This is a genomic window from Metabacillus kandeliae, assembly GCF_021166585.1.
Taxonomy (GTDB): Bacteria; Bacillota; Bacilli; order Bacillales; family Bacillaceae; genus Metabacillus_B; species Metabacillus_B kandeliae.
On record NZ_JAJOZE010000017.1, the window covers coordinates 1 to 55332 of the forward strand.

Sequence of the window (55332 nt, forward strand, 5' to 3'; positions counted from 1 at the left end):
TGCGGTTTTTTATTATTTTAGTGGTGGATGGCTGTTTTATTTGGAAGGGAAAGGGTCTCTTTCCCCCTCTGAAGGGGCGGACCTGGCCCACAGTGCTTCACCGGATCAAGGGACAGTGACAGGTGTGAATAAAAAGCCGTGCTGGAGAAGGGCTCATACGCCTGAGGCCAGTCCTTTCATTCAGCAGCAGAGAGGGGACAGGGATCGGGATGGATGCCCCTTCCCCTGTTCCACTGCCGCAGCGAGGCCAGGGGGAGGCTATACCCAACCCCTTGTCCCGCTTAGTTTCACTCAAACGGGGACAGGGCTTTCATCGGGCAGTGAGGCGGGGGACAGTGCTCTATTAAAAGTGGGGACAGAACCCCCCACACCACTCCTCCCCCTTGGGCATATACATAACTCACAGGCACCTGACCTAAAAAAGAATCCTCCTTCATAGTTTCCATCCAGTGAAATGTGGGAAAAATAAAACTAACTAATACGAAATAGTTGAAAAAAGTGCTCCTCCATTTTATATTAGTAATATAGTCAAATATAGTCAAAGTCAAGTGAGGAGGAGGCTTGATGAGGAATATATCCGATATTATTGAACAATACCTGAAGCAGGTGCTTAATACGAGCGGCAGGGAGATTGTCGAGATAAAACGCAGTGAAATAGCGGATAAATTTCAGTGTGTACCTTCGCAAATCAATTATGTAATCAATACCCGCTTTACAATTGAACGAGGCTATATCGTTGAAAGCAAAAGAGGCGGCGGAGGGTACATCAGAATTATTAAGGTGAAAATGATTGATGAAGCAGATTTAATTGATCAAATCCTTTCTTTGATTGGCAGCAAGATCAGCCAGGCTGCCGGAGAGGATATTATTATAAGGCTTACGGGCGAGGAAATTCTCTCTCCAAGAGAAGCGAAGATTATGCTTAGTGTGATTGACCGATCAGTATTGAATCTTGACCTGCCTTTGCGGGATGAATTGAGGGCGAGAATGATTAAAGCTATGCTGACAACTTTGAAATATAAATAAAAGCAGGTGAATAGCATGATTTGCCAAGAATGCCATGAAAGACCCGCAACGCTGCATTTTACAAAGGTTGTAAATGGTGAAAAGACTGAGGTGCATGTTTGCGAATACTGTGCAAAGGAAAATAATAATATGTCTATGTTTGGCGGTGAAAGCGGATTTTCGATCAATCACCTGCTGGCAGGACTGCTGAAGCTTGAGCCTGCTCTTTCAAAGTCACAGCAGCAATACCAGCGGTCAGATGACGAAATTCCCCGATGCAAACGATGCGGCATGACATTTCAGCAATTTTCCAAGACCAGCCGTTTTGGCTGTTCTCATTGTTATAAAACATTCAGCAATCTGCTTACTCCGATTTTACGGAAGGTTCATAGCGGCAATACTGAGCATGGAGGAAAAATACCGAAGAGACTCGGGGGAAGCTTCCATACTCAAAAAAGGATAGATGCTTTGAAGGCTCAGCTGCGGGAATTCATTGAGAACGAAGAGTTCGAAAGTGCAGCAGAAGTCAGGGATGAAATTCGTTCCCTTGAAAAAAGCATGTCTTCCCAGCGGAAGGAGGATTACTGATCCATGTCATTGCAAAATTTCATTAATACAGCTGTCAGTACTTGGATGAGCGAGGAGGGACCGGATTCAGACATTGTTCTTTCGAGCCGAGTAAGGCTTGCGCGAAATATTGAGCAGTTTCGTTTTCCTTCTCTTTCAAGCCGTGAAGAAGCTGAACAGATCCTTCACTTGTTTGAAGAAAATTTTGCGAGCAGGACATTTGAGGACATTGGCGAATTTGAACTGGTAAAAATGAATGCTCTGCAGCCTATCGAAAAGAAAGTGCTTGTAGAAAAGCATTTGATCAGTCCTAATCTTGCAGAAGATTCTCCTTCTGGTGCCTGTCTTCTTTCCAGCAATGAAGAAGTAAGCATCATGCTTAACGAAGAAGATCACGTTCGCATACAATGTTTATTCCCTGGGCTTCAGCTTTCAGAAGCATTGAAGGCTGCCAGCCAGCTGGATGATTGGATTGAAGAAAAAGTCGATTATGCCTTTGATCAGAAGCGCGGGTATTTAACGAGCTGCCCGACGAATGTCGGAACGGGGATAAGAGCTTCAGTCATGATGCATTTGCCGGCACTTGTCATCACCCGCCAGCTTAACAGAATTATCCCGGCCATTAATCAGCTCGGCCTCGTAGTAAGAGGGATTTATGGCGAAGGCAGCGAAGCCTTAGGCAATATTTTTCAGATTTCAAATCAAATCACGCTTGGCAAGTCTGAGGATGACATTGTTGAGGACTTGATCAGTGTTGTGGAGCAGCTTATTTCCCAGGAGCGTTCAGCAAGAAATGCCTTATATGAAACCGCTCCGCTTAAGCTGGAGGATAGGGTTTTCCGTTCTTATGGGATTCTCTCCAACTCAAGAATCATTGAAACAAAAGAGGCTGCAAAATGCCTGTCAGATGTCAGGCTCGGTATTGATCTCGGCTTTGTAAAAGGAATACAGCGAAACATACTTAACGAATTAATGGTTCTGACTCAGCCGGGCTTTCTGCAGCAATATACAGGAAGAGAATTATCTCCGGGAGAAAGAGATGTACGAAGAGCGGCAATCATTCGCGAAAGAATCAAAATGGAATTAGAAACGGATGGAGGAGATCAAACATGATGTTCGGAAGATTTACAGAACGCGCGCAAAAGGTCCTCGCACTTGCTCAGGAAGAAGCAGTAAGGCTTGGCCATAACAATATCGGTACAGAGCATATTTTGCTTGGCCTTGTCCGTGAAGGCGAAGGCATTGCAGCAAAAGCGCTGATCGCGCTTGGCCTTGGCCCTGAAAAAATTCAAAAAGAAGTGGAAAGCCTGATTGGACGCGGGCAGGATATTTCTCAAACCATCCACTATACTCCGCGTGCGAAAAAGGTTATTGAGCTTTCAATGGATGAAGCGAGAAAGCTTGGTCATTCCTATGTAGGGACTGAGCATATTCTTCTCGGCCTGATCCGCGAGGGTGAAGGTGTTGCAGCACGCGTGCTGAATAATTTGGGTGTAAGCCTTAATAAAGCAAGACAGCAGGTTCTGCAGCTTCTCGGAAGCAATGAATCCTCTGCAGGCCATCAGGGAGGCGGCTCAAGCAGTGCCAACACTCCAACTCTTGACAGCCTTGCCCGTGATTTAACGGCCATTGCAAGAGAAGGCAGCCTTGATCCTGTTATTGGGCGCAGCAAAGAAATTCAGCGTGTTATTGAAGTGCTGAGCCGCCGTACGAAAAACAATCCTGTTCTGATCGGGGAGCCTGGTGTAGGTAAGACAGCGATCGCAGAAGGGCTTGCCCAGCAGATTGTAAATAACGAAGTTCCAGAAATCCTCCGTGATAAGCGCGTCATGACGCTTGATATGGGAACGGTTGTTGCAGGAACAAAATACCGCGGTGAATTTGAAGACCGCTTGAAAAAAGTAATGGATGAGATTCGCCAGGCAGGAAATATCATTCTCTTTATCGATGAGCTGCACACATTGATCGGTGCCGGCGGAGCAGAAGGCGCTATCGATGCTTCCAATATTCTGAAGCCTTCTCTTGCAAGAGGCGAGCTTCAATGCATAGGAGCCACAACTCTTGATGAGTACCGAAAATACATTGAAAAGGATGCTGCTCTTGAGCGCCGCTTCCAGCCGATTCAGGTAGATGAACCGACCGCTGAAGAAAGTGTCCAGATTTTAATGGGACTCAGAGACAGATATGAAGCCCATCATAGAGTGTCTATCACAGATGAGGCAATCGATGCAGCTGTAAAGCTGTCTGACCGCTATATTTCCGACCGTTTCCTTCCGGATAAGGCGATTGACCTGATTGATGAAGCAGGCTCTAAAGTGCGCCTGAGATCCTTTACGACTCCTCCGAACCTGAAGGAGCTTGAAGTGAAGCTGGAAGAAGTGAGAAAAGAAAAGGATGCTGCTGTCCAAAGCCAGGAGTTTGAAAAGGCTGCTTCTCTCCGTGATACAGAACAGCGTCTGCGCGAGCAGCTTGAAGAAACGAAGAAAACCTGGAAAGCAAAGCAGGGGCAGGAGAATTCCGAAGTTACAGTTGAAGATATTGCTATGGTTGTAGCAAGCTGGACTGGTATTCCTGTATCAAGACTTGCACAGACGGAAACTGACAAACTGCTGAACATGGAAAATATTCTTCATTCCCGTGTAATCGGGCAGGAAGAAGCCGTTGTGGCAGTGGCAAAAGCAGTGCGCCGTGCAAGAGCCGGCCTGAAGGATCCAAAGCGTCCGATCGGTTCCTTTGTATTCCTCGGCCCAACAGGTGTCGGTAAAACAGAGCTTGCGAGAGCTTTGGCGGAGTCCATCTTCGGTGATGAAGAATCTATGATCCGCATTGATATGTCCGAGTACATGGAGAAGCATTCTACTTCACGGCTGGTTGGTTCTCCTCCAGGATATGTCGGATATGATGAAGGCGGGCAGCTGACAGAGAAAGTCCGCAGAAAGCCTTATTCCGTTGTCCTGCTTGATGAAATTGAAAAAGCGCATCCTGATGTCTTCAACATTCTGCTTCAAGTTTTAGAGGATGGCCGATTAACAGATTCTAAGGGCAGAACAGTAGACTTCCGCAATACGATTTTGATTATGACATCTAACGTAGGGGCGAGCGAGCTGAAACGGAACAAATATGTCGGCTTTAATGTCCAGGATGAAAATCAAAGCTATAAGGATATGAAAGGCAAAGTAATGGGAGAGCTGAAAAAAGCCTTCCGCCCGGAATTCCTGAACCGTATTGATGAAATCATTGTCTTCCATTCTCTTGAGAAGAAACATTTGAAAGAGATTGTAACGCTTATGTCTGATCAGCTTACAAAGCGTCTTGCAGAGCAGGATCTCGAACTGTCTATGACAGAAGCAGCTAAAGAAAAGATTACAGAAGAGGGCTATGATGTGGAATACGGGGCTCGTCCATTAAGACGCGCCATTCAGAAACACGTGGAAGACCGCTTATCTGAAGAGCTGCTGAGAGGCACCATTGAAAAAGGGCAAAAGATTGTCCTTGACGTGGAAGATGGCGAGTTTACTGTAAAGCATGCTGAGAAGCTGGCTAAATAAAAGGTTTTTCTCATAAAGGCAATGTTAAAGAAGGATGCTGATTTTTACGCACCTGCTGAATGAAGCGGCAGGCGGGAGATTCACCGCCCGCCCCGCGGAAAGCCGGCGCTGATCAATAGCCGAATTTAACAGAGCCTTCATAAAAGAAAAGGTTTATTGTTCTAACATGGAAAGGGAGGTGTACGTAAATCGTATGCCTCGCTTTCTTTCTTTTTTTTTGGCATGATCAATAGTAAAGTGAGAATATCCAACTGATAAAAGAGAGGTACCTTATGGCAAAAACCAAGTCAAAATTTATATGTCAGTCGTGCGGCTATGAATCGGCAAAATGGATGGGAAAATGTCCAGGCTGCGGTGAATGGAACACGATGACAGAAGAAACAATGAAAGCAGCTGGCTCTTCGCGGCGCACGTCCTTCCAGCATTCTTCGCAGACCGTTCAAAAACCATCTCCCATAACAAGTATTGAAACAGCAAATGAACCGCGCATTAAAACGTCCATGAAGGAATTTAACAGAGTGCTCGGCAGCGGGATAGTAAAAGGCTCTCTTGTACTGATCGGCGGCGATCCAGGCATAGGGAAATCAACCCTTCTGCTTCAGGTTTCTTCCCAGCTCGCAGATAATGGCAGCAAAGTACTTTATATATCAGGCGAGGAATCAGTCAAACAGACGAAGCTTCGTGCAGACAGGCTTGACGTGACATCGGATTCCCTTCTCGTCCTTGCAGAAACAGATATGGAATTTATCACAAAAGCCATTGAAGAAGTGAGCCCTCAGTTTGTGGTGGTAGATTCTATCCAGACTGTATACCAAAGCGAAATCACCTCAGCCCCAGGAAGCGTTTCACAGGTTAGGGAATGCACGGCAGAGCTGATGAGGATAGCCAAAACAAAAGGCATTGCCATTTTTATTGTGGGCCATGTCACAAAAGAGGGATCCATTGCAGGTCCAAGAATTCTTGAGCATATGGTGGATACAGTGCTGTACTTCGAAGGCGAACGCCACCATACGTACCGGATACTGCGTGCTGTAAAAAACCGTTTTGGTTCTACGAATGAAATGGGTATTTTTGAAATGAAGGAAAGCGGGCTTGAAGAGGTGTTAAACCCGTCAGAAATTTTTCTTGAAGAGCGGTCAAAAGGTGCAGCAGGCTCGACGGTTGTGGCCTCTATGGAAGGAACAAGACCGGTTCTCGTCGAAATACAAGCATTAATTTCACCGACAAGCTTTGGAAATCCGAGACGGATGGCCACCGGAATTGATCATAACAGGGTGCCGCTCTTAATGGCTGTCCTTGAAAAGCGGGTCGGACTGCTCCTGCAAAACCAGGATGCCTATCTGAAGGTAGCAGGCGGGGTGAAGCTGGATGAACCGGCTATCGATCTTGCTGTCGCTGTCAGCATAGCTTCCAGCTTTAAAGATGTGCCGACAAATCCAATGGATGCAATCATCGGCGAGGTTGGCCTTACCGGAGAAGTCCGCAGGGTTTCCCGTATTGAGCAGCGTGTTCAGGAAGCGGCAAAGCTCGGATTCAAAAGAGTCATTCTGCCTGAGGCAAACCTCGGCGGATGGACGGCTCCTGGAACCATTGAATGCATCGGAGTAAAAAGTGTATCAGAAGCACTGCAGAAAACACTTGGGGGGTGAACGCACTTGAGCGAGAAAGAAAAGAAGATTCCGAATAAGAGCCTTTCTGAAATCCTGCAGTTTATGGCGCCTGGCACCCCGATCAGAGAAGGCATTGAGAATGTCCTCAGAGCAAAAACCGGCGGACTGATCGTGATAGGCTACAACGATAAAATCAAAGAAGTAGTAGATGGCGGGTTTCATATTCATTCTCCCTTTTCGCCTGCCCATTTATATGAGCTCGCGAAAATGGACGGTGCGATCATCTTGAATGATTCAAGCCAAAAGATCCTGTTCGCCAATGCGCAGCTGATGCCGAATCCATCCATTTCCTCCACTGAAACGGGAATGAGGCACCGCACGGCTGAGAGAGTGGCAAAGCAGACAGGCACACTTGTTATTGCCATCTCTCAGCGGAGAAATGTGATTACGCTTTATTTTGGTGAGAAAAAATATGCCCTGCGGGATATCGGTGTGATTTTGACGAAGGCAAATCAAGCGATACAAACGCTTGAAAAATATAAAACAGTTTTAGATCAGTCCATTCTGAATCTCAGTTCGTCTGAGTTTGAAGAGCTCGTCACATACAGTGAAGTCATTCATGTGCTGCACAGAGTTGAGATGGTGCTCAGAATTAAAAATGAAATTCTCGATTATGTGAATGAGTTAGGCTCTGAAGGAAAGCTGATCCGGCTTCAGATGAGCGAACTTCTTATCGATATTGAAGAGGAAGCAGAGCTGCTGATTAAGGATTACAGCCAGGAAGCGTCCGTTGATCAGCGCAAAACTCTTAAACAGCTGCAGGAGCTTGCCAAAAATGATCTTCTTGAGGATACAGCACTTCTGCGGCTGCTTGGGATTTCCTATCTGACTGATTTGGAATCTCCTGTTATGCCCAGAGGGTACCGGATGCTCCATAAAATACCCCGCCTTCCCACAATGGTCATAAATAATTTAGTCGTTAAGTTTAAAAATTTGAAACAAATTGCTTTGGCATCCGTAGAAGAGTTAGACGAAGTAGATGGAATAGGGGAAATAAGGGCGAGAAAAATCAAGGATGGCATTAAGCGTCTTCAGGAGCAGCTTTTAACAGGACGCTGAATGGCGGCAGGTTTTTTGAACTCTTCTGCTTCGGTTTTACTTGAAAGAAGAACGGGTATACAGAGAGGTACTTGGATAGAATTTGCCGGTAAAATGTCAAAGAGGTTACAAATTTTGAAAATCTGTACATTGAACGTTTTAATTATCATAAAGTGATTATAATGGTTAAAAGGAGGTGAAGGTATGTTACAACGGATTGTCCAAGTCTTTTTCGTGCTGGTTGGCGGTATTTTGGGGATTTTCTTTATGCCGGCTTTAATGAGGCTATTAAATATGCAGGACATACCTTTTTTGAATACGCCTTATACATTGGCGATATTAGGAGCCATTATCTTTTATCTTGCTACGTTTTGGCTTGTGGAAGGTGTAGTGAACTGGATCAAGCGGCTGGAAGAATCCCTTGTTAAAGCACCTGTTACGGATGTTTTATTCGGAAGTCTGGGTTTGGTTTTTGGACTAATAATTGCTTTTCTTCTTGTTAATGTTATCCCATTCAAAGATGTGCCGTATCAGGCCATCGGCATGATTATTCAAATCTTTCTTGCAATCCTGCTCGGCTATCTTGGTTTTCAGGTTGGCTTCAAGAAAAAGGACGAGCTTGTGAATCTGTTTTCCATTACAAACAGAATCAGCAAGAAAAAAGGGTCAAATGATGAAGAATCTGAACATGAAGAGAAAAAGCTTAAAATCCTTGATACAAGCGTCATTATTGACGGAAGGATTGCAGACATCTGCCAGACAGGTTTCCTGGAGGGAACCATCGTTATTCCTCAATTTGTCCTTGAGGAGCTGCAGCATATTGCCGATTCGTCTGATGTATTGAAACGGAACAGAGGACGCCGCGGACTGGATATTTTAAACCGCATTCAAAAAGAGCTTGCCATCAATGTGGAAATTTATGAAGGCGACTTTGAAGATATTCAGGAGGTTGACAGTAAGCTGGTTAAACTGGCTAAATTAACTCAAGGGGTTGTTGTAACCAACGACTTTAACCTGAATAAAGTTTGCGAGCTGCAAAAAGTTGCTGTCCTGAACATCAATGATCTGGCAAATGCCGTGAAGCCGGTCGTTCTTCCAGGTGAAGAAATGAAGGTGCAGGTTATAAAGGACGGAAAAGAGCACAATCAGGGTGTCGCTTATCTTGATGACGGTACAATGATCGTCGTTGAAAGCGGCCGTGATTATATTGGCAAGCACATCGATGTGCTCGTCACAAGCGTGCTCCAGACTTCTGCAGGCAGAATGATTTTTGCCAAGCCGAAGCTTCTTGAAAAAGCACTCTAAGGGAGAATACGAATGAATTATGAAGTCGTCATACCTGCTGCAGGGCAGGGGAAAAGAATGAAGGCAGGGAAGAACAAGCAGTTTATAGAATTAAACGGCAAGCCTGTCATCGCTCATACACTGGATATTTTCCAAAAGGATCCAGCCTGCAGCGGCATCATTCTCGTGATCAACGAGGCTGAAAGAGACGAGTTTCTAAAATTAGCTGACACCTATCAAATGACTAAAGCTATTGCCCTTGTACATGGGGGAAGAGAGCGGCAGCACAGTGTGTATAATGGACTGAGAGCTGCCAAATCCGACATTGTGCTCGTCCATGACGGTGCGCGGCCATTTATCGATACTCACCTGATACGCAGACTGTCGCAGACTGCCTCAGAAATGGGAGCTGCTACAGCCGCCGTACCAGTGAAAGAAACGATAAAGCGGGTTCAAAATCTTGAAGTCATTGAAACAGTGGAAAGATCAAGCTTGTGGGCCATTCAGACCCCACAAGCTTTTCGTCTTTCGCTTATTTTAGAAGCTCATGAAAAAGCCGGGCAAGAGGAGTATTTGGGAACAGATGATGCAAGCCTTGTCGAAAGGCTGAATCATAAGGTTTCCATTGTTGAAGGAGATTATAAAAATATTAAATTAACGACACCGGAGGATTTGCTGATTGCAAAAGCCATTCTGGATCGTGAAGGAGGAGAAGCGATATGCTGAGAATTGGACAAGGGTTTGATGTACATCAGCTGACAGAAGGACGTCCGCTGATCATCGGCGGAATCGAAATCCCTTACGAAAAAGGTCTTCTTGGCCACTCTGATGCTGATGTTTTACTGCATACAATAGCAGATGCCTGCCTTGGAGCTGTGGCAGAAGGGGATATCGGGAAGCATTTTCCTGATACAGATCCTGCCTTTAAGGATGCTGATTCAGCTAAATTAATGAGCCATGTATGGGGCATCATTAAAGAGAAAGGCTATGAGCTTTTGAATCTTGATTGCACCATCATTGCCCAAAAGCCGAAGATGGCTCCTTATATCGGCCAGATGAGAGAGCGGATCGCTGATCTGCTGGAAGCGGATATCAGCCAGGTAAATGTGAAAGCAACCACGACAGAGAAGCTTGGATTTACAGGAAGACAGGAAGGTATTGCTTCACAGGCTGTCGTTTTGCTCCAAAAAAAGGATTCATTTTGAAAGCATGCCTGATTGGTGATAAAATAAAGGAATGATTTCAAAGAGCCTTACACCTACGGAGGTATAATATAATGGGAAATGAAGTTCGGGTTCGCTATGCACCGAGCCCAACAGGATATTTACATATCGGTAACGCCAGAACGGCCTTGTTCAATTATCTATTTGCAAGAAGCCAAAATGGGAAGTTCATCATCCGCATTGAGGATACTGACCAAAAGCGGAATATTGAAGGCGGAGAAGAAAGCCAGCTGAAATATTTGAAGTGGCTTGGCATTGACTGGGATGAAAGCATTGATGAGGGCGGAGAATACGGACCGTACAGACAGTCTGAACGCAATGATATTTATAAGGAGCTTTACGATCAGCTGCTTGAAAAGGATCTTGCTTACAAATGCTACTGCACAGAAGAAGAGCTTGAGCAGGAGCGGGAAGAGCAGACAGCACGCGGTGAAGCTCCGCGCTATTCCGGAAAATGCTCTCATCTTACAGCAGAAGAGCGGGAAAAGCTTGAGCAGGAAGGCAGAAAGCCGAGCATCCGCTTCCGTGTTCCTCAAGGGCAGGTTCTTTCCTTCAATGATATCGTAAAGGATGAAGTGTCTTTTGAATCTGATGGCTTTGGTGATTTTGTCATTGTCAAAAAAGATGGAATTCCGACTTACAACTTTGCTGTAGCAGTTGATGACCACCTAATGAAAATTACGCACGTGCTGCGCGGAGATGATCATATTTCCAACACACCGAAGCAGATGATGATTTATCATGCATTCGGCTGGGATACACCAGTTTTCGGCCATATGACACTGATTGTGAACGAAAGCCGGAAAAAATTGAGCAAGCGCGATGCCTCGATCATTCAGTTTATTGAACAATATAAGGATCTTGGATACTTGCCTGAAGCGCTTTTTAACTTTATTGCCATGCTTGGCTGGTCTCCTGTCGGCGAGGATGAAATTTTCTCAAAAGAGCAGTTCATTGATATCTTTGATCCGGAGCGCTTGTCCAAATCCCCGGCTGTTTTTGATACACAGAAGCTGGCTTGGCTGAACAATCAGTACATGAAAAACCTGGAAATGGCAGAAGTAGCAGAGCTTGCTCTTCCGCATCTCGTTAAAGCAGGGAAAATCAGTGAAAATATGCCTGAGGAAGAGAAAGAATGGGCCATCAAGCTTGTTGGACTCTATCAGGAACAAATGAGCTATGGTGCGGAAATTGTAGAGCTGTCTGAAATGTTCTTCAAGACAGAGATTGACTATAACCGCGAAGCAAGAAGCATCCTTGATGAAGAGCAGGTTCCTGAAGTGATGCAGGCATTCAAAGAGGAGCTGGAAGGCCTTGAAGAGTTTACTGCGGGCAACATTAAATCAAGCCTGAAGGCTGTTCAAAAAACAACAGGCCATAAAGGCAAGAAGCTGTTCATGCCTGTCCGGGTTGCTGTTACAGGTCAATCACACGGGCCGGAGCTTCCGCTCGCCATCGAACTTTTAGGAAAAGAAAAAGTTTTAGCCCGGTTAACAAGTGTATTAAGTTAACTTTTTGCCTAAAATATAATATAGTATAAGAAATCTATTGCTGAAAAAAGCGTTGAAAAGGAAAAGTAAGGACCAGCTTCCTTCCCAGAGAGAACCTCCTATTGGCTGAGAGGGGTTTAGGCGAAGCGGTCCTGAAGTGCCCCTTTGAGCCTTCTGTTGAACATTTGCGTTTTATAAGTAAACAGAAGCGTCTGTCCCTGCGTTAAAGGGATTCAAAAGTTGAGGCATCCCTATGGAGGATTGCCTAAACAGAGTGGAACCGCGTCTAAAAGCGTCTCTGTGCCCTGGCACAGAGACGCTTTTTTTTATTATCGGGATGCTCGCCAAGAGAAGAACTCCTCATTTGGACGCCATATTGTCCTGATGAAGAATAGGAGGGGGAGAATCACTTGTTTAAACTTTTCAAAGAAGATGTGGAAGTTGTATTCGAACAGGACCCTGCAGCCAGAAGCCATTTTGAAGTCATTCTTACTTATTCAGGGGTTCATGCTATTTGGGCTCACAGGATTGCTCATGCCTTTCATAAAAGAAAGTTCTTCTTCCTGGCAAGGGCTATTTCACAGGTCAGCCGCTTTTTCACAGGAATTGAAATTCACCCCGGCGCTAAGATCGGCCGCCGTTTCTTTATTGACCACGGCATGGGGGTTGTCATCGGGGAAACTTGCGAGATCGGGGATAATGTCACTGTCTATCAGGGGGTTACACTTGGCGGGACAGGAAAGGAAAGAGGAAAGCGGCACCCAACCATCATGGACAATGCCTTGATTGCTACCGGTGCAAAGGTGCTTGGCTCCATTACGGTTGGAGAAAGCTCGAAAATCGGAGCAGGCTCTGTCGTTCTGAGGGATGTGCCTCCTAATTCTACTGTTGTCGGCATACCGGGAAGAGTAGTCATTCAGGATGGCATCCGTACACAAAGAGATTTGAATCATTCTGATCTTCCGGATCCTGTTGCAGACAGATGCAGGGCAATGGAATGGGAAATCAGGCAGCTGCAGGCTGAAATTGAAAAATTAAAAGAAGGGAAGAACCCCGATGGCCATAAAGCTTTACAACACGCTAACGAGACAGAAAGAAACCTTTGAACCTCTTGAAGAGGGAAAGGTCAAAATGTATGTATGCGGACCAACTGTTTATAACTATATTCATATAGGGAATGCACGGCCTGCTATTGTATACGATACGGTAAGAAGGTACTTGGAATTCAGAGGATATGATGTTCAATTTGTATCGAATTTCACGGATGTTGACGATAAGCTGATTAAGGCTGCAAGAGAACTCAAGGAAGATGTGCCGTCGATCGCGCAGCGCTTCATCGATGCTTATTTTGAAGATGTGGAGGCGCTCGGCTGCAAAAGGGCTGATCTTCATCCGCGCGTAACCGAGACAATGGACATTATTATTGATTTCATTGCAGCGCTGATTGAGAAAGGCTTTGCCTATGAAGCAGGCGGCGATGTGTATTACAAGACCCGCTCCTTCAGCGGATACGGCAAGCTTTCGCACCAATCCATTGATGAATTGCGATCAGGTGCAAGAATTGAAGTCGGCGAGAAAAAGCAGGATGCTCTTGATTTTGCGCTATGGAAAGCAGCGAAGGAAGATGAAATTTCATGGGATAGCCCATGGGGAAAAGGACGCCCTGGCTGGCATATTGAATGCTCCGCAATGGTAAAGGAATACCTCGGCGATACGATTGATATTCATGCAGGCGGCCAGGATTTAACGTTCCCGCACCATGAAAACGAAATTGCGCAGTCTGAGGCGCTGACAGGCAAAACCTTTGCCAAGTACTGGCTTCATAACGGCTACGTAAACATCAACAATGAGAAAATGTCAAAATCACTGGGAAACTTTATTACTGTGCACGATATCGTAAAAATCCATGATCCGCAGCTTCTCAGGTTTTTCATGCTGTCCGTCCATTACCGCCATCCAATTAACTACTCGGAGGAGCTATTGGAAAGCACGAAAAACGCTCATGACCGTATAAAAACCGCATACGGCAATCTTCAGCACCGTATGGAAAGCAGCACAAATTTAACGGATAATGATGAAGAATGGCTGAAAAACATTCACAGTTTTGAAGAAACGTTTATCAAGGAAATGGATGATGATTTCAATACAGCCAATGGAATCAGCGTGCTTTTCGATCTGACGCGCTCTGCCAATTATTATTTGCAGGAGAAAAATACGTCAGGCAAAGTGATCCAGGCATTTCTTCAGCAATTTGATGCTCTTGGAAAAGTGCTGGGACTGTCTTTTTCTCAAACAGTGCTTCTCGATGAAGAAATTGATGATCTGATTCAAAAGCGGATTGATGCCAGAAAGAACCGTGACTTTGCCTTAGCCGACCAAATTCGCGATCAGCTGAAGGACATGAATATTATACTCGAAGATACATCACAGGGAACGAGATGGAAAAGAGGATAACCAGCCATGCTTGAGCTTGAGAAAATCAAAAACGTCAATCAGCTGAACAGTCTGGCGCTTGCTTATATGGGGGATGCCGTATATGAGGTATACGTACGGCACCGCCTTTTGTCAAAGGGCAACGCAAGGCCGAACCAGCTTCATAACCTGGCAAAAAACTATGTTTCTGCGAAAGCCCAGGCATCAGCTCTCCATGACTTGATAGAAAAAGGGATTTTTTCTGAGGAAGAGGAAGGCGTGATCAGAAGAGGGCGCAATGCAAAGTCTGGCTCGGTGCCGAAAAATACGGATGTCCAGACCTACCATTACAGCACGGCTTTTGAAGCGCTAATCGGCCACCATTTTCTTGAACAGAATGAAGAGAGGCTGAATGAAGTAATGGAACTGGCTTATAAGTACACAGAAGAAAGGAGGAATACACAATGAGCGAAGATTTGCTTATTGGGAGAAACCCGGTTCTTGAAGCATTGCGGTCAGAACGGGATATTAATAAAATCTGGATGGCAGAAAATGCTGTTAAGGGACAAGCTCAGGTGATTGCCCAGCTTGCAAAGGAGCGGGGGGTCAATGTCCAGATTGTGCCGAAGCGGAAGCTTGATCAAATGGCAGAAGACGGCAGCCATCAGGGAATTGTAGCGCAGGTAGCCGCCTACCAATACGCTGAGGTGGATGACATGCTGAAAGCAGCTGAAGAGCGGAACGAGGATCCTTTCCTGATTTTACTCGATGAACTGGAGGATCCTCATAATCTCGGTTCAATTATGAGAACAGCAGATGCGGCAGGCGCCCACGGCATTATTATTCCAAAAAGACGCTCTGTCGGACTTACGGCAACTGTAGCCAAAGCCTCTACAGGGGCAATTGAGCATATTCCGGTAGCAAGAGTAACGAATCTTGCCAGAACGATAGAGGAATTGAAAGAAAAAGGCATTTGGATAGCAGGGACAGATGCAAAGGGGGCTGATGATTACCGCAACCTTGACGGCAAGATGCCGATCGGCTTGGTCATCGGCAGCGAAGGCAAAGGAATGGGCAGGCTGATCAGGGAAAAATGTGACTTTCTAGTCAAACTTCCGATGGCAGGCCGCATTACATCCTTGAATGCTTCAGTAGCCGCAAGCATCCTGATGTATGAAGTTTACCGGAAGCGTCATCCGCTGGGAGAATAGCCATGAACAATATCCTTCTTGTGGATGGATACAACATCATTGGTGCATGGCCGATTCTAAGAGCACTGAAGGAGAATCACTTTGCAGAAGCAAGAGACATCCTGATTCAGAAAATGGCTGAGTACCAGGCTTATACAGGGTTCAGGGTAATCGTCGTTTTTGATGCCCACCTTGTAAAAGGCATTGAAGCAAAGCATAAAAATTACCGCGTTGAAGTGATCTATACGAAAGAGAATGAAACGGCTGATGAACGGATTGAGAAGATGGCCATTGATTTGAATAACATTCAAACGCAAATTCATGTGGCAACTTCCGACTACACAGAGCAGTGGGCGATTTTCGGGCAGGGGGCGCTGAGAAAGTCGGCAAGAGAACTGCTGATTGAAATGGAAACCATTGAAAAAAGCATTAAAAAGCGGGTCAGCAAAATCAAAAATGAAAATCCCGCTCCTAAAATCGCTCTCTCAGAGGATGTATTGAAAACATTTGAAAAGTGGAGAAGAGGAGATTTATAGGACTGTTGACGCTTCCAAATTTTGTACTGTATAATATGGCTATCTATGTGCGGTCGGGGGGATCGGCGTGAGCTCTAAGTACTACGGGGAGAAGGCAGGCAGACAGGACTTTCAGCAGCTCGAAGATGAAGCCATCGTTGAGCTCGTTCATATCGGCAATAGTGATGCACTTGATTTTTTGATAACAAAGTACCGTAATTTTGTCAGAGCAAAAGCAAAATCTTATTTTTTGATTGGTGCCGACAGGGAAGATATTGTCCAGGAAGGCATGATTGGGCTGTATAAAGCCATCCGCGATTTTAAGGAAGACAAGCTTGCTTCTTTTAAAGCATTTGCTGAACTTTGCATTACAAGACAAATCATAACAGCGATTAAAACCGCAACCCGCCAAAAACATATTCCTCTTAACTCCTATGTTTCCTTGGACAAGCCCATTTATGATGAAGAGTCTGACCGGACGCTGATGGATGTGATCTCAGGCACTAAAATCATGGACCCTGAAGAACTGATCATCAATCAGGAAGAGTTCGATGACATTGAAGTAAAAATGGGGGAGCTTTTGAGCGACCTTGAGAGAAAAGTACTGGCCTTGTATTTGGATGGCCGTTCCTATCAGGAGATTTCAGAAGAGCTGAACAGGCACGTCAAGTCGATTGACAATGCTCTGCAAAGAGTGAAGCGGAAGATGGAAAGGTATTTGGAGCTTAGGGAAATCAGCATGTAGTTTCATAGGATGCTTTATTGACGAAGTAACCTCCCTATGATACATTCTTAAAGGAATGAAACAATAGCGAAAGGTGTCATCCTATGCGCAAAAAGATAACGCTGTCCTGCACACAGTGCGGCAGCCGCAATTATTCTACGATGAAAAGCACTGCAGATTCTGCAGACCGTCTTGAAATCAGCAAATTTTGCAATACATGCAACTCTCATACTATTCACCGCGAAACTAAATAGATTCTTATGACTATTGACCGGTCCGGCTGGAATTCTGCATCCTTGGTTTTCCTCATTTAGAAAGAAATCCGGAAGCGGGCCGAATATACAGGCGAAAATGGTTCTGTTTTCGCATTTTTTTAAACTTCTGGAGGTAACCGAACATGGGACGTATTTCTAAATTCTTCGGGGATGTAGGCCGTGAAATGAAGAAGGTAAGCTGGCCAAAGCGCAAAGAGCTTACTAGATACACGATCACCGTTCTCGCAACTGTTGTATTTGCAGCTGTGTTTATTGCAGTCATTGACTTTGGGATTTCATCATTGCTTCGCCTTGTAACAAAGCAATAAAAGAGGCATTTTAGCAGATTTCCTGCCTAATTCTGTTTTTTGTTGAATAGAGACGGAATTTCCGTGCTATAATAGAGAATATCATTTATCCGCCAAAACCCGTTTTACGGGTTTTTTCATTGTGGAAAAAAATGGCCTGCTGGAGATCATATAAAAGCTGAAAATCTTTGTATAGCTGGAATCTTTTAAAAATGGCTTTGCTTAGCTCATGCAGCAGTAGCAGAAACAGCCTTTATATTGAGGTTATGTTAAAAGGAGAATGTTGATCTTCACGCACCTGTTGATTGGAGTGGCAGGCGGGAGACTCCTGCGGGAGTGCAAGTGACGGGAGACCCCGCAGGAGCAAAGCGACGAGGAGGCTCCCGCACTGCCCGCGGAAAGCGGACGCCTGAAACGGAAATCAACAGCCTAATTTAACATAATAGAGCCAAATATTAAAAAGGCATACACCCATAAGACAGCGAAACTTAGAATAGAGGCTAGTGTGATAGGATGCAGCCATTAATAAAATAAAAAACTGCCAAAAGCGGGGAGGGAAGGACATACCGTCCTAAAAGCTATGGAGAAAAACTGGTACGTAGTCCATACTTATTCTGGCTATGAAAATAAAGTAAAAGCCAACTTGGAAAAACGCGTGGAAACAATGGGCATGCAAGATAAGATTTTCCGCGTTATTGTTCCGGAAGATGAAGAAACTGATATTAAAAACGGCAAAAAGAAAATCGTGAAAAAGAAAGTATTTCCTGGATATGTTCTCGTGGAAATTGTGATGACAGACGATTCCTGGTATGTTGTCCGCAATACACCGGGCGTGACAGGATTTGTCGGATCAGCGGGCTCAGGCTCCAAGCCTACAGCGCTTCTGCCGGAAGAAGTCGAAGTGATTCTGAAACGCATGGGCGTTGACGAACGCAAAGTGGAAATTGACTTTGAACTGAAAGAAACAGTCAAAGTTACAGAAGGACCATTTGCCAACTTCACAGGAATGATTGAAGATATTGATAATGACAAGCAAAAAGTAAAAGTCCTTGTTAATATGTTCGGCCGTGAAACACCTGTTGAACTTGAATTTTCACAGCTTAGTAAATTATAAAGAAAAGAACTTGAAATGGCTTTGAAAAAGTGGTAACATTTCATAAGTCAGTATGTCTCTGGGAGACCGGAGCAAATATCATGATTTTTTCTATCATTCACATATTAGAATGAGAGTTGAGTGGGAGGGAGAATTCCCTATTACCACATCACGGACTTAAGGAGGTGTGTCTCGTGGCTAAAAAAGTAATTAAGATTGTTAAATTGCAGATTCCTGCTGCTAAAGCCAATCCGGCTCCGCCTGTTGGACCTGCACTAGGTCAAGCTGGTGTTAATATCATGGGATTCTGTAAGGAGTTTAATGCACGTACAGCTGAACAAGCTGGACTGATTATCCCTGTAGAAATTACGGTTTTTGAAGATCGTTCTTTTACATTCATAACAAAAACTCCGCCTGCTGCTGTATTGCTTAAGAAAGCTGCTGGTATTGAGTCTGGTTCAGGCGAACCAAACAAAAATAAAGTAGCGACAGTTAAGCGTGATAAAGTACGTGAAATCGCTGAGTCAAAAATGCCTGATTTAAACGCTGCAAGCGTTGAATCTGCAATGCGCATGGTTGAAGGTACTGCACGCAGCATGGGAATTGTTATTGAAGACTAAGTAGTTAATGCAGGTTGCGGGTTTGATGATTCAAGTTCGCAGCCTTTATTATTGGCAGAAGAGATCTGTTGATCTTGCCAAGCGTTAAAGGCAGGGCATCTGCCCGTGGCCTTTCATTCGTGGGAGGTAAAATTCCGCTAAAACCACATAAGGAGGACATTTTTAAAATGGCTAAAAGAGGTAAGAAGTACGCAGAAGCGGCTAAATTAGTAGACCGCACACAAGCTTATGCTGTTGCAGAAGCGATTGAACTTGTAAAGAAAACAAACACTGCAAAATTTGATGCGACTGTTGAGGCAGCTTTCCGTCTTGGAGTTGACCCTCGTAAAAACGACCAGCAAATCCGCGGTGCAGTTGTTCTTCCAAACGGAACAGGCAAAACTCAGCGTGTATTGGTATTCGCTAAAGGCGAAAAAGCGAAAGAAGCAGAAGCTGCTGGAGCAGATTTCGTAGGCGATTCCGAATATATCACTAAAATCCAGCAAGGCTGGTTCGACTTTGATGTAATCGTAGCAACTCCTGACATGATGGGTGAAGTTGGTAAGCTTGGCCGTACACTCGGACCAAAAGGCTTAATGCCAAACCCTAAAACAGGAACAGTTACTTTTGAAGTTGAAAGAGCTGTTAATGAGATCAAAGCTGGTAAAGTAGAATACCGCGTTGACAAAGCTGGAAACATCCACGTTCCAATCGGAAAAGTTTCTTTCGATGACAGCAAGCTTGCTGAAAACTTGAAAACAATCTTTGAAACATTGCTAAAAGCTAAGCCGGCTGCAGCGAAAGGCACATACATGAAAAATGTTGCCGTGGCGTCTACAATGGGCCCTGGAATCAAAGTTGATTCTGCATCATTCGGCGTGAAATAATCGCTTGACATAAGGTTTAGGTTTCAATATAATAAACAATGTTGTTTCATAACAACTTAAATGAATCATTTTTACCGTAGACAGCAGGGGCTTTTCAAGGCTTAATCATCCTGCCGAGGTGTCTGATATATGCAATTGAGCGATTAATGCTTACTGTAAATGTCTGCCTCCATGTCTAAATGGAGGCTTTTTTATGACCTTCGTACGGTATAATGCAGAACAAGAATCTTACAGGAGGTGTACCAATGAGCAGCGTAATCGAACAAAAACAGCAGCTTGTATCTGAGATTACAACTAAGCTTCGCGAAAGCAAATCCACGATCGTCGTTGACTACCGCGGATTGAATGTTTCTGAAGTTACTGAACTTCGCAAAAAGCTTCGTGATGCTGGTGTTGAATTCAAAGTTTACAAGAACAGCATGACTCGCCGTGCGGTTGAAGGGGCTGAACTTACTGGCCTTAACGATGCACTGACTGGCCCGAATGCGATTGCATTCAGTAATGAAGACGTAGTGGCACCGGCTAAAATCCTGAATGATTTTGCAAAAGATCATGAAAAATTGGAAATTAAAGCTGGCGTTATCGAAGGAAATGTAGCAACAGTTGAGGAAATTAAGGCGCTGGCAACTCTGCCATCCCGCGAAGGTTTGCTCTCCATGCTGCTTAGCGTTCTTCAAGCTCCTATCCGCAACCTTGCTCTTGTTACAAAAGCAGTTGCTGATCAGAAAGAAGAAGAACAAGGCGCATAATATCTACCGGTTTTCGGCTTGAAAAAACAAATTGAATGGATAAATAAGGAGGAACTATACAATGACTAACGAACAAATCATTGATGCAGTCAAAAATATGACTGTACTAGAACTTAACGACTTGGTAAAAGCAATCGAAGAAGAATTCGGCGTAACTGCTGCTGCTCCTGTAGCTGCAGCTGGCGGCGCTGCTGGCGGCGAAGCTGCTGCTGAGCAAACTGAATTTGATCTAGTACTTACAAGTGCTGGCGCTCAAAAAATCAAAGTTATCAAAGTGGTTCGCGAAATCACTGGCCTTGGCTTGAAAGAAGCAAAAGAATTGGTTGACAACACTCCAAAAGCAATCAAAGAAGCTGTTTCTAAAGAAGAAGCTGAAGAAGCAAAAGCGAAACTTGAAGAAGTTGGCGCTGGCGTAGAAGTTAAGTAATTTCTGTTTTATAAAGAAAAAAGCTCGCTTATCATAGCGGGCTTTTTTCTTGAAATTCATTACTGGCAGGATTAAAATAGTAAATCCAAATGCCACTCTTCCGATGGAGGAAAGCACATGAGCGAACATTATTATTCTCAAAAACCCTCTGTTGAAAGCGACAGAAAAACATGGTCCTTCCGTTTGCGGGAAAAAGATTTTGTTTTTCAGAGCGATCGCGGTGTTTTTTCAAAAAAAGAAGTAGACTTTGGTTCCCAGCTGCTGATTGAAACATTTGAATCTCCCGCTATACAAGGGGATTTTCTTGATGCAGGCTGCGGCTACGGACCGATCGGTCTTTCCATTGCAGCATCGTTTCCTGATCGAACTGTTGAAATGATTGATATTAACGAACGGGCTGTTGAACTTTCCAAAGCAAATGCCGGACAAAATCAAATCAGCAACGTCTCCATCTATCAGAGCGATCTTTTTGAAAAGGTTCCTGCGAAAAAGTTTGCAGCTGTTTTAACAAATCCGCCAATAAGAGCCGGTAAGCAGACTGTTCACGAAATTTTTGAAAAAAGCTATGAACATCTTCTGCCGGGGGGAGAATTATGGGTGGTCATTCAGAAAAAGCAGGGTGCACCTTCAGCGTTTGATAAAATTGAAGAGCTTTTCGGCGAGGCTTTCCTTGCCGTAAAAAGCAAGGGCTATCACATTATTAGAGCGAAAAAATAGGTTGACGCTGATTTTTTGCTGTGTTAGTATTATACAATGCCAATGTATAATTTCCATAACTGTCTTTTTTAAAGGTATACTTTTATTTTGTTATGGAAAGAATTATAAAATCTGAACGTTTAAGAATGTGGTTTTTTATTTTAGAAAACCCTTTTTCTTTTTGTTTTCAATTTGTAAAAGGATTGTTTGCTAGGTTGGCAAGGACAATGTTTTTGCAGATATAATATGCATGATTTGAGGGGTGAATCAGTTGACAGGTCAACTAGTTCAGTATGGACGACACCGCCAGCGCAGAAGTTATGCACGCATAAGCGAAGTATTGGATTTACCGAATCTTATTGAGATTCAAACCTCTTCCTATCAATGGTTTCTTGATGAGGGTCTTCGTGAAATGTTCCAGGATATCTCTCCTATTGAAGATTTCACTGGCAACCTCTCGCTAGAGTTTATCGATTATAGTTTAGGTGAACCAAAGTATTCCGTTGAGGAAACAAAGGAACGAGATGTAACTTACTCCGCACCGTTGCGCGTGAAAGTCCGTCTAATTAACAAGGAAACGGGCGAAGTGAAGGATCAGGACGTATTTATGGGTGATTTCCCTCTTATGACTGAGACCGGAACCTTCGTTATTAATGGTGCAGAGCGCGTTATTGTATCTCAGCTCGTTCGTTCACCGAGTGTTTATTTCAGCGGCAAGATCGATAAGAATGGTAAAAAAGGCTTCACTGCCACCGTCATACCAAACCGTGGTGCTTGGTTAGAGTACGAAACAGATGCCAAAGATGTTGCATACGTGCGTATTGATCGAACTCGAAAACTGCCAGTTACGGTTCTTTTGCGTGCTTTGGGGTTTGGCTCTGATCAAGAAATCATCGATTTGTTTGGCGAAAACGAATACCTGCGCAACACGCTTGATAAGGATAACACGGAAAGCACTGAAAAGGCTTTGCTTGAAATCTATGAGCGTCTGCGTCCTGGTGAGCCGCCTACTGTTGACAACGCAAAGAGCTTGCTTGATTCCCGTTTCTTTGATCCGAAGCGCTATGATCTGGCAAGTGTTGGAAGATACAAGATTAATAAAAAGCTTCATATTAAGAACAGACTGTTCAACCAGCGCCTTGCAGAAACACTGGTAGACCCTGAAACAGGAGAAATCGTGGCAGAAAAAGGCACGCTTATTGACAGAAGAACACTGGATAAAATTATTCCGAATCTGGAAAGCGGCGTAGGGTTTAAAACTCTTCAGCCGGGCGGCGGAGTGATTGAAGATGCTGTTACACTTCAGTCTATCAACATCTATTCCCCGAATGATCCAGAAGGCGAACATATTATTCCGGTTATCAGCAATGCATACGTAGAAGAAAATGTTAAGAATATCACTCCAGCTGATATTTTGTCTTCCATCAGCTATTTCTTTAACCTGCTTCACGGTGTAGGCGATACAGATGATATCGATCACTTAGGAAACCGCCGCCTTCGTTCAGTCGGCGAATTGCTGCAGAATCAGTTCCGCATCGGTCTTTCCCGTATGGAGCGTGTTGTGCGCGAGCGTATGTCCATTCAGGACACGAATACCATTACGCCACAGCAGCTGATCAACATTCGTCCTGTTATTGCCAGCATTAAAGAGTTTTTCGGAAGCTCCCAGCTCTCCCAGTTCATGGATCAGACAAACCCGCTTGCTGAGCTTACTCATAAGCGCCGTCTGTCTGCGCTTGGACCAGGCGGTCTGACGCGCGAGCGCGCCGGAATGGAAGTGCGTGACGTTCACTACTCCCACTATGGCCGCATGTGTCCGATTGAAACGCCTGAGGGCCCGAACATCGGACTGATCAACTCACTGTCAAGCTTTGCAAAAGTAAACCGATTCGGATTTATTGAAACGCCTTACCGCAGAGTAGACCCTGAAACAGGCAAAGTAACAGCCCGAATCGATTACCTGACGGCTGATGAAGAAGACAACTATGTAGTGGCACAGGCGAACGCACGCCTTGCTGATGACGGTTCCTTCATTGATGACGGCATCGTTGCGCGTTTCCGCGGTGAGAACACTGTTGTTGCCCGTGACCGCGTTGACTACATGGACGTATCGCCAAAGCAGGTTGTATCTGCTGCGACCGCATGTATTCCGTTCCTTGAAAATGATGACTCCAACCGTGCCCTGATGGGTGCGAACATGCAGCGTCAGGCTGTTCCATTGATGCAGCCTGAATCTCCGATTGTTGGAACAGGCATGGAATACGTTTCTGCAAAAGACTCAGGTGCCGCAGTTATCTGTAAGCATCCTGGTGTTGTAGAAAAAGTGGAAGCGAAGAATGTTTATGTCCGCCGTTATGAAGAAGTAGACGGCCAAAAGGTAAAAGGCAACCTTGATAAATACAGCATGCTGAAATTTATCCGTTCCAACCAGGGAACTTGCTACAACCAGCGCCCGATCGTAAGCGAAGGCGATGAAGTAGTAAAAGGCGAAATTCTTGCTGACGGTCCATCTATGGAAAAAGGCGAACTTGCTCTTGGACGCAACGTAATGGTTGCCTTCATGACATGGGACGGCTATAACTACGAGGATGCCATCATCATGAGCGAACGCCTCGTAAAAGATGATGTCTACACCTCAATTCATATAGAAGAATACGAATCAGAGTCCCGCGATACAAAACTTGGACCTGAGGAAATTACACGCGATATCCCGAATGTCGGTGAAGATGCGCTTCGCAATCTTGACGAGCGCGGAATCATCCGCATTGGCGCTGAAGTGAAAGACGGCGATCTGCTTGTCGGTAAAGTAACGCCTAAGGGTGTAACAGAGCTGACTGCAGAAGAACGTTTGCTGCATGCCATCTTTGGCGAAAAAGCACGCGAAGTTCGTGACACTTCCCTTCGTGTACCACACGGAGGCGGCGGAATTATTCTTGATGTTAAAGTCTTCAACCGCGAAGACGGCGACGAATTGCCGCCAGGCGTTAATCAGCTTGTCCGTGCTTACATTGTTCAAAAACGGAAAATTTCCGAGGGTGACAAAATGGCCGGACGCCATGGTAATAAAGGGGTTATCTCCCGCATCCTTCCGGAAGAGGATATGCCTTATCTGCCAGACGGAACACCGGTTGACATCATGCTTAACCCGCTTGGCGTACCTTCCCGTATGAATATCGGACAGGTGCTCGAGCTCCATCTTGGTATGGCAGCCCGCAAACTTGGACTACACGTTGCTTCATCTGTATTTGACGGAGCGCGCGAGGAAGATGTATGGGAAACTCTTGAAGAAGCAGGCATGCCTAGAGATGCGAAAACTGTCCTGTATGACGGACGCACTGGAGAACCGTTTGATAACCGCGTGTCAGTCGGCATTATGTATATGATTAAGCTTGCTCACATGGTTGATGACAAACTTCATGCTCGCTCTACTGGACCATACTCACTAGTTACCCAGCAGCCTCTTGGCGGTAAAGCACAATTTGGCGGACAGCGTTTTGGGGAAATGGAAGTTTGGGCGCTTGAAGCATATGGCGCTGCCTATACATTGCAAGAAATTCTCACGGTGAAATCCGATGACGTTGTCGGCCGTGTGAAAACGTATGAAGCCATTGTGAAAGGGGACAATGTCCCTGAACCTGGTGTTCCTGAATCCTTCAAGGTATTGATCAAAGAACTTCAAAGCTTGGGTATGGACGTTAAGATGCTTTCAGGCGATGAAAAAGAAATTGAGATGAGAGATCTTGATGAGGATGAAGAAGGACCGCAGGCAGAAGGACTTTCTCTGAACGATGAGCTTGAAGATGAAGTTGCTGTCAGTACGGAAAAGGAAAAAGACGTAGTAACGAAAGAATAACCTGCTTGGCAATAAGGGTATAACCTGAAGATGAAAAGGGAGGTAGGCCCCTTGCTGGATGTAAATAATTTTGAGTATATGAGCATCGGTCTTGCTTCACCTGATAAGATTCGTTCTTGGTCTTTCGGTGAGGTAAAAAAACCTGAAACAATTAATTATCGTACATTAAAGCCAGAAAAAGACGGCTTGTTCTGCGAGCGCATTTTCGGTCCTCAAAAGGACTGGGAATGCCATTGCGGAAAATATAAAAGAGTCCGCTACAAAGGCGTCGTTTGCGACCGCTGCGGAGTCGAAGTAACACGTGCAAAAGTAAGAAGAGAACGGATGGGCCACATTGAGCTCGCTGCTCCAGTTTCTCACATCTGGTATTTCAAAGGGATTCCAAGCCGCATGGGACTTGTTCTTGACATGTCACCCCGCGCTTTGGAAGAAGTCATCTACTTCGCATCCTATGTGGTAACAGAAACAGGCGATACACCGCTTGAAAAGAAACAGCTTCTTTCTGAAAAAGAATATCGTGCATACCGTGATAAATACGGCAGCACATTCCAAGCGTCAATGGGAGCAGAAGCCATTAAAAAGCTTCTTCAAGACATTGACCTTGATCGAGACGTTGATCAATTAAAAGAAGAATTGAAAACTTCTCAAGGCCAGCGACGCACCCGTGCGATCAAACGCCTGGAAGTTTTGGAAGCATTCCGCGGTTCAGGCAATGAGCCATCTTGGATGATCCTTGATGTACTGCCTGTCATTCCTCCGGAACTTCGCCCGATGGTTCAGCTGGACGGCGGACGTTTTGCTACGTCTGACCTGAATGACCTTTACCGCCGCGTGATTAACCGGAACAACCGTCTGAAGCGTCTTCTTGATCTTGGGGCACCAAGCATTATCGTTCAAAACGAAAAGCGCATGCTTCAGGAAGCTGTTGATGCATTGATCGACAACGGCCGCCGCGGACGTCCAGTTACAGGACCGGGCAACCGTCCGTTAAAATCTCTTTCCCATATGCTGAAAGGGAAGCAGGGACGCTTCCGCCAAAACCTTCTTGGTAAACGTGTTGACTACTCAGGCCGTTCCGTTATCGTTGTAGGACCGAACTTGAAAATGTACCAATGCGGACTCCCGAAGGAAATGGCTCTTGAACTCTTCAAGCCTTTTGTTATGAAAGAGCTTGTGGAAAAAGGACTGGCGCACAACATCAAGTCTGCGAAACGCAAAATTGAAAGAGTGCAGCCTGAAGTCTGGGATGTTTTGGAAGCTGTTATTAAGGAGCATCCGGTTCTCTTGAACCGCGCCCCTACTCTTCACAGACTTGGGATTCAGGCATTTGAACCAACACTTGTTGAAGGCCGCGCGATCCGCCTTCACCCGCTCGTATGTACAGCATACAATGCTGACTTTGACGGTGACCAAATGGCTGTTCACGTACCGCTTTCCTCTGAGGCTCAGGCTGAAGCAAGAATCTTGATGCTTGCTGCTCAGAACATTCTGAACCCGAAAGACGGAAAACCGGTTGTAACACCTTCACAGGATATGGTGCTTGGAAACTACTACCTTACTTTGGAACGCGAAGGCGCTGTTGGAGAAGGCATGATTTTCAAAGATACGAACGAAGCATTGCTTGCATACCAAAACGGTTATGTACATCTTCACACACGTGTGGCGGTAGCAGCTTCATCCTTGAAAAATCTTACCTTTACAGATGAGCAGAGAAAGCAGCTGCTTGTGACTACAGTAGGTAAATTAGTATTCAATGAAATTCTGCCGGACACATTCCCGTACATGAATGAGCCGACAAGATTGAACATTGAAGAAAAAACACCTGAACGCTATTTCGTTGATCCTACTGTAAATGTAAAAGAACATATTCAAAGCCAGGAGATTATTTCTCCATTCAAAAAAGGCATTCTCGGTAAAATCATTGCTGAGATCTTTAAGAAGTTCCAGATTACTGAAACCTCTAAAATGCTTGACCGCATGAAAGATCTCGGATTCAGATATTCCACTAAAGCCGGTATCACGGTTGGTGTGGCAGATATCATCGTTTTGAAAGAAAAAGAAGAAATTCTTGTTGAAGCACAGCACAAAGTAGACAACATCCTGAAGCAATTCAGACGCGGTCTAATTACAGAAGAAGAGCGCTATGAGCGTGTTATCTCGATCTGGAGTGCTGCGAAAGACACCATTCAGGGCAAACTGATGAAATCCCTGGATATCCGAAATCCAATCTTCATGATGAGTGATTCCGGTGCCCGCGGTAACGCGTCCAACTTTACACAGCTTGCCGGTATGCGCGGCTTGATGGCCAACCCGGCTGGACGCATTATTGAATTGCCGATCAAATCAAGTTTCCGTGAAGGTCTTACTGTATTGGAATACTTTATTTCCACGCATGGTGCCCGTAAAGGTCTTGCAGATACAGCATTGAAAACTGCTGATTCAGGTTACTTGACCCGCCGCCTTGTTGATGTTGCACAGGATGTTATCATCAGAGACGAAGATTGCGGAACAGACCGCGGTATTCTGGCTGCTGCGATCAGAGAAGGCTCTGAAGTAATTGAAAAGCTTGACGAACGCCTTGTTGGACGCTATGCACGCAAAAATCTGGTGCATCCGGAAACCGGAGAAATTCTTGTTCGTGAAAATGAACTGATTTCAGAAGATATGTCTCTTCAAATCGTTGAAGCCGGCATTGAAGAAGTATGGATCCGTTCTGCATTCACCTGCAACACACGTCATGGCGTATGTAAAAAATGTTACGGACGCAACCTGGCAACAGGCTCTGATGTAGAAGTGGGCGAGGCTGTTGGTATTATTGCTGCCCAATCCATCGGTGAACCGGGAACACAGCTTACAATGCGTACGTTCCATACAGGCGGTGTTGCGGGAGACGACATCACGCAAGGTTTGCCGCGTATTCAGGAATTGTTTGAAGCACGTAACCCGAAAGGTCAGGCACTGATCTCTGAGATTGACGGTGTTGTTGCCGAAATCAATGAAATCCGCGAAAAACAGCAGGAGATTGTCGTCAAAGGCGATGTAGAATCACGTTCTTACACAGCTCCGTATAATGCGCGTCTGAAGGTAACAGAGGGCGACGCCGTTGAACGCGGGCAAGAGCTGACAGAAGGTTCAATCGATCCGAAAGAGCTTCTGAAGGTAAAAGACATTACAGCTGTTCAGGAATACCTGCTGCGTGAAGTTCAAAAAGTATACCGCATGCAAGGGGTTGAAATCGGCGATAAGCACGTAGAAGTTATGGTCCGCCAGATGCTTCGCAAAGTGCGTGTCATGGACGCCGGCGATACCGATGTACTGCCTGGTACATTGCTTGATATTCATCAGTTTACAGATGCAAACAGAAGAGTGCTGCTTGAAGGCAAACGCCCTGCAACAGGACGCTCTGTATTGCTCGGTATTACAAAAGCATCCCTTGAAACGGATTCCTTCCTGTCTGCCGCATCCTTCCAGGAAACAACAAGAGTTCTTACGGATGCAGCAATTAAAGGAAAACGCGACGAGCTGCTTGGCCTGAAAGAAAATGTTATTATCGGTAAGCTTGTACCAGCCGGAACCGGCATGCAGCATTACCGCAGAGTAAAGCCTATTCAACATACTTCAGCTGCTGATGATGCAGTAACTGTAGAATAAAAAAGTGCAGAGATGGATGTACTGGATTTTATTGAACATCCAGTTGACATCCATCTCTTGCAATGTTAATATAATCAAGGTGCTCGATTCTACCTGTTGCTTTGGAGGATATTTTGTATGTCTTATGAAAAAGTATCGCAGGCTGAACAAATTATAGTTGGTACGAAGCAGACAATTAAAGCTCTTGCGAACAGTCAGGTAAAGGAATTAATCGTTGCAGCTGATGCTGATCCGGGGGTAACGGCTAAAGTTATCCGGGCAGCGAATGAACAGCAGGTTCCTGTTACAATGGCTGATTCAATGAAGAAGCTTGGAAAAGCATGCGGAATTGAAGTCGGAGCTTCTGCAGTGGCAATTATTAAATAATTGAAAACTTGTTTTTGCTAAGAAATGTTTCTAGCAAGGACCTTGTTTTTGCCCAAATATGAACCACCTGGATGTGTGGGATTAAAGAAAGCAATGGAAGGAGGAAAAACACATGCCTACAATTAACCAATTAGTCCGTAAAGGACGCGTAAGCAAAGTTGAGAAGTCAAACTCCCCGGCATTAAACAGAGGATACAACAGCTTCAAAAAAGAGCACACTAACCAATCCTCACCGCAAAAACGCGGAGTTTGCACTCGTGTTGGTACTATGACACCGAAAAAACCGAACTCAGCACTTCGTAAGTATGCCCGTGTACGTTTAACAAACCAGATTGAGGTTACTGCCTACATTCCTGGTATCGGACATAACCTGCAAGAGCATAGCGTTGTACTGATCCGCGGAGGACGTGTTAAGGACTTACCGGGAGTACGCTACCATATCGTTCGCGGTGCGCTTGATACTGCGGGTGTAGAAAAACGTATGCAAGGCCGTTCTAAATACGGTACTAAGAGACCAAAAGCTCCAAAAAAATAATCTTATAATATTCAACTCATGAAAGGAGGAGAACATATGCCACGTAAAGGTCCAGTTACAAAAAGAGATGTATTGCCAGATCCGATTTATAACTCCAAGCTTATCACTCGCCTTGTTAACCGCATCATGGTTGACGGCCAAAGAGGTAAAGCACAAACAATCCTTTATAGTGCTCTTGAATTAGTTCAAGAACGCTCTGGCAAAGATGCTATGGAAGTGTTTGAACAAGCACTGAAAAACATCATGCCTGTTCTAGAAGTTCGCGCTCGCCGTGTAGGTGGTGCTAACTACCAAGTACCAGTTGAGGTGCGTCCGGAACGCCGTTCTACACTAGGTCTTCGCTGGTTGGTAAACTACGCTCGTCTTCGCGGTGAAAAAACCATGGAAGAGCGTATGGCCAATGAAATTCTTGATGCTGCCAATAACACTGGTGCTGCTGTCAAGAAGCGTGAGGACACTCATAAAATGGCTGAAGCCAACAAAGCTTTTGCTCATTATCGCTGGTAATTTTTGAACCAACAAATCTACTATTCCTTACGGAAGGAGAAGTTACCAAATGGCTAGAGAGTTCTCCTTGAAAAATACCCGAAATATCGGGATCATGGCTCACATTGATGCTGGGAAAACCACTACAACTGAGCGTATTCTTTTCTACACAGGCCGTATCCATAAAATTGGTGAAACTCATGAAGGAGCTTCTCAAATGGACTGGATGGAGCAGGAGCAAGAACGTGGTATCACGATCACTTCTGCTGCAACAACAGCCCAATGGAAGGGCCACCGCGTTAACATCATTGATACACCAGGACACGTAGACTTCACAGTAGAAGTTGAGCGTTCCCTGCGCGTACTTGATGGTGCGGTAGCTGTTCTTGATGCCCAATCAGGCGTTGAGCCCCAAACTGAAACAGTTTGGCGCCAGGCTACTACTTATGGAGTTCCCCGTGTCGTATTCGTTAATAAAATGGATAAGATCGGTGCGGATTTCCTTTATTCCGTAGGAACTATGCATGACCGTCTTCAGGCAAATGCACATCCAATTCAATTGCCAATCGGTGCTGAAGATCAATTCGAAGGCATCATTGACCTTGTTGAAAATGTAGCATTCTACTATGAAGATGATCTTGGAACTCGTTCAGAAGCGAAAGAAATTCCAGACGAGTACAAAGAGCTTGCAGAAGAATACCGCGGAAAACTATTTGAAGCAGCTGCAGAACTTGATGAAGAATTAATGATGAAGTACCTTGAAGGTGAAGAGATTTCAAAAGAAGAATTGAAAGCTGCGATCCGTAAAGGAACTTGTGACGTTGAATTCTATCCGGTTATCTGCGGATCTGCCTTCAAAAACAAAGGTGTTCAGTTAATGCTTGATGCGGTTCTTGATTACCTTCCGTCTCCAGTGGATGTTCCTTCTATTAAAGGTAAACTTCCAGACACAGAGGAAGAGGTTATTCGTGAATCCAGCGATGAAGGTCCGTTCTCGGCTCTTGCATTTAAAGTAATGACAGACCCTTATGTTGGTAAACTAACGTTCTTCCGTGTATATTCAGGTGTTCTGAATTCCGGTTCTTACGTACAAAACTCCACGAAGGGCAAGCGTGAGCGTGTAGGACGTATCCTGCAAATGCATGCGAACTCCCGTGAAGAAATTGCAACAGTTTATGCAGGTGATATCGCTGCTGCAGTAGGTCTTAAAGATACTACAACTGGTGATACTCTATGTGATGAAAAGAATCTTGTTATTCTTGAATCTATGGAATTCCCAGAGCCGGTAATCTCTCTATCTGTTGAACCAAAATCAAAAGCTGACCAGGATAAAATGGGTACAGCTTTAACAAAGCTTTCTGAAGAAGATCCAACATTCAGAGCACATACTGATCAAGAGACTGGCCAAACGATCATCTCCGGTATGGGTGAGCTTCACCTTGATATCATCGTTGACCGCATGCGTCGCGAGTTCAAAGTTGAAGCAAATGTTGGTGCTCCACAAGTAGCTTACCGTGAAACATTCCGCGGTTCTGCTCGAGTGGAAGGTAAGTTTGCACGTCAATCAGGCGGACGCGGACAATTTGGACATGTTTGGATCGAGTTCGAACCAAACGAAGAAGGAAAAGGCTTCGAGTTCCAAAACAAAATCGTTGGTGGTGTTGTTCCTCGTGAATACGTGCCAGCTGTCCAGTCAGGTCTAGAAGACGCTATGAAAAATGGTGTTCTTGCAGGCTATCCGCTTATCGACGTAAAAGCTGCTTTAGTTGATGGATCTTACCATGATGTTGACTCAAGTGAAATGGCGTTTAAAGTTGCAGCATCACTTGCACTGAAAAACGCAGTTTCAAAATGCAGCCCTGTAATCCTTGAACCTGTTATGAAGGTTGAAGTTGTTATTCCAGATGAGTACATGGGCGACATCATGGGTGATGTAACTTCACGCCGCGGTCGCGTTGAAGGTATGGAAGCACGCGGTAACGCACAAGTTGTCCGTGCGATGGTTCCACTTTCCGAAATGTTCGGTTACGCAACATCATTGCGTTCCAACACACAAGGACGCGGAACATTCTCTATGCACTTCGACCACTACGAAGAAGTTCCTAAATCAATCGCTGAAGAAATCATCAAAAAAAATAAAGGCGAGTAATTGATTTATAGCCTTTGTTGAAGTATAACTACTTATGTAAGCTAAGAAAGTGGGAGTTCATCCTGCTTTCTGGCCGCCATACTTATTAAATTTAATTTGAACTCTGAGGAGGATTTTAGAATGGGTAAAGAAAAATTCGACCGTTCCAAAACGCATGCCAATATCGGTACTATTGGACACGTTGACCACGGTAAAACAACTCTAACAGCTGCAATCACTACTGTACTTGCTAAGCGCAGTGGTAAAGGTGCTGCAATGGCATATGACATGATCGATGCTGCTCCAGAAGAGCGCGAGCGCGGAATCACAATCTCAACAGCACACGTTGAGTACGAAACTGAAAGCCGCCACTATGCACACGTTGACTGCCCAGGACATGCTGACTATGTTAAAAACATGATCACAGGCGCTGCTCAAATGGACGGCGGTATTCTAGTAGTATCTGCTGCTGACGGCCCAATGCCACAAACTCGTGAGCATATCCTTCTTTCTCGTAACGTAGGTGTGCCTTACCTTGTAGTATTCCTTAACAAATGCGACATGGTAGACGACGAAGAGCTTCTTGAACTAGTAGAAATGGAAGTTCGCGACCTTCTTTCTGAATATGACTTCCCTGGCGATGACGTTCCAGTTATCAAAGGTTCTGCTCTTAAAGCCCTTGAAGGCGATGCTGAGTGGGAAGAAAGAATCGTTGAACTTATGAACGCTGTTGACGAGTATATCCCAACTCCAGAACGCGACACTGACAAGCCTTTCATGATGCCTGTTGAGGATGTATTCTCAATCACTGGCCGTGGAACAGTTGCTACAGGACGTGTAGAACGCGGACAAGTTAAAGTTGGTGACACTGTTCAGATCATCGGTTTAGCTGAAGAGCCTAAATCTACTACTGTAACAGGTGTTGAAATGTTCCGTAAACTTCTTGACTATGCAGAAGCTGGTGACAACATCGGTGCCCTTCTTCGTGGTGTAGCTCGTGAAGACATCCAGCGTGGACAAGTTCTTGCTAAGCCAGGAACGATCACTCCACACACTAACTTCAAAGCTGAAGTTTATGTTCTATCTAAAGAAGAAGGTGGACGTCATACTCCATTCTTCACAAACTACCGCCCACAGTTCTACTTCCGTACAACTGACGTAACTGGCGTTGTTCAACTTCCAGAAGGCGTTGAAATGGTAATGCCTGGCGACAACATCGAAATGACTGTTGAACTAATCTCTGCAATCGCGATCGAAGAAGGAACTCGCTTCTCTATCCGCGAAGGTGGACGTACTGTTGGTTCAGGCGTTGTTTCTACAATCAGCAAATAATAGCAGTTTTCAAAAGACAAGCGATCCAATCGCTTGTCTTTTTTTATTCTATTCAGCTGCCCAGCTGAATAGAAAAGATTTTCGCTGCTAAGTTTAATTCCTCAATTTTCTGCATGAACTTAAAGAACAAATACTTTCATATGAAATCCAATATTTTTTAAAAAGCTGAAAGTAAAATTGGTCCGTAAAATAATAACCGATTAAGAACACTTTTCTTCTTTATAAACAGTTTCTTTTATATTATATAGATCTGCTATTCGTTCTGGTCTTATATGAGATGAAACGGCACGCCGAGTAATTCTGTGAACAAGAATGCTATAAATTTTTAATCACCTGTTGGTTGGAGCGGAAGGCGGGAGACTTCTGCGGGAATGTAAATGACGGAAGACCCCGCAGAAGCGCAGTGCCGAGGAGGCTCCCGCACTGCCCGCGGAAAGCGGACGTCTCGTGCTGAAACCAACAGTCTAATTTAAAGATGCGGAAATTATATTCAACAAAGGCGCATTCCGAGCAAGCATTGATTTCTTGCCCAAAAAAGATTATAATAGTAAAGGTGCGTTTTACGTAAAAGAAATTTAGATTTCTTCTTGCAATGGACGCTCAGTTTTTATATAATAGTGAATGTTGGTCTTTGACTGCGATGATGCGAGAGGTTGCTGACACACCCGGCCGCTTTGCCATGGCGAGTGTGTGAGGGAAATTCTTGCTGAGAACTGTCTATTCAATTAGGCGAAAAGGAGGGAAAATAATGGCAAAACAAAAAATTCGTATTCGTTTGAAAGCATATGATCATAGAATTCTTGATCAGTCCGCTGAGAAAATTGTTGAAACAGCGAAACGTTCTGGTGCTAACGTATCTGGTCCGATTCCGCTTCCAACTGAAAGATCTGTTTACACGATCCTTCGTGCGGTGCATAAGTACAAAGATTCTCGTGAGCAATTCGAGATGCGTACTCACAAACGTCTAATCGACATTATCAATCCAACACCGCAAACTGTTGATGCATTGATGCGTTTAGACTTGCCGTCAGGCGTAGATATCGAAATCAAATTATAAGATTAACAAAATAAAAAAATTAAAATTCAGGAGGTGTGACTTATGACCAAAGGAATCTTAGGTAGAAAAATTGGTATGACGCAAATCTTTGCTGAAAACGGTGATCTAATCCCTGTAACAGTAGTAGAAGCTGCTCCAAACGTTGTTCTTCAAGTGAAAAACGTTGATAACGACGGCTACAGTTCAATCCAATTGGGTTTTGAAGACAAGCGTGAAAAGCTTTCTAACAAACCGCAAAAGGGTCACGTTGCTAAAGCAAACACTGCGCCTAAGCGCTTCGTAAGGGAATTCCGTGGAGAAAGCTTAGAAGAGTATCAAATTGGTCAAGAAGTCAAAGTTGATATTTTCGCTGCAGGAGATATCGTAGATGTAACAGGAATTTCAAAAGGTAAAGGATTCCAAGGTGTAATTAAGCGCCATGGACAATCCCGCGGACCTATGTCTCACGGTTCACGCTACCACCGCCGCCCAGGTTCAATGGGACCTGTTGCTCCAAACCGAGTATTCAAAAACAAATTGCTCCCTGGCCGCATGGGTGGAGAGCGCATTACAGTTCAAAACCTTGAGATCGTCCGAGTAGATGCAGAACGCAATCTTCTTTTGATCAAAGGAAATGTTCCTGGAGCGAAAAAAGCTCTTCTAACTGTAAAAGGTGCAGTTAAATCTAAATAATCTTCTTAGGGAAGGAGGAAACGATAATGCCTAAAGTAGCATTACTGAACCAAAACGGATCTAACGTTGGAGAAATCGAACTTAATGACTCTGTATTTGGTATCGAACCTAACAGCAGCGTACTATTCGATGCTGTAGTTATGCAAAGAGCTTCTATGCGACAAGGAAGCCACAAAGTTAAAACTCGTTCTGAAGTTGCTGGCGGAGGACGCAAGCCATGGCGCCAAAAAGGCACAGGCCGTGCACGTCAAGGATCTATCCGCTCACCGCAATGGCGCGGAGGCGGAACTGTATTCGGCCCAGCACCACGCAGCTACGCTTACAAATTACCTAAAAAAGTTCGCCGTTTAGCGATCAAATCGGCTTTATCATCTAAAGTACAAGACAGCAGCATCGTTGTTCTTGAAGATCTTGCTCTTGAAGCAGTAAAAACCAAAGAAATGGTTTCTATCCTTAAAGGTCTTTCCGTCGATGCAAAAGCATTGATCGTAACAGCTGATGTTAACGAAACAGTTGCACTTTCTGCACGTAACATCCCTGGTGTTCTAGTGCTTGAAGCTAATGCAATCAATGTCCTGGATGTACTTAACCATGAGAAGCTTGTCATCACGAAAGCAGCGGTGGAAAAAGTAGAGGAGGTGCTTGCATAATGAAAGACCCACGTGATATCATTAAGCGCCCCGTCATCACTGAGCGTTCTACAGACGCGATGGCTGACAAAAAATATACGTTTGAAGTGGACGTAAGAGCCAACAAAACAGAAGTTAAAGATGCGATTGAAGCAATCTTCGGCGTGAAGGTTGAAAAAGTCAACATCATGAACTATAAAGGCAAGCTTAAGCGTGTCGGCCGTTACAGCGGACTGACTAATCGCCGCAGAAAAGCGATCATTAAGCTTACAGAAGAAAGCAAAGAAATCGAACTATTTGAAGTTTAATATATAAGTGAAGGAGGGAAACCAAGATGGCGATTAAAAAATACAAACCGACCTCCAACGGTCGTCGTGGAATGACAGTTTCTGATTTCGCTGAAATCACAACTAACAAACCTGAAAAATCCTTGCTTGCGCCGCTCAGCAAAAAAGCTGGCCGTAACAACCAAGGTAAAATCACTGTACGTCATCAGGGCGGTGGACACAAACGTCAATACCGTATCATCGACTTTAAACGCGACAAAGATGGTATACCAGGACGCGTTGCTACAGTTGAATATGATCCGAACCGCTCAGCAAACATTGCACTAATCAACTATGTTGATGGTGAAAAACGTTATATCCTTGCACCTAAGAACCTTAAAGTTGGAATGGAAATCCTGTCCGGCCCTGAAGCTGACATTAAAGTAGGAAATGCTCTTCCTCTTATAAACATTCCAGTCGGTACTGTTGTGCATAACATCGAATTGAAGCCAGGAAAAGGCGGACAATTAGTTCGTTCTGCAGGTACTTCTGCTCAAGTTCTTGGTAAAGAAGGCAAATACGTGCTTGTACGCTTAAACTCTGGTGAGGTTCGCATGATCCTTGCAACTTGCCGCGCTTCTATCGGCCAAGTGGGTAACGAGCAGCACGAATTGATCAACATCGGTAAAGCCGGACGTTCTCGCTGGTTAGGCAAACGCCCAACAGTTCGCGGATCCGTAATGAACCCGAATGACCATCCACACGGTGGTGGTGAAGGACGCGCTCCTATCGGACGCAAATCACCAATGTCTCCTTGGGGTAAACCGACTCTTGGCGCGAAAACTCGCAAAAAGAAAAACAAATCCGATAAATTTATCGTACGCCGTCGTAAAAAATAACGTGATTTTTCTACGGTTCCCGGGAACCGTAGGGCAATTGCGAAGGGAGGTACCTAAATGGGTCGCAGTCTAAAAAAAGGACCATTTGTTGATGACCATTTGATGAAGAAGATTGAAGTTCTTAACGAGTCTGAAAAGAAACAGGTAATCAAAACCTGGTCTCGCCGTTCTACAATTTTCCCGCAATTCATCGGTCACACTGTTGCTGTATATGATGGCCGCAAACACGTTCCTGTATATGTAACAGAAGATATGGTTGGACATAAACTTGGTGAGTTCGCGCCTACACGCACTTACAAAGGCCATGCCAACGACGATAAGAAAACAAGACGCTAATTGAGAGGAGGAACTTAAATGCAAGCTAAAGCTGTTGCCAGAACAGTTCGTATTGCTCCTCGTAAAGCACGTCTAGTTATGGACCTGATTCGAGGTAAGCAAATAGGTGAAGCAGTTGCGATTCTTCGTCACACTCCGAAGACAGCTTCTCCGATTATTGAAAAAGTACTAAATTCCGCTGTAGCAAATGCTGAGCATAACTATGAAATGGACATTAACGCTCTAGTGATCGAGCAAGCTTTCGTTGACGAAGGTCCGACACTAAAACGTTTCCGTCCGCGCGCACAAGGCCGTGCCAGTGCAATCAACAAACGTACGAGTCACATTACGATCGTCGTAACAGAAAAGAAGGAGGGATAATCAGTGGGTCAAAAGGTAAATCCAGTCGGTCTTCGTATCGGAGTTATCCGTGATTGGGAATCCAAATGGTACGCAGGCAAAGACTACGCAGCTCTTCTGCATGAAGACATTAAAGTCCGTGAATACATCAGCAATCGCCTAAGCGACGCATCTGTTTCTAAAGTAGAAATCGAACGCGCTGCTAACCGCGTGAACATCACGATCCACACTGCGAAGCCAGGTATGGTTATCGGTAAAGGCGGCACTGAAGTCGAAGCACTTCGTAAAGCTCTTAACGAATTAACTGGTAAACGCGTGCACATTAACATTCTTGAAATCAAAAGAGCCGATCTTGATGCGAAATTAGTAGCAGACAACATCGCTCGTCAGCTGGAAAACCGTATTTCTTTCCGCCGTGCTCAAAAGCAAGCGATCCAACGCACAATGCGTTCTGGTGCACAAGGAATTAGAACAATGGTATCCGGACGTCTTGGCGGAGCAGACATTGCCCGTTCTGAGCATTACAGTGAAGGAACTGTTCCACTACACACACTTCGTGCAGATATCGATTACGGCACATGTGAAGCAGATACAACTTACGGTAAACTTGGCGTAAAAGTATGGATCTATCGTGGAGAGGTTCTTCCTACTAAGAAGAAAACTGAGGAAGGAGGAAAATAATATGTTATTGCCTAAACGCGTTAAATATCGCAGAGAGCACCGCGGAAAGATGCGCGGACGTGCTAAAGGCGGTTCTGAAGTACATTTCGGTGAATTTGGTATTCAAGCTCTTGAAGCATCTTGGATCACAAACCGTCAAATTGAGGCAGCTCGTATTGCGATGACTCGTTACATGAAACGTGGCGGTAAAGTCTGGATTAAAATTTTCCCTTCCAAGCCGTATACAGCTAAACCTCTTGAGGTCCGCATGGGTTCCGGTAAAGGTGCTCCGGAAGGTTGGGTAGCAGTTGTTAAGCCGGGTAAAGTTCTTTTTGAAATCGCCGGTGTTCCTGAAGAAGTAGCTCGTGAAGCTCTTCGTCTTGCAGCTCACAAATTGCCAATTAAAACAAAATTCGTTAGACGCGAGGAAATTGGTGGTGAATCTAATGAAAAGTAATGAAATCCGTGACCTTACCACTGCTGAAATCGAACAAAACGTTAAATCACTGAAAGAGGAGCTTTTCAACCTTCGCTTCCAATTAGCGACAGGACAACTTGAAAACACTGCCCGTATCCGTGAAGTGCGCAAATCGATCGCCCGTATGAAAACTGTTGTACGTGAAAGAGAGATCGCTGCGAATAATCGTTAAACCTGAGAGGAGGTTAGCAGAATGAGTGAACGCAACCAGCGTAAAGTCTACACTGGCCGTGTAGTCTCTGATAAAATGGATAAGACGATCACAGTTCTTGTAGAAACTTACAAAACGCATTCGCTGTATGGCAAACGCGTAAAATATTCTAAAAAATTAAAAGCTCATGACGATAACAACCAAGCAAAAATCGGTGATGTAGTAAGAATTATGGAAACTCGTCCATTATCTGCTACAAAACGTTTCCGTCTTGTTGAAATCGTTGAAGAAGCTATTATTATCTAATATTGATCGGAAACAATTTCCGAAGGGAGGTAACTTGAATGATTCAACAAGAATCTCGCTTGAAAGTCGCTGACAACTCTGGCGCCCGTGAAGTTCTTACTATTAAGGTACTAGGTGGGTCTGGACGCAAAACAGCTAATATTGGTGATGTAATTGTTTGCACGGTAAAACAAGCAACACCAGGAGGCGTTGTTAAAAAAGGCGACGTAGTAAAAGCTGTAGTAGTACGTACAAAACGCGGTGTTCGCCGTAACGATGGTACTTATATCCGCTTCGATGAAAATGCATGTGTCATCATTCGTGACGACAAAGGCCCTCGTGGAACTCGTATCTTCGGACCTGTTGCCCGCGAACTTCGCGACAACAGTTTCATGAAAATTGTTTCTCTAGCTCCAGAAGTACTTTAATAGAATATTGATAGCCTTACTAAGGAGGTGCGAATAGGATGCATGTAAAAAAAGGTGATAAGGTAATGGTTATCTCTGGCAAGGATAAAGGCAAACAAGGAACTGTTCTTGAAGCTTATCCTAAAAAAGAGCGCGTGCTGGTTGAAGGAATCAACATCGTTAAAAAGCACTCAAAACCAACTCAAGCAAATCCTCAAGGTGGAATCCAAAACCAAGAGGCGCCGGTCCATGTATCAAACGTCATGCTGATCGACCCTAAATCTGGCGAACCGACTCGTGTTGGTTTCAAGATGGAAGACGGCAAAAAAGTACGTGTAGCAAAAAAATCTGGTGAATCTTTAGATAAATAGTAACTAAGGAAGGGAGGTCTCCTAATGAACCGCCTTAAAGAAAAATATTCAAAAGAAATGACACCTGCACTGATGAGCAAGTTCAGCTATAAATCAGTTATGCAAGTGCCAAAGCTTGAAAAAATCGTTATCAACATGGGTGTGGGCGATGCAGTTGCAAACTCTAAATCACTTGATAGTGCTGTAGAAGAACTTACTGCGATCTCTGGTCAAAAGCCAGTTATCACCCGCGCGAAAAAATCAATCGCTGGTTTCCGTCTTCGTGAAGGCATGCCGATCGGTGCGAAAGTAACTCTTCGCGGTGAGCGCATGTACGAATTCTTTGACAAACTAGTTTCTGTTTCTTTACCGCGTGTACGCGACTTCCGTGGAATTTCCAAGAAATCCTTCGACGGACGCGGAAACTACACACTAGGTGTTAAAGAACAATTGATCTTCCCTGAAATTGATTACGATAAAGTAACCAAGGTTCGCGGAATGGACATCGTTATTGTTACAACTGCTAACACTGACGAAGAAGCTCGTGAATTACTTACTCAGTTCGGAATGCCGTTCCAAAAATAATCGTCAAAGGGAGGCGAAAACGTGGCAAAAAAATCCATGATTGCGAAACAAAAGCGCACTCAAAAGTTTAAAGTTCAAGAATACTCACGCTGCGAACGCTGTGGCCGTCCGCATTCTGTATATCGTAAATTTAAACTTTGCCGTATTTGTTTCCGTGAACTTGCATATAAAGGTCAGATTCCTGGCATCAAAAAAGCTAGCTGGTAATACCCCATAACGGGAAGGAGGTTATTTTACTATGGTAATGACAGATCCAATTGCTGATTTGCTTACTCGCATCCGTAATGCGAATATGGTACGTCACGATAAGCTGGAAGTTCCTGCTTCCAAAATCAAAAAAGAGATCGCTGAAATTCTGAAGCGTGAAGGTTTTGTCCGTGATGTAGAATACGTTGAAGACAACAAACAAGGTGTTATCCGTATTTTCCTTAAATATGGTTCTAACAACGAACGCGTTATCACTGGATTGAAGCGCATCAGTAAGCCTGGTCTTCGCGTTTACGCGAAAGCTACTGAAGTACCTCGCGTACTGAACGGTTTAGGTATCGCAATCATTTCAACTTCTCAAGGTGTCTTGACTGACAAAGAAGCCCGCGCTAAACAAGCTGGCGGAGAAGTATTAGCATACGTTTGGTAATATCTTAAAAAAGAACGGAGGTGTAATGTATGTCCCGCGTTGGTAAAAAACCACTTGAGATTCCATCTGGCGTAACAGTTACTATGAACGAAAACACTGTTACAGTTAAAGGTCCTAAAGGTGAATTGACTCGTTCATTTCATCCAGACATCAAGATTTCTGTAGAAGACAACGTTCTTTCAGTAACGCGTCCTTCTGACCAGAAAGAACACCGTGCTCTTCACGGCACAACACGCAGCCTTCTTGGAAACATGGTTGAAGGTGTATCCAAAGGCTTTGAAAGAGCATTAGATCTAGTCGGTGTCGGTTACCGTGCTACTAAATCCGGAAACAAACTTGTTCTTAACGTTGGTTACTCTCACCCAGTTGAGATCACACCTGAACAAGGAATCGAAATTGAAGTGCCTTCTCAAACAAAAGTTATTGTTAAAGGTACTGACAAAGAACGCGTTGGAGCTATCGCTTCCAACATCCGCGCTACTCGCCCGCCTGAGCCTTACAAAGGCAAAGGTATCCGTTATGAAGGTGAATTCGTTCGCCGCAAAGAGGGTAAAACGGCTAAGTAATGCAGCTTAAAGGTTAAGAAAGGAGTGACGTAGATGATTACGAAACCAAGTAAAAACTCTGTCCGCAAGAAAAGACATACGCGTGTTCGTTCTAAGCTTTTCGGAACTGCTGAAAGACCGCGTTTGAACGTGTTCCGCTCTAACAAGCACATCTATGCACAATTGATCGACGACACAAACGGCGTAACAGTAGTTAGCGCTTCTACAATAGAAAAAGATCTTAATCTTGAATCTACTGCTAACACTGAAGCAGCTCAAAAAGTCGGCGAATTGATTGCAAAGCGTGCAGTTGAAAAAGGTCATGAAACGATCGTTTTCGACCGCAGCGGTTACTTGTACCACGGCCGCATCAAAGCTCTTGCTGACGCTGCCCGTGAAGCTGGACTTAAATTTTAATAAGAAGGAGGGACACACAGAATGCGTCGTATTGACCCAAACAAACTTGAACTTGAAGAACGCGTTGTTACCGTTAACCGTGTAGCTAAAGTTGTTAAAGGCGGACGCCGTTTCCGTTTCGCTGCACTAGTTGTTGTAGGTGACAAAAATGGCAATGTAGGTTTTGGTACTGGTAAAGCCCAAGAGGTTCCAGAAGCAATCCGCAAAGCTATTGAAGATGCAAAGAAGAATCTTATCGAAGTGCCGATGGTTGGCACAACAATTCCTCACGAAGTTATCGGACAATTTGGTGCTGGAAACATCCTTTTGAAACCTGCTTCTGAAGGTACTGGAGTTATCGCTGGCGGACCTGTCCGTGCGGTTCTAGAACTTGCAGGTGTAGGCGATATCCTTTCCAAATCTCTAGGATCCAACACACCAATCAACATGATCCGCGCTACACTTCAAGGCCTTTCCCGTCTGAAGCGTGCTGAAGAAGTTGCGAAGCTTCGTGGAAAATCTGTCGAAGAACTGTTAGGATAAGGAGGGAAAGATAATGGCAAACAAATTAGCAATCACCCTCACTCGCAGTCTGATCGGTCGTCCGGAAGACCAGCGTGTTACCGTTAATACACTGGGTCTTAAAAAAATGCACCAGACTGTTGTGCATGAAGATAATGCAGCGATCCGTGGAATGGTGAAGAAAGTAAGCCATCTAGTCACTGTAGCTGAACAGTAAGAAATGCTTTAAAATTAAGGAGGTGTTCCTATGAAACTTCATGAATTGAAACCTGCAGAAGGATCCCGCAAAGTACGCAACCGTGTAGGACGCGGTATCGGTTCAGGCAACGGCAAAACTGCCGGTAAAGGTCATAAAGGTCAAAACGCCCGTTCCGGCGGCGGTGTTCGTCCTGGATTCGAAGGCGGTCAAACTCCTTTATTCAGACGTCTGCCTAAACGCGGATTCACAAACATCAACCGCAAAGAGTATGCCGTAGTTAACCTTGACAGACTTAACCGTTTTGAAGAGGGTACAGAAGTGACTCCTGAATTGCTTCTTGAAACTGGCATCCTTAGCAGCACTAAATCTGGCGTTAAAATCCTTGGTAACGGATCTCTAGAGAAAAAGCTTACGATCAAAGCAAACAAATTCTCCTCTTCTGCTAAAGAAGCAATTGAGGCAGCTGGCGGTACAGCTGAGGTGATCTAATGTTTAAAACAATCTCCAATTTTATGCGCGTGGGTGATATACGAAACAAAATCATATTCACCCTTTTAATGCTTATTGTTTTTCGAATTGGCTCATTTATTCCAGTCCCGTTTGTCAACGCGAAAGTGCTGACATCACAGGATCCAACCAATGCATTTAGTGTTCTGAACACCTTTGGGGGCGGATCACTATACCGCTTCTCCATACTGGCAATGGGAATTATGCCGTATATTACGGCATCCATTATTGTGCAGCTTCTGCAAATGGATGTAATTCCTAAGTTTACTGAATGGTCTAAGCAAGGGGAAGTAGGAAGACGCAAGCTAGCACAGTTTACGAGATACTTTACGATTATTCTTGGATTTGTCCAGGCTATCGGCATGTCCATCGGGTTCAATAATATGTCCCGCGGAATGCTGATCCAGGACCCTAACTGGGGTAAATTCCTGATGATCGCACTCGTACTTACTGCAGGCACGGCTTTCTTAATGTGGCTTGGAGAGCAAATCACTGCAAAAGGCGTTGGAAATGGAATTTCCATCATCATCTTTGCAGGTATCGTATCCGGCATTCCGCATACTCTTGGTCAGATTTATTCACAGCAGTTCGAGAATCCTGGTGATCAGCTGTTTTTGAAAATAGCGACATTGATTCTTCTGGCTGTTGCGATTCTTGCTGTTATTGTAGGAGTTATCTACGTTCAGCAGGCGCTTCGCAAAATTCCGATTCAGTACGCAAAGCGTGTTACGGGCTCAGCCCCTACTGGAGGCGGCCAGTCAACTCACCTTCCATTGAAGGTTAACCCGGCTGGTGTTATCCCGGTAATCTTTGCCGTATCTTTTATCATTGCACCGCCGACCATTGCATCGTTCTTCGGTACCAATGATGTGACGGATTGGATCAAGTACAATTTCACCTATACAAGACCGTTCGGTATGGCCTTGTATGTTATTTTGATTGTCGCCTTCACTTATTTCTATGCATTTGTCCAGGTTAACCCTGAACAAATGGCTGACAACCTGAAAAAGCAGGGCGGCTATATACCAGGTATTCGTCCCGGAAAAAGCACTCAAGAATATGTAACAAAAGTTTTGTATCGCTTAACATTTGTTGGTTCAATTTTCTTGGCAGTTATCGCAGTCCTGCCTGTGTTCTTTATTCAGATAGCTGGTCTGCCGCAGCAAGCGCAAATCGGCGGCACAAGCTTATTGATTATCATAGGTGTTGCCCTTGAGACTATGAAGCAGCTTGAAAGCCAGCTTGTAAAGCGTCATTACAAAGGATTTATCAAACAGTGAGGTTATGGGAAGCAGATTCCCATTCCCTCTAATAGAGACTCAGGGGGAATTTTTGAATGAATCTAGTTTTAATGGGTTTGCCAGGTGCCGGCAAAGGCACTCAGGCGGAGCGATTAGTAGAAGAGTACAAGGTTCCTCATATCTCAACTGGGGATATGTTCCGAGCGGCTATTAAAGAAGAAACTGAACTGGGACTTGAAGCGAAATCCTTTATGGATAAAGGGGAATTGGTACCTGATGAAGTGACAATCGGTATTGTCCGCGAAAGATTGGGCAAGAATGATTGTGAAAAAGGGTTCCTTCTTGACGGTTTCCCCCGCACAGTAGCTCAAGCAGAAGCGCTTGAAAATATACTGGCTGATATGAACAGAAAGCTTGATTATGTGATTAACATTAAAGTAGATCAGGATATTCTGATGGAACGCCTGACTGGACGCCGGATTTGCAAAAATTGCGGTGCTACGTATCATCTCGTGTTTAACCCGCCGGCAAAAGAAGGCGTGTGTGATAAATGCGGAGGAGAGCTTTATCAGCGCGATGACGATAACGAAGAAACAGTTGGCAACCGCTTGGAAGTAAATCTCAAACAATCTCAGCCGCTGCTTGATTTTTATGAGAAAAAAGGATATCTGCGCGACATTGATGGCCAGCAGGACATCAACAAAGTGTTCGCTGATATCAAGGAGCTGCTTGGAGGCTTTGGCAAATGATTATCTGTAAAACTGCCCGCGAGATTGAGATCATGCGGGAAGCAGGCAGGATCGTGGCCTTGACTCACCAAGAGCTGAAACCGCATGTTGTTCCTGGTATTACAACCAAAGAATTGGATGCAATTGCCGAAAAGTTTATACGCCAAAATGGTGCAATTCCATCATTTAAGGGGTATAATGGTTTTCGCGGAAGCATCTGTGCTTCTGTTAATGAAGAGCTCGTTCATGGAATACCCGGTGACCGGGTGCTGCATGATGGAGATATCATCACCGTCGACATCGGCGCGAAATACAACGGCTACCATGGTGACTCTGCATGGACTTATGCAGCGGGCAATGTTTCTGATGAAACGGAGAAGCTGCTTAAGGTTACAGAAGAGTCTTTATATAAAGGTCTTGAAGAAGCAAAACCGGGCGAAAGGCTGTCTAACATTTCTCATGCCATACAAACGTATGCAGAAGGTTTTGGTTTTTCCATCGTAAGGGAGTACGGCGGACACGGAGTAGGGCAGGAGCTTCATGAAGATCCTCATATTCCGCATTTCGGTCCTCCTGGCAAAGGGCCTCGCCTGAAGCCGGGCATGGTGCTTGCTATCGAACCGATGGTGAACGCAGGCAGTCGTTATGTTAAAACATTGTCTGATAACTGGACGGTTGTAACAGTAGATGGGAAAATGTGTGCTCACTTTGAGCATACAATCGCAATAACTGAAACTGGCTTTGAGGTCCTGACCAAAGCATAAGTGAAGGTGGAAATGCTTGAACGAACTTGATTTAGGAAATCCTTGGATCGGGCAGTTTGTCCGGGAATCCAAAGGTAAAAGTACAGGGCAGTATGCCATTGTAATTTCAATCCTTGATCATCCATTCGTACTTGTGGCAGATGGAGAGAAGCGCACATTTCAATCTCCCAAGAAGAAGAACGTCAACCATTTAGAGTTCTTTGATTGCTTATCTCCGGAAGTTCAGAGCAGTTTAGCTGAAACTGGTCGTGTGACAAATGGAAAACTGCGTTACGCACTTGCGAAGTTTGTCAATGAACAAGTTGCTGATTTGAAGAAGGGAGAACAATTGAATGGCGAAAGACGATGTAATTGAAGTGGAAGGCACAGTCCAAGAGACTCTGCCAAATGCAATGTTCAAAGTGGAACTTGAAAACGGTCATACTGTTTTGGCACATGTATCCGGCAAAATTCGGATGCACTTCATTCGCATTTTACCCGGAGACAAAGTTACGGTTGAATTATCTCCATATGATTTAACCCGTGGCAGAATAACATACCGTTTCAAATAAGACACTCCGAACGACTAAGGAGGTTGGAAAAATCATGAAAGTTAGACCATCCGTGAAACCGATTTGCGAAAAATGCAAAGTTATCCGCAGACGAGGAAAAGTCATGGTTATTTGTGAAAATCCAAAACATAAACAAAAACAAGGATAATCAAGAAGGAGGTGCAGCTATAAAATGGCTCGTATTGCTGGTGTAGATATTCCCCGCGAAAAACGCATTGTTATTTCATTAACATACATTTACGGTATCGGCCGTACAACTGCTCAGAAAGTTTTGGCTGAGGCCGGAGTTTCTGAAGATACACGTGTACGTGACCTAACTGAAGAAGAACTGGGCAAAATCCGTGACATCATTGATAAGCTGAAAGTTGAAGGTGATCTTCGCCGTGAAATTTCCCTCAACATCAAGCGTCTGATCGAAATCGGAAGCTTCCGTGGTCTTCGTCACCGCCGCGGCTTGCCTGTTCGTGGACAAAACACTAAAAATAACGCTCGTACTCGTAAAGGCCCACGCCGTACAGTTGCGAACAAAAAGAAATAAGGTAAAGGAGGTTAATCATCTATGGCACGTAAAACAAATACTCGCAAACGCCGTGTAAAAAAGAATATTGAAACTGGTATCGCGCATATCCGTTCAACATTCAACAACACAATCGTTACTATTACTGATTCCCACGGAAATGCACTTTCTTGGTCAAGTGCTGGCGCGCTAGGTTTTAGAGGTTCACGTAAATCTACTCCTTTCGCTGCACAAATGGCTGCAGAAACTGCTGCTAAAACTTCCATTGAACATGGTATGAAGACTCTTGAAGTTACTGTTAAAGGTCCTGGTTCAGGCCGTGAAGCTGCGATCCGTGCACTTCAAGCTGCTGGTCTTGAAGTTACTGCGATCAGAGACGTAACTCCAGTTCCTCATAACGGTTGCCGTCCGCCAAAACGCCGTCGTGTGTAATATTTCTGTATAGATTTTGTATCCCTGTCTATAATGGGTTATGATACAGTATATTTAATAGAGCCAATTTTTTACATTCTATTGCTATGCACATTCGGGACATTATAAATGGGGAATTTCGGTTAGATGGTGTTCTCACTGCTCTAATCGGGGTTTCGACGTTTTGAAGGAGGGTTTTATTGTATGATTGAGATTGAAAAACCAAAAATCGAAACGGTTGAAATCAGCGATGATGCCAAATACGGCAAATTCGTCGTCGAACCACTCGAGCGCGGATATGGAACTACTTTGGGTAACTCCTTACGTCGTATCCTTTTATCCTCACTTCCTGGTGCCGCTGTAACATCAATCCAAATGGATGGAGTACTGCATGAGTTTTCTACTGTAGAAGGCGTTGTGGAGGATGTTACAACGATCATTCTAAACATCAAAAAACTTGCTCTCAAAATCTATTCAGAAGAAGAAAAAACATTGGAAATCGATGTTCAGGGTGACGGTGTCGTTACTGCTGCTGATATTACACATGACAGTGACATTGAAATATTGAATCCCGATCTTCATATTGCGACTCTTTCCAAAGATGCGCATTTCAGAATGAGATTGACAGCAAGACGCGGACGCGGTTATACACCAGCTGATGCAAACAAACGTGAAGATCAGCCAATAGGCGTTATTCCTATTGACTCTATCTATACTCCGGTTGCACGCGTATCCTACCAGGTTGAAAATACACGTGTAGGCCAAGTAGCTAACTACGATAAGCTCACTTTGGATGTTTGGACCGACGGAAGCAATGGACCTCAAGAGGCAGTTGCTTTAGGAGCTAAAATTTTAACCGAGCATCTTAATATCTTTGTCGGCTTAACTGATGAAGCACAAAATGCGGAAATCATGGTCGAAAAAGAAGAAGACCAAAAAGAAAAAGTTCTAGAGATGACAATTGAAGAGCTTGATCTTTCTGTCCGTTCTTACAACTGTTTGAAGCGTGCAGGGATCAATACTGTTCAGGAGCTTGCCAACAAGACTGAAGAAGATATGATGAAGGTTCGCAATCTTGGCCGCAAATCTCTTGAAGAAGTAAAAGCGAAACTTGAAGAACTTGGTTTAGGTCTTCGTAAAGATGACTGAAGATGACTAGTTAGAAAGTTAACTAGTATTTTTCGTGCGTTTCTATATATTCAACGAAGGAGGGGACATCACATGTCATACAGAAAATTAGGCCGCACTAGTGCACAGCGTAAAGCAATGCTTCGTGATCTGACAACTGACCTGATCATCAGCGAACGTATTGAAACTACTGAAGCTCGTGCGAAAGAAGTGCGTTCAACTGTTGAAAAAATGATTACTTTAGGTAAACGCGGGGACCTTCATGCTCGCCGTCAAGCTGCAGCTTACATTCGTAACGAAGTGGCGAACGAAGAAGAAAACCAAAATGCATTGCAGAAGCTTTTCTCTGATATTGCAGGCCGTTACCAAGAGCGTCAAGGCGGTTACACACGCATCATGAAAATTGGCCCGCGCCGCGGCGATGGAGCACCAATGGTCATCATCGAGCTAGTGTAATTTCATATACACAAAATAAAAGGGCAGGACAGTTTCTAACTTGTTCATTGCCCTTTTTTTAAAAAGAGCATTAGGTTCTCCGGTTTATTGGATTTGAGCCTTTACATGCCAAAATGGCGCCAATCAGCACCGGTGCCATATAAAGCGGATCTGCAGGATCAGGACAAAGCCTGCAGGGAGCCTATTACCAAACTGCGTAGACGGCGGACATTTTATGTCCGCCGAAGCCAGTTGGAGAAGTTTTTTTTAGAGCAGAGAAAGAGCAGCTGAGGGGAGGCGCAAAAGCATGCAGGAAATCATTAAAGCAGAAGGTGTATCATTCAGCTACAGCGAAGAGGAAAGACCTGCCCTTCAAAATGTTGATTTTGAAGTTAAAAAAGGCGAATGGCTGGCCATCGTAGGCCACAATGGTTCAGGCAAGTCGACAATGGCAAGAATCCTAAATGGTCTTCTTATTCCAAATCAAGGGAAAGTAACTGTAGCAGGCATTCATCTGAACGAAGATACTGTCTGGGAAATCCGCAAAAAAGTTGGAATGGTTTTTCAAAATCCCGATAATCAGTTTGTTGGAACAACCGTTCAGGATGATGTGGCTTTTGGTTTAGAAAACCATGGTGTGCCGAGAGATGAAATGGTAAAGCGAGTGGAGTGGGCTGCCAAACAGGTCAAAATGGATCATTTTCTTGATCAAGAGCCGCACCATCTTTCAGGAGGGCAAAAGCAGCGCGTGGCGATCGCCGGTATTATTGCACTGCAGCCTGAAATTATGATTTTGGATGAAGCAACATCCATGCTTGATCCGAAAGGACGCGCCGAGGTAATGGAAACAGTAAGAGCGCTTAGAAAAAATGGGCTCGTCACAGTTCTTTCAATTACCCATGACCTCGAGGAAGCTGCAAAGGCTGATCGAATCATTGTGATGAATAGAGGAACCAAATATGCTGAAGGAACTCCTGAGGAAATATTTTCACAAGGGGACAAGCTGGTCGAGATCGGTCTTGATCTGCCTTTTCCGTACAAGCTCAGCCGCCTGCTGAGAGACGCAGGTATTCCTGTAGCAAAGGACCATCTTACAGAAGAAGGGCTGGTGAATGAGATATGGACATTGCGATCAAAAATCTAGAACATCGCTATAATATCCGTTCACCGTTTGAGAGGCTTGCCATCTACGATGTAAGCCTGGAGATCAAAGAAGGCTCCTACACCTCTGTTATCGGCCATACAGGGTCAGGGAAGTCTACTTTCCTGCAGCATTTGAACGGCCTTTTAAAGCCGACAAAAGGCTCTGTGACCATTGGGGAGAGAACGATTACAGCAGGTGAAAAGCAAAAGCACCTGAAAAGCCTGCGGAAAAAAGTCGGGATCGTTTTTCAGTTTCCAGAACACCAGCTCTTTGAAGAAACAATTGAAAAGGACATTGCTTTTGGGCCAATAAACTTTGGCGTTCCAAAAGAAGAAGCTGTGAAAAAGGCCCATGCGGCACTTGAACAGGTAGGCCTCTCTAAAGAGCTTTTGGATCGTTCTCCATTTGATCTGAGCGGAGGGCAGATGCGCCGGGTGGCTATAGCAGGCGTCCTTGCCATGGAGCCTGAGGTACTGGTCCTGGATGAGCCTACAGCAGGCCTTGATCCTCATGGACGGAAAGAGATCATGGATATGTTCTACAGGCTTCATAAAGAGCAGCAGCTTACAACGATCCTTGTGACGCACAGCATGGAAGACGCTGCTAAATATGCGGACGATATTGTTGTGCTTGAAAAAGGAACAGTCCGGCTGAAGGGAAAGCCGGAGGAAATTTTTGCCGAAAGCGAAACGCTTGTGTCCATCGGGCTTGACCTTCCGGAAACGATCAAATTTCAAAGGCTCCTTGAAAAGCGGCTCGGACGTTCGTTAAAGGAATTGCCGCTAACCATGGAAGGCACTGTTGATTTAATCAAGCGCCTTTATGAGGAAGGGGCAGAGCATCAATGAACAGCATCATTATCGGCAAATATGTGCCAGGTGATTCCCTCATTCACCGGATGGATCCAAGAGCAAAGCTGTTAACGATCTTTTTTTATGTCTTTATCGTATTTCTTGCCAACAATGCAGCGACCTATGCTTTGCTTGGCGTCTTTACGGTCATCATCGTAGGACTTACAAGGCTGCCGCTGCGTTTTCTTTTAAACGGGATGAAACCGGTGATCTGGATTATCGTGTTTACTTTTATCCTGCACATTATGATGACAAGAGAGGGACAAGTTGTTCTCGATCTTCCCTTTTTGAAAATCTATGAAGAGGGCATCAGGCAGGGGATCTATATTTCTCTCCGTTTCTTATACTTAATCCTTGTCACCACGATCCTGACGCTCACAACAACACCGATTGAAGTGACAGATGGAATGGAAGAGCTGCTGAATCCATTAAAGAAAATTAAGCTGCCTGTTCACGAGCTGGCGCTTATGATGTCCATTGCCCTTCGGTTTATTCCGACTTTGATGGACGAAACGGAAAAAATCATGAAAGCTCAGATGGCCAGAGGTGTTGATTTCACCTCAGGCCCGATCACTGAAAGAATTAAATCCATTATTCCGCTGCTTGTACCGCTGTTCATCAGCGCTTTCAAGCGGGCGGAAGAGCTTGCCACAGCAATGGAAGCGAGAGGCTATCAGGGCGGTGAAGGCCGGACCAAATACCGCCTTCTTTATTGGAAGGTGCTTGATACCCTTATGCTCTCAAGCTTAGCGTTACTTGCTGTCCTGCTCTTTGTGCTGAGGGCATAGAGATGAGGATGAAATGCATTGTTTCCTACGATGGCACGGGCTTCAGCGGCTATCAGGTACAGCCTGGGAAGAGAACCGTTCAGAGCGAATTAGAAAAAGCGCTGGCTGTCCTTCATAAGGGCAAGGAGATTAAAGTCGCAGCTTCTGGCAGGACAGATGCAGGGGTGCATGCGCGGGGCCAAGTTATCCATTTTGACACAAGCCTCAGCATCCCCTCTGACCGCTGGCCTAGGGCGCTGAATTCTCTGCTGCCTGATGATGTGGTGCTGCTCAGTGCTGAACAGGCTGCAGATGACTTTCACGCCCGCTACCATGCAGTGAAAAAGGAATATCGCTACGTGATCAGCAGAGAGATGCTGCCGGATGTGTTCACCCGCAACTTTGCCTATCACTATCCTTATCACCTTGATGTCGAAGCGATCAGGCTTGCAGGTGAAAAGCTTCTCGGCACCCATGATTTTACGAGCTTCTGCTCAGCCCGGACAGAGTCGGAAGACCGTATCAGAACCATTTTCAGCTTCGAAGCCGTTGAGGATGGCAGCCTTCTGACATTTCGCTTTGCAGGCAGCGGTTTTCTCTACAATATGGTCCGGATTTTGACAGGCACACTGCTGGAAATTGGCAGCGGTGCTAAAAGGCCTGATGAGATTCCGGCTATTATTGAAGCTAAGAACAGAGGCTTGGCAGGCAAAACAGCACCTGCTCAAGGACTGTATTTATGGTCCGTTGAATATGACAACTAAACCAGGTGTAACATTCTCTTGACATTGCTCTTTAGACGTTATATCATATCATATGGTATGTTATTTCATCCCCACGATAAGCCCCGGAAAGTCTTAATCGTGTTTTGAAATAGAACTTGACTAATATAAATGTATTTTGGAAACGAATTTTTAGGAGGATCAATAAATGCGTACAACGTATATGGCGAAAGCTAACGAAATCGACCGCAAATGGCTCGTTGTAGATGCAGAAGGCCAAACATTGGGCCGTCTTGCAAGTGAAGTAGCGTCTGTCCTGCGCGGCAAGAACAAACCAACATTCACACCGAATGTAGACACTGGTGACCACGTGATCATCATCAACGCTGAAAAAATCGAATTGACAGGCAAGAAATTGACTGACAAAATCTACTACCGTCACAGCCAATTCCCAGGCGGACTTAAATCCAGAACTGCTTTGGAAATGCGTACAAACTACGCTGAAAAAATGCTTGAACTGGCTATCAAAGGAATGCTTCCAAAGAATTCCCTAGGACGTCAAATTTTCAAAAAACTTCATGTCTATACTGGTGCAGAGCATCCGCATGAAGCACAAAAACCAGAAGTTTACGAACTTCGCGGTTAATTATAAAGGAGGATATTAATTTGGCACAGGTTCAATATTACGGTACAGGCCGTCGTAAAAGCTCCGTTGCCCGCGTTCGCCTTATTCCTGGCGAAGGCCGCATCGTGATCAATAATCGTGAAATCACTGACTACATTCCTTTCGCTGCGCTGATCGAAGACATCAAGCAGCCACTTGCACTAACTGAAACTGGTGCGAACTACGATGTACTAGTTAACGTACATGGCGGCGGCTACGCTGGCCAAGCTGGTGCAATCCGCCACGGTATCTCCCGTGCATTGCTTCAAGCTGACCCAGAATACCGCGGTTCCCTTAAATCAGCTGGTCTTCTGACTCGTGACGCTCGTATGAAAGAGCGTAAAAAATACGGACTTAAAGGCGCACGCCGTGCACCTCAGTTCTCTAAACGTTAATTACCAACGTTCAAAGGCTCTCAACCAATTTGGTTGGGGGTCTTTTTTATGCTTAAAAATAGAATTTGCCGGTGTAATTTATATTTTCCTGATCTCATATTTCTTCCCCCTCGAGAGAATGATAAAAGAAAAGAGTTCTGCCAAGGGGGCAATTGTTTGGAGCCTATTATGTCTTTTCAAGATAAAATCAGGGAAAAGCAGCTGAAATATGAGCGCACGATGATGAAGGAAATTTCTCTTAAAGAGATTAAAAAGAGCGTTGACAGCTGTTTCGGCCATCATTTTCACATCGGGCTCCTGAATAAGGGGCGTATCGAAGAGGGCTGCATGGATTTTGCGGTAGAATCCTTTCTCATTGGGGCAAAGTACAGCAAATTCGGCTCTTCCGGTGAAGCCATGGCGGATGTGCAGCTGAGAAGCCGCCTTGAAGATAAGGCTCTGCTTGATGAAATGTACGAATATCTTCTCAACTGGGGGCAGAAAGAAGAATTTACGCTTGCCAATGAATCCATCTATATTGCAAGCGGGCATTTTCTCAATATTTGGTGGAAGGAAGGATATCTTCGCGGAATGAAGCGCCGGAAGCTCCGCTTGAATTAATCATATTTCCCTTGCGTGTCCCATATAGTGAAGTAGGACGGGCGGTAAGGGGGAAATGGCGTGAAGAGATTAAAATGGCTCGGTTTTGCAGCAGGGTTCATTTTGCTGCTTGTGTTGTTCCGGTTTCAATTTACGAATGATGATTCGTGGAATACATGGAATCTTCCTCTAGCTGGAAAAATCATCTATCTTGATCCTGGCCATGGCGGGCCTGACGGAGGTGCTGTCGGCTCTACACTGATGGAGAAGAACGTTGCACTTGATATTTCGCTGAGGGTTCGAGACTATCTTCAGCAGCAGGGTGCGCTTGTTCTCATGACAAGGGAAAGTGACATAGACCTTGCCTCCATCGGAACAAAGGGCCTGAGCAGACGGAAGTCCGAGGATTTAAGAAACAGGGTGGAAACCATCAATACCTCCTCAGCTGACCTTTACCTGAGCATTCATCTCAATGCCATTCCTTC

The 55332-nt window shown here is 44.7% G+C and carries 70 protein-coding genes and 2 other annotated features (1 of these 72 only partly in view); all 70 genes read left to right on the forward strand.

Going from position 1 to position 55332, the window contains the following annotated elements; translation table 11 throughout:
- Window positions 1-564: 564 nt before the first annotated feature.
- Window positions 565-1026, forward strand: a complete 462-nt coding sequence (locus tag LRR81_RS20055) for a CtsR family transcriptional regulator (protein WP_231791197.1) — start codon at window positions 565-567, stop codon at window positions 1024-1026.
- A gap of 15 nt (window positions 1027-1041) precedes the next feature.
- On the forward strand, window positions 1042-1593 hold the full coding sequence (locus LRR81_RS20060; protein ID WP_231791198.1) for a UvrB/UvrC motif-containing protein: 552 nt from the start codon (window positions 1042-1044) through the stop codon (window positions 1591-1593).
- 3 nt (window positions 1594-1596) lie between these two features.
- Window positions 1597-2685 carry a protein arginine kinase gene (locus tag LRR81_RS20065; protein ID WP_231791199.1) on the forward strand — a complete coding sequence of 363 codons (1089 nt, stop codon included), beginning with the start codon at window positions 1597-1599 and terminating at the stop codon, window positions 2683-2685.
- Window positions 2682-5120 (forward strand): ATP-dependent protease ATP-binding subunit ClpC, encoded by a 2439-nt coding sequence (gene clpC / locus LRR81_RS20070; protein ID WP_231791200.1) that lies wholly within the window; start codon window positions 2682-2684, stop codon window positions 5118-5120. The genes LRR81_RS20065 and clpC overlap by 4 nt, the downstream gene beginning before the upstream one ends.
- A gap of 272 nt (window positions 5121-5392) precedes the next feature.
- Window positions 5393-6769 (forward strand): DNA repair protein RadA, encoded by a 1377-nt coding sequence (gene radA / locus LRR81_RS20075; RefSeq protein WP_231791201.1) that lies wholly within the window; start codon window positions 5393-5395, stop codon window positions 6767-6769.
- A gap of 6 nt (window positions 6770-6775) precedes the next feature.
- Window positions 6776-7849, forward strand: a complete 1074-nt coding sequence (gene disA / locus LRR81_RS20080; RefSeq protein WP_231791202.1) for a DNA integrity scanning diadenylate cyclase DisA — start codon at window positions 6776-6778, stop codon at window positions 7847-7849.
- A gap of 183 nt (window positions 7850-8032) precedes the next feature.
- Entirely contained in the window at window positions 8033-9133 is a 1101-nt protein-coding gene (locus tag LRR81_RS20085) for a PIN/TRAM domain-containing protein (RefSeq protein WP_231791203.1), read from the forward strand.
- A 12-nt stretch (window positions 9134-9145) separates the two neighbouring features.
- Window positions 9146-9838 carry a 2-C-methyl-D-erythritol 4-phosphate cytidylyltransferase gene (gene ispD, locus LRR81_RS20090; protein ID WP_231791204.1) on the forward strand — a complete coding sequence of 231 codons (693 nt, stop codon included), beginning with the start codon at window positions 9146-9148 and terminating at the stop codon, window positions 9836-9838.
- Complete coding sequence (gene ispF / locus LRR81_RS20095) at window positions 9832-10317, forward strand: 2-C-methyl-D-erythritol 2,4-cyclodiphosphate synthase (RefSeq protein WP_231791205.1); 486 nt, start codon at window positions 9832-9834, stop codon at window positions 10315-10317. The genes ispD and ispF overlap by 7 nt, the downstream gene beginning before the upstream one ends.
- A gap of 71 nt (window positions 10318-10388) precedes the next feature.
- Window positions 10389-11846 carry a glutamate--tRNA ligase gene (gltX, locus tag LRR81_RS20100; protein ID WP_231791206.1) on the forward strand — a complete coding sequence of 486 codons (1458 nt, stop codon included), beginning with the start codon at window positions 10389-10391 and terminating at the stop codon, window positions 11844-11846.
- Window positions 11847-11889: 43 nt separating this feature from the next.
- Window positions 11890-12128 (forward strand) — a binding site (T-box leader).
- Window positions 12129-12235: 107 nt separating this feature from the next.
- Complete coding sequence (gene cysE / locus LRR81_RS20105) at window positions 12236-12931, forward strand: serine O-acetyltransferase (protein ID WP_231791207.1); 696 nt, start codon at window positions 12236-12238, stop codon at window positions 12929-12931.
- Window positions 12882-14279: a cysteine--tRNA ligase gene (cysS, locus tag LRR81_RS20110; protein ID WP_231791208.1), complete on the forward strand. Its 1398-nt coding sequence runs from the start codon at window positions 12882-12884 to the stop codon at window positions 14277-14279. Before cysE ends, cysS begins: the two co-directional genes overlap by 50 nt.
- A gap of 6 nt (window positions 14280-14285) precedes the next feature.
- On the forward strand, window positions 14286-14705 hold the full coding sequence (locus LRR81_RS20115; protein ID WP_231791209.1) for a Mini-ribonuclease 3: 420 nt from the start codon (window positions 14286-14288) through the stop codon (window positions 14703-14705).
- Window positions 14702-15448 carry a 23S rRNA (guanosine(2251)-2'-O)-methyltransferase RlmB gene (rlmB, locus tag LRR81_RS20120; RefSeq protein WP_231791210.1) on the forward strand — a complete coding sequence of 249 codons (747 nt, stop codon included), beginning with the start codon at window positions 14702-14704 and terminating at the stop codon, window positions 15446-15448. The genes LRR81_RS20115 and rlmB overlap by 4 nt, the downstream gene beginning before the upstream one ends.
- Before the next feature lie 2 nt (window positions 15449-15450).
- Entirely contained in the window at window positions 15451-15963 is a 513-nt protein-coding gene (gene rae1, locus LRR81_RS20125; RefSeq protein ID WP_231791211.1) for a ribosome-dependent mRNA decay endonuclease Rae1/YacP, read from the forward strand.
- A 67-nt stretch (window positions 15964-16030) separates the two neighbouring features.
- Window positions 16031-16687, forward strand: coding sequence for an RNA polymerase sporulation sigma factor SigH (sigH, locus tag LRR81_RS20130; RefSeq protein WP_231791212.1), 657 nt, complete (start codon window positions 16031-16033; stop codon window positions 16685-16687).
- An 83-nt stretch (window positions 16688-16770) separates the two neighbouring features.
- The gene (rpmG, locus tag LRR81_RS20135; RefSeq protein ID WP_231791213.1) at window positions 16771-16920 is read left to right on the forward strand and encodes a 50S ribosomal protein L33; all 150 of its coding nucleotides are present in this window, start codon (window positions 16771-16773) and stop codon (window positions 16918-16920) included.
- A 143-nt stretch (window positions 16921-17063) separates the two neighbouring features.
- A complete protein-coding gene (gene secE, locus LRR81_RS20140) occupies window positions 17064-17249 on the forward strand; it encodes a preprotein translocase subunit SecE (protein ID WP_231791214.1) in 186 nt (61 codons plus the stop codon).
- A gap of 559 nt (window positions 17250-17808) precedes the next feature.
- The gene (nusG, locus tag LRR81_RS20145) at window positions 17809-18342 is read left to right on the forward strand and encodes a transcription termination/antitermination protein NusG (protein WP_231791215.1); all 534 of its coding nucleotides are present in this window, start codon (window positions 17809-17811) and stop codon (window positions 18340-18342) included.
- Window positions 18343-18515: 173 nt separating this feature from the next.
- Window positions 18516-18941, forward strand: a complete 426-nt coding sequence (gene rplK / locus LRR81_RS20150) for a 50S ribosomal protein L11 (RefSeq protein WP_231791216.1) — start codon at window positions 18516-18518, stop codon at window positions 18939-18941.
- 167 nt (window positions 18942-19108) lie between these two features.
- Window positions 19109-19807 carry a 50S ribosomal protein L1 gene (gene rplA / locus LRR81_RS20155; protein WP_231791217.1) on the forward strand — a complete coding sequence of 233 codons (699 nt, stop codon included), beginning with the start codon at window positions 19109-19111 and terminating at the stop codon, window positions 19805-19807.
- A 56-nt stretch (window positions 19808-19863) separates the two neighbouring features.
- Window positions 19864-20009: a sequence feature (ribosomal protein L10 leader region), on the forward strand.
- Window positions 20010-20052: 43 nt separating this feature from the next.
- Complete coding sequence (gene rplJ / locus LRR81_RS20160; protein ID WP_231791218.1) at window positions 20053-20556, forward strand: 50S ribosomal protein L10; 504 nt, start codon at window positions 20053-20055, stop codon at window positions 20554-20556.
- A 61-nt stretch (window positions 20557-20617) separates the two neighbouring features.
- On the forward strand, window positions 20618-20983 hold the full coding sequence (gene rplL / locus LRR81_RS20165; protein ID WP_231791219.1) for a 50S ribosomal protein L7/L12: 366 nt from the start codon (window positions 20618-20620) through the stop codon (window positions 20981-20983).
- Window positions 20984-21100: 117 nt separating this feature from the next.
- The gene (locus LRR81_RS20170) at window positions 21101-21700 is read left to right on the forward strand and encodes a class I SAM-dependent methyltransferase (protein ID WP_231791220.1); all 600 of its coding nucleotides are present in this window, start codon (window positions 21101-21103) and stop codon (window positions 21698-21700) included.
- 250 nt (window positions 21701-21950) lie between these two features.
- Window positions 21951-25532 (forward strand): DNA-directed RNA polymerase subunit beta, encoded by a 3582-nt coding sequence (rpoB, locus tag LRR81_RS20175; protein WP_231791221.1) that lies wholly within the window; start codon window positions 21951-21953, stop codon window positions 25530-25532.
- A 51-nt stretch (window positions 25533-25583) separates the two neighbouring features.
- The gene (gene rpoC, locus LRR81_RS20180) at window positions 25584-29183 is read left to right on the forward strand and encodes a DNA-directed RNA polymerase subunit beta' (protein ID WP_231791222.1); all 3600 of its coding nucleotides are present in this window, start codon (window positions 25584-25586) and stop codon (window positions 29181-29183) included.
- A gap of 117 nt (window positions 29184-29300) precedes the next feature.
- The gene (locus LRR81_RS20185) at window positions 29301-29549 is read left to right on the forward strand and encodes a 50S ribosomal protein L7ae-like protein (protein ID WP_231791223.1); all 249 of its coding nucleotides are present in this window, start codon (window positions 29301-29303) and stop codon (window positions 29547-29549) included.
- Between the two features lie 112 nt (window positions 29550-29661).
- Window positions 29662-30084 carry a 30S ribosomal protein S12 gene (rpsL, locus tag LRR81_RS20190; protein WP_231791224.1) on the forward strand — a complete coding sequence of 141 codons (423 nt, stop codon included), beginning with the start codon at window positions 29662-29664 and terminating at the stop codon, window positions 30082-30084.
- A gap of 36 nt (window positions 30085-30120) precedes the next feature.
- Window positions 30121-30591, forward strand: coding sequence for a 30S ribosomal protein S7 (gene rpsG, locus LRR81_RS20195; RefSeq protein WP_231791225.1), 471 nt, complete (start codon window positions 30121-30123; stop codon window positions 30589-30591).
- Window positions 30592-30640: 49 nt separating this feature from the next.
- Window positions 30641-32719, forward strand: coding sequence for an elongation factor G (gene fusA, locus LRR81_RS20200; RefSeq protein WP_231791226.1), 2079 nt, complete (start codon window positions 30641-30643; stop codon window positions 32717-32719).
- A 120-nt stretch (window positions 32720-32839) separates the two neighbouring features.
- Window positions 32840-34030 carry an elongation factor Tu gene (gene tuf / locus LRR81_RS20205; protein WP_231791227.1) on the forward strand — a complete coding sequence of 397 codons (1191 nt, stop codon included), beginning with the start codon at window positions 32840-32842 and terminating at the stop codon, window positions 34028-34030.
- A gap of 748 nt (window positions 34031-34778) precedes the next feature.
- Window positions 34779-35087 (forward strand): 30S ribosomal protein S10, encoded by a 309-nt coding sequence (rpsJ, locus tag LRR81_RS20210; RefSeq protein ID WP_066330427.1) that lies wholly within the window; start codon window positions 34779-34781, stop codon window positions 35085-35087.
- 42 nt (window positions 35088-35129) lie between these two features.
- The gene (gene rplC / locus LRR81_RS20215; protein WP_231791228.1) at window positions 35130-35759 is read left to right on the forward strand and encodes a 50S ribosomal protein L3; all 630 of its coding nucleotides are present in this window, start codon (window positions 35130-35132) and stop codon (window positions 35757-35759) included.
- Window positions 35760-35785: 26 nt separating this feature from the next.
- Window positions 35786-36409 (forward strand): 50S ribosomal protein L4, encoded by a 624-nt coding sequence (gene rplD, locus LRR81_RS20220; RefSeq protein ID WP_231791229.1) that lies wholly within the window; start codon window positions 35786-35788, stop codon window positions 36407-36409.
- On the forward strand, window positions 36409-36696 hold the full coding sequence (gene rplW, locus LRR81_RS20225) for a 50S ribosomal protein L23 (protein ID WP_231791230.1): 288 nt from the start codon (window positions 36409-36411) through the stop codon (window positions 36694-36696). The genes rplD and rplW overlap by 1 nt, the downstream gene beginning before the upstream one ends.
- 26 nt (window positions 36697-36722) lie before the next feature.
- Window positions 36723-37553, forward strand: a complete 831-nt coding sequence (gene rplB / locus LRR81_RS20230) for a 50S ribosomal protein L2 (protein ID WP_231791231.1) — start codon at window positions 36723-36725, stop codon at window positions 37551-37553.
- Window positions 37554-37610: 57 nt separating this feature from the next.
- The gene (gene rpsS / locus LRR81_RS20235) at window positions 37611-37889 is read left to right on the forward strand and encodes a 30S ribosomal protein S19 (RefSeq protein WP_231791232.1); all 279 of its coding nucleotides are present in this window, start codon (window positions 37611-37613) and stop codon (window positions 37887-37889) included.
- 18 nt (window positions 37890-37907) lie between these two features.
- Window positions 37908-38249, forward strand: coding sequence for a 50S ribosomal protein L22 (gene rplV, locus LRR81_RS20240; protein ID WP_231791233.1), 342 nt, complete (start codon window positions 37908-37910; stop codon window positions 38247-38249).
- Between the two features lie 3 nt (window positions 38250-38252).
- Complete coding sequence (gene rpsC / locus LRR81_RS20245; RefSeq protein WP_231791234.1) at window positions 38253-38909, forward strand: 30S ribosomal protein S3; 657 nt, start codon at window positions 38253-38255, stop codon at window positions 38907-38909.
- A 1-nt stretch (window position 38910) separates the two neighbouring features.
- Window positions 38911-39345: a 50S ribosomal protein L16 gene (gene rplP / locus LRR81_RS20250; RefSeq protein WP_231791235.1), complete on the forward strand. Its 435-nt coding sequence runs from the start codon at window positions 38911-38913 to the stop codon at window positions 39343-39345.
- The gene (rpmC, locus tag LRR81_RS20255) at window positions 39335-39538 is read left to right on the forward strand and encodes a 50S ribosomal protein L29 (protein WP_231791236.1); all 204 of its coding nucleotides are present in this window, start codon (window positions 39335-39337) and stop codon (window positions 39536-39538) included. Before rplP ends, rpmC begins: the two co-directional genes overlap by 11 nt.
- A 21-nt stretch (window positions 39539-39559) precedes the next feature.
- Complete coding sequence (gene rpsQ / locus LRR81_RS20260) at window positions 39560-39823, forward strand: 30S ribosomal protein S17 (protein ID WP_231791237.1); 264 nt, start codon at window positions 39560-39562, stop codon at window positions 39821-39823.
- Between the two features lie 38 nt (window positions 39824-39861).
- On the forward strand, window positions 39862-40230 hold the full coding sequence (rplN, locus tag LRR81_RS20265) for a 50S ribosomal protein L14 (protein ID WP_231791238.1): 369 nt from the start codon (window positions 39862-39864) through the stop codon (window positions 40228-40230).
- A 38-nt stretch (window positions 40231-40268) separates the two neighbouring features.
- Entirely contained in the window at window positions 40269-40580 is a 312-nt protein-coding gene (rplX, locus tag LRR81_RS20270; protein WP_231791239.1) for a 50S ribosomal protein L24, read from the forward strand.
- Window positions 40581-40604: 24 nt separating this feature from the next.
- Window positions 40605-41144, forward strand: coding sequence for a 50S ribosomal protein L5 (gene rplE / locus LRR81_RS20275; protein ID WP_231791240.1), 540 nt, complete (start codon window positions 40605-40607; stop codon window positions 41142-41144).
- 21 nt (window positions 41145-41165) lie between these two features.
- Window positions 41166-41351, forward strand: coding sequence for a type Z 30S ribosomal protein S14 (locus LRR81_RS20280; RefSeq protein ID WP_231791241.1), 186 nt, complete (start codon window positions 41166-41168; stop codon window positions 41349-41351).
- A gap of 31 nt (window positions 41352-41382) precedes the next feature.
- Window positions 41383-41781, forward strand: a complete 399-nt coding sequence (gene rpsH / locus LRR81_RS20285; RefSeq protein ID WP_231791242.1) for a 30S ribosomal protein S8 — start codon at window positions 41383-41385, stop codon at window positions 41779-41781.
- 29 nt (window positions 41782-41810) lie between these two features.
- Window positions 41811-42347: a 50S ribosomal protein L6 gene (gene rplF, locus LRR81_RS20290; RefSeq protein ID WP_231791243.1), complete on the forward strand. Its 537-nt coding sequence runs from the start codon at window positions 41811-41813 to the stop codon at window positions 42345-42347.
- 33 nt (window positions 42348-42380) lie between these two features.
- Window positions 42381-42743, forward strand: a complete 363-nt coding sequence (gene rplR / locus LRR81_RS20295; protein ID WP_231791244.1) for a 50S ribosomal protein L18 — start codon at window positions 42381-42383, stop codon at window positions 42741-42743.
- 21 nt (window positions 42744-42764) lie between these two features.
- Window positions 42765-43265, forward strand: coding sequence for a 30S ribosomal protein S5 (rpsE, locus tag LRR81_RS20300; RefSeq protein WP_231791245.1), 501 nt, complete (start codon window positions 42765-42767; stop codon window positions 43263-43265).
- 13 nt (window positions 43266-43278) lie between these two features.
- Window positions 43279-43461 (forward strand): 50S ribosomal protein L30, encoded by a 183-nt coding sequence (gene rpmD, locus LRR81_RS20305; RefSeq protein ID WP_231791246.1) that lies wholly within the window; start codon window positions 43279-43281, stop codon window positions 43459-43461.
- Between the two features lie 30 nt (window positions 43462-43491).
- Window positions 43492-43932 (forward strand): 50S ribosomal protein L15, encoded by a 441-nt coding sequence (gene rplO, locus LRR81_RS20310; RefSeq protein ID WP_231791247.1) that lies wholly within the window; start codon window positions 43492-43494, stop codon window positions 43930-43932.
- The gene (secY, locus tag LRR81_RS20315) at window positions 43932-45230 is read left to right on the forward strand and encodes a preprotein translocase subunit SecY (RefSeq protein WP_231791248.1); all 1299 of its coding nucleotides are present in this window, start codon (window positions 43932-43934) and stop codon (window positions 45228-45230) included. Before rplO ends, secY begins: the two co-directional genes overlap by 1 nt.
- A gap of 56 nt (window positions 45231-45286) precedes the next feature.
- Window positions 45287-45940, forward strand: a complete 654-nt coding sequence (locus LRR81_RS20320; RefSeq protein WP_231791249.1) for an adenylate kinase — start codon at window positions 45287-45289, stop codon at window positions 45938-45940.
- On the forward strand, window positions 45937-46683 hold the full coding sequence (gene map / locus LRR81_RS20325) for a type I methionyl aminopeptidase (protein ID WP_231791250.1): 747 nt from the start codon (window positions 45937-45939) through the stop codon (window positions 46681-46683). Before LRR81_RS20320 ends, map begins: the two co-directional genes overlap by 4 nt.
- Before the next feature lie 16 nt (window positions 46684-46699).
- Window positions 46700-47038 carry a KOW domain-containing RNA-binding protein gene (locus LRR81_RS20330; protein WP_231791251.1) on the forward strand — a complete coding sequence of 113 codons (339 nt, stop codon included), beginning with the start codon at window positions 46700-46702 and terminating at the stop codon, window positions 47036-47038.
- Window positions 47016-47234 carry a translation initiation factor IF-1 gene (gene infA, locus LRR81_RS20335; protein WP_028390440.1) on the forward strand — a complete coding sequence of 73 codons (219 nt, stop codon included), beginning with the start codon at window positions 47016-47018 and terminating at the stop codon, window positions 47232-47234. Before LRR81_RS20330 ends, infA begins: the two co-directional genes overlap by 23 nt.
- Window positions 47235-47268: 34 nt before the next feature.
- Window positions 47269-47382: a 50S ribosomal protein L36 gene (gene rpmJ / locus LRR81_RS20340; RefSeq protein ID WP_000868344.1), complete on the forward strand. Its 114-nt coding sequence runs from the start codon at window positions 47269-47271 to the stop codon at window positions 47380-47382.
- Window positions 47383-47406: 24 nt separating this feature from the next.
- On the forward strand, window positions 47407-47772 hold the full coding sequence (rpsM, locus tag LRR81_RS20345) for a 30S ribosomal protein S13 (RefSeq protein WP_231791252.1): 366 nt from the start codon (window positions 47407-47409) through the stop codon (window positions 47770-47772).
- 21 nt (window positions 47773-47793) lie between these two features.
- The gene (gene rpsK / locus LRR81_RS20350; RefSeq protein WP_231791253.1) at window positions 47794-48183 is read left to right on the forward strand and encodes a 30S ribosomal protein S11; all 390 of its coding nucleotides are present in this window, start codon (window positions 47794-47796) and stop codon (window positions 48181-48183) included.
- Between the two features lie 183 nt (window positions 48184-48366).
- Window positions 48367-49311 carry a DNA-directed RNA polymerase subunit alpha gene (locus tag LRR81_RS20355; protein ID WP_231791254.1) on the forward strand — a complete coding sequence of 315 codons (945 nt, stop codon included), beginning with the start codon at window positions 48367-48369 and terminating at the stop codon, window positions 49309-49311.
- 72 nt (window positions 49312-49383) lie between these two features.
- Window positions 49384-49746 carry a 50S ribosomal protein L17 gene (gene rplQ, locus LRR81_RS20360; protein WP_231791255.1) on the forward strand — a complete coding sequence of 121 codons (363 nt, stop codon included), beginning with the start codon at window positions 49384-49386 and terminating at the stop codon, window positions 49744-49746.
- 286 nt (window positions 49747-50032) lie between these two features.
- The gene (locus LRR81_RS20365; protein ID WP_231791256.1) at window positions 50033-50869 is read left to right on the forward strand and encodes an energy-coupling factor ABC transporter ATP-binding protein; all 837 of its coding nucleotides are present in this window, start codon (window positions 50033-50035) and stop codon (window positions 50867-50869) included.
- Window positions 50845-51717 (forward strand): energy-coupling factor ABC transporter ATP-binding protein, encoded by an 873-nt coding sequence (locus LRR81_RS20370; RefSeq protein ID WP_231791257.1) that lies wholly within the window; start codon window positions 50845-50847, stop codon window positions 51715-51717. The genes LRR81_RS20365 and LRR81_RS20370 overlap by 25 nt, the downstream gene beginning before the upstream one ends.
- Window positions 51714-52508, forward strand: coding sequence for an energy-coupling factor transporter transmembrane component T family protein (locus tag LRR81_RS20375; RefSeq protein ID WP_231791258.1), 795 nt, complete (start codon window positions 51714-51716; stop codon window positions 52506-52508). The genes LRR81_RS20370 and LRR81_RS20375 overlap by 4 nt, the downstream gene beginning before the upstream one ends.
- Window positions 52509-52510: 2 nt before the next feature.
- Window positions 52511-53251, forward strand: coding sequence for a tRNA pseudouridine(38-40) synthase TruA (truA, locus tag LRR81_RS20380; protein WP_231791259.1), 741 nt, complete (start codon window positions 52511-52513; stop codon window positions 53249-53251).
- A 166-nt stretch (window positions 53252-53417) separates the two neighbouring features.
- Window positions 53418-53855: a 50S ribosomal protein L13 gene (gene rplM, locus LRR81_RS20385; protein ID WP_231791260.1), complete on the forward strand. Its 438-nt coding sequence runs from the start codon at window positions 53418-53420 to the stop codon at window positions 53853-53855.
- A gap of 20 nt (window positions 53856-53875) precedes the next feature.
- On the forward strand, window positions 53876-54268 hold the full coding sequence (gene rpsI / locus LRR81_RS20390) for a 30S ribosomal protein S9 (protein WP_231791261.1): 393 nt from the start codon (window positions 53876-53878) through the stop codon (window positions 54266-54268).
- Between the two features lie 156 nt (window positions 54269-54424).
- The gene (locus tag LRR81_RS20395) at window positions 54425-54868 is read left to right on the forward strand and encodes a DUF2521 family protein (protein WP_231791262.1); all 444 of its coding nucleotides are present in this window, start codon (window positions 54425-54427) and stop codon (window positions 54866-54868) included.
- 60 nt (window positions 54869-54928) lie between these two features.
- Window positions 54929-55332, forward strand: partial view of an N-acetylmuramoyl-L-alanine amidase CwlD gene (cwlD, locus tag LRR81_RS20400; RefSeq protein WP_231791263.1) — the 5' portion only. The gene runs 307 nt beyond the window's last position; 404 of the gene's 711 nt are visible here — the first part of the coding sequence; its start codon is at window positions 54929-54931; the stop codon falls past the right edge of the window.

Bases quoted from the DNA above. Each gene is read 5' to 3' on its own strand.
- map (WP_231791250.1), top strand. From the start codon at position 45,937: ATGATTATCTGTAAAACTGCCCGCGAGATTGAGATCATGCGGGAAGCA.
- radA (WP_231791201.1), top strand. From the start codon at position 5,393: ATGGCAAAAACCAAGTCAAAATTTATATGTCAGTCGTGCGGCTATGAA.
- rplJ (WP_231791218.1), top strand. From the start codon at position 20,053: ATGAGCAGCGTAATCGAACAAAAACAGCAGCTTGTATCTGAGATTACA.
- ispD (WP_231791204.1), top strand. From the start codon at position 9,146: ATGAATTATGAAGTCGTCATACCTGCTGCAGGGCAGGGGAAAAGAATG.
- nusG (WP_231791215.1), top strand. From the start codon at position 17,809: ATGGAGAAAAACTGGTACGTAGTCCATACTTATTCTGGCTATGAAAAT.
- rplV (WP_231791233.1), top strand. From the start codon at position 37,908: ATGCAAGCTAAAGCTGTTGCCAGAACAGTTCGTATTGCTCCTCGTAAA.
- rplP (WP_231791235.1), top strand. From the start codon at position 38,911: ATGTTATTGCCTAAACGCGTTAAATATCGCAGAGAGCACCGCGGAAAG.
- rpsL (WP_231791224.1), top strand. From the start codon at position 29,662: ATGCCTACAATTAACCAATTAGTCCGTAAAGGACGCGTAAGCAAAGTT.
- rlmB (WP_231791210.1), top strand. From the start codon at position 14,702: ATGAGCGAAGATTTGCTTATTGGGAGAAACCCGGTTCTTGAAGCATTG.
- ispF (WP_231791205.1), top strand. From the start codon at position 9,832: ATGCTGAGAATTGGACAAGGGTTTGATGTACATCAGCTGACAGAAGGA.
- rplE (WP_231791240.1), top strand. From the start codon at position 40,605: ATGAACCGCCTTAAAGAAAAATATTCAAAAGAAATGACACCTGCACTG.
- rpsE (WP_231791245.1), top strand. From the start codon at position 42,765: ATGCGTCGTATTGACCCAAACAAACTTGAACTTGAAGAACGCGTTGTT.
- LRR81_RS20375 (WP_231791258.1), top strand. From the start codon at position 51,714: ATGAACAGCATCATTATCGGCAAATATGTGCCAGGTGATTCCCTCATT.
- rplD (WP_231791229.1), top strand. From the start codon at position 35,786: ATGCCTAAAGTAGCATTACTGAACCAAAACGGATCTAACGTTGGAGAA.
- rae1 (WP_231791211.1), top strand. From the start codon at position 15,451: ATGAACAATATCCTTCTTGTGGATGGATACAACATCATTGGTGCATGG.
- LRR81_RS20365 (WP_231791256.1), top strand. From the start codon at position 50,033: ATGCAGGAAATCATTAAAGCAGAAGGTGTATCATTCAGCTACAGCGAA.
- rpsM (WP_231791252.1), top strand. From the start codon at position 47,407: ATGGCTCGTATTGCTGGTGTAGATATTCCCCGCGAAAAACGCATTGTT.
- rpmG (WP_231791213.1), top strand. From the start codon at position 16,771: ATGCGCAAAAAGATAACGCTGTCCTGCACACAGTGCGGCAGCCGCAAT.
- rpsH (WP_231791242.1), top strand. From the start codon at position 41,383: ATGGTAATGACAGATCCAATTGCTGATTTGCTTACTCGCATCCGTAAT.
- rplW (WP_231791230.1), top strand. From the start codon at position 36,409: ATGAAAGACCCACGTGATATCATTAAGCGCCCCGTCATCACTGAGCGT.
- LRR81_RS20065 (WP_231791199.1), top strand. From the start codon at position 1,597: ATGTCATTGCAAAATTTCATTAATACAGCTGTCAGTACTTGGATGAGC.
- LRR81_RS20320 (WP_231791249.1), top strand. From the start codon at position 45,287: ATGAATCTAGTTTTAATGGGTTTGCCAGGTGCCGGCAAAGGCACTCAG.
- rpmD (WP_231791246.1), top strand. From the start codon at position 43,279: ATGGCAAACAAATTAGCAATCACCCTCACTCGCAGTCTGATCGGTCGT.
- cysS (WP_231791208.1), top strand. From the start codon at position 12,882: ATGGCCATAAAGCTTTACAACACGCTAACGAGACAGAAAGAAACCTTT.
- LRR81_RS20060 (WP_231791198.1), top strand. From the start codon at position 1,042: ATGATTTGCCAAGAATGCCATGAAAGACCCGCAACGCTGCATTTTACA.
- LRR81_RS20115 (WP_231791209.1), top strand. From the start codon at position 14,286: ATGCTTGAGCTTGAGAAAATCAAAAACGTCAATCAGCTGAACAGTCTG.
- rpmJ (WP_000868344.1), top strand. From the start codon at position 47,269: ATGAAAGTTAGACCATCCGTGAAACCGATTTGCGAAAAATGCAAAGTT.
- rplF (WP_231791243.1), top strand. From the start codon at position 41,811: ATGTCCCGCGTTGGTAAAAAACCACTTGAGATTCCATCTGGCGTAACA.
- secY (WP_231791248.1), top strand. From the start codon at position 43,932: ATGTTTAAAACAATCTCCAATTTTATGCGCGTGGGTGATATACGAAAC.
- LRR81_RS20170 (WP_231791220.1), top strand. From the start codon at position 21,101: ATGAGCGAACATTATTATTCTCAAAAACCCTCTGTTGAAAGCGACAGA.
- rplQ (WP_231791255.1), top strand. From the start codon at position 49,384: ATGTCATACAGAAAATTAGGCCGCACTAGTGCACAGCGTAAAGCAATG.
- rplM (WP_231791260.1), top strand. From the start codon at position 53,418: ATGCGTACAACGTATATGGCGAAAGCTAACGAAATCGACCGCAAATGG.
- rpsQ (WP_231791237.1), top strand. From the start codon at position 39,560: ATGAGTGAACGCAACCAGCGTAAAGTCTACACTGGCCGTGTAGTCTCT.
- LRR81_RS20185 (WP_231791223.1), top strand. From the start codon at position 29,301: ATGTCTTATGAAAAAGTATCGCAGGCTGAACAAATTATAGTTGGTACG.
- fusA (WP_231791226.1), top strand. From the start codon at position 30,641: ATGGCTAGAGAGTTCTCCTTGAAAAATACCCGAAATATCGGGATCATG.
- rpsG (WP_231791225.1), top strand. From the start codon at position 30,121: ATGCCACGTAAAGGTCCAGTTACAAAAAGAGATGTATTGCCAGATCCG.
- infA (WP_028390440.1), top strand. From the start codon at position 47,016: ATGGCGAAAGACGATGTAATTGAAGTGGAAGGCACAGTCCAAGAGACT.
- gltX (WP_231791206.1), top strand. From the start codon at position 10,389: ATGGGAAATGAAGTTCGGGTTCGCTATGCACCGAGCCCAACAGGATAT.
- rplA (WP_231791217.1), top strand. From the start codon at position 19,109: ATGGCTAAAAGAGGTAAGAAGTACGCAGAAGCGGCTAAATTAGTAGAC.
- LRR81_RS20370 (WP_231791257.1), top strand. From the start codon at position 50,845: ATGGACATTGCGATCAAAAATCTAGAACATCGCTATAATATCCGTTCA.
- LRR81_RS20355 (WP_231791254.1), top strand. From the start codon at position 48,367: ATGATTGAGATTGAAAAACCAAAAATCGAAACGGTTGAAATCAGCGAT.
- tuf (WP_231791227.1), top strand. From the start codon at position 32,840: ATGGGTAAAGAAAAATTCGACCGTTCCAAAACGCATGCCAATATCGGT.
- rplO (WP_231791247.1), top strand. From the start codon at position 43,492: ATGAAACTTCATGAATTGAAACCTGCAGAAGGATCCCGCAAAGTACGC.
- rpmC (WP_231791236.1), top strand. From the start codon at position 39,335: ATGAAAAGTAATGAAATCCGTGACCTTACCACTGCTGAAATCGAACAA.
- rplR (WP_231791244.1), top strand. From the start codon at position 42,381: ATGATTACGAAACCAAGTAAAAACTCTGTCCGCAAGAAAAGACATACG.
- rpsS (WP_231791232.1), top strand. From the start codon at position 37,611: ATGGGTCGCAGTCTAAAAAAAGGACCATTTGTTGATGACCATTTGATG.
- rplB (WP_231791231.1), top strand. From the start codon at position 36,723: ATGGCGATTAAAAAATACAAACCGACCTCCAACGGTCGTCGTGGAATG.
- LRR81_RS20055 (WP_231791197.1), top strand. From the start codon at position 565: ATGAGGAATATATCCGATATTATTGAACAATACCTGAAGCAGGTGCTT.
- truA (WP_231791259.1), top strand. From the start codon at position 52,511: ATGAGGATGAAATGCATTGTTTCCTACGATGGCACGGGCTTCAGCGGC.
- rpsJ (WP_066330427.1), top strand. From the start codon at position 34,779: ATGGCAAAACAAAAAATTCGTATTCGTTTGAAAGCATATGATCATAGA.
- rpsK (WP_231791253.1), top strand. From the start codon at position 47,794: ATGGCACGTAAAACAAATACTCGCAAACGCCGTGTAAAAAAGAATATT.
- LRR81_RS20085 (WP_231791203.1), top strand. From the start codon at position 8,033: ATGTTACAACGGATTGTCCAAGTCTTTTTCGTGCTGGTTGGCGGTATT.
- rplL (WP_231791219.1), top strand. From the start codon at position 20,618: ATGACTAACGAACAAATCATTGATGCAGTCAAAAATATGACTGTACTA.
- clpC (WP_231791200.1), top strand. From the start codon at position 2,682: ATGATGTTCGGAAGATTTACAGAACGCGCGCAAAAGGTCCTCGCACTT.
- rplC (WP_231791228.1), top strand. From the start codon at position 35,130: ATGACCAAAGGAATCTTAGGTAGAAAAATTGGTATGACGCAAATCTTT.
- rplN (WP_231791238.1), top strand. From the start codon at position 39,862: ATGATTCAACAAGAATCTCGCTTGAAAGTCGCTGACAACTCTGGCGCC.
- secE (WP_231791214.1), top strand. From the start codon at position 17,064: ATGGGACGTATTTCTAAATTCTTCGGGGATGTAGGCCGTGAAATGAAG.
- rplX (WP_231791239.1), top strand. From the start codon at position 40,269: ATGCATGTAAAAAAAGGTGATAAGGTAATGGTTATCTCTGGCAAGGAT.